The organism is Collinsella sp. AF33-16, from assembly GCF_003475325.1.
Lineage (GTDB): Bacteria > Actinomycetota > Coriobacteriia > Coriobacteriales > Coriobacteriaceae > Collinsella.
The window spans coordinates 1-57,671 of record NZ_QRQC01000009.1; the positions used below are offsets into that span (position 1 = coordinate 1).

General features: G+C 61.2%; 50 protein-coding genes (1 of these 50 running past the window's edge). 11 read left to right on the forward strand and 39 right to left on the reverse strand.

What is annotated here, in order from left to right:
• Nucleotides 1–247 precede the first annotated feature (247 nt).
• From DWZ52_RS04510 to DWZ52_RS04625, 24 genes are all read right to left on the reverse strand, one after another.
• Nucleotides 248–1,477, reverse strand: coding sequence for an LCP family protein (locus tag DWZ52_RS04510; protein WP_117641016.1), 1,230 nt, complete (start codon nt 1,475–1,477; stop codon nt 248–250).
• Nucleotides 1,478–1,489: 12 nt separating this feature from the next.
• Nucleotides 1,490–2,773, reverse strand: a complete 1,284-nt coding sequence (gene murA / locus DWZ52_RS04515) for a UDP-N-acetylglucosamine 1-carboxyvinyltransferase (protein WP_089573101.1) — start codon at nt 2,771–2,773, stop codon at nt 1,490–1,492.
• An 88-nt stretch (nt 2,774–2,861) separates the two neighbouring features.
• Nucleotides 2,862–3,254, reverse strand: coding sequence for an ATP synthase F1 subunit epsilon (gene atpC / locus DWZ52_RS04520; RefSeq protein ID WP_006235718.1), 393 nt, complete (start codon nt 3,252–3,254; stop codon nt 2,862–2,864).
• Nucleotides 3,255–3,257: 3 nt separating this feature from the next.
• A complete protein-coding gene (gene atpD / locus DWZ52_RS04525) occupies nt 3,258–4,712 on the reverse strand; it encodes a F0F1 ATP synthase subunit beta (RefSeq protein WP_006235717.1) in 1,455 nt (484 codons plus the stop codon).
• Nucleotides 4,712–5,620, reverse strand: coding sequence for an ATP synthase F1 subunit gamma (gene atpG, locus DWZ52_RS04530; RefSeq protein WP_006235716.1), 909 nt, complete (start codon nt 5,618–5,620; stop codon nt 4,712–4,714). Before atpG ends, atpD begins: the two co-directional genes overlap by 1 nt.
• A 5-nt stretch (nt 5,621–5,625) precedes the next feature.
• Nucleotides 5,626–7,224 carry a F0F1 ATP synthase subunit alpha gene (atpA, locus tag DWZ52_RS04535; protein ID WP_117716381.1) on the reverse strand — a complete coding sequence of 533 codons (1,599 nt, stop codon included), beginning with the start codon at nt 7,222–7,224 and terminating at the stop codon, nt 5,626–5,628.
• On the reverse strand, nt 7,224–7,700 hold the full coding sequence (locus DWZ52_RS04540; protein ID WP_006235713.1) for a FoF1 ATP synthase subunit delta: 477 nt from the start codon (nt 7,698–7,700) through the stop codon (nt 7,224–7,226). The genes atpA and DWZ52_RS04540 overlap by 1 nt, the downstream gene beginning before the upstream one ends.
• Complete coding sequence (atpF, locus tag DWZ52_RS04545; RefSeq protein ID WP_006235712.1) at nt 7,690–8,292, reverse strand: F0F1 ATP synthase subunit B; 603 nt, start codon at nt 8,290–8,292, stop codon at nt 7,690–7,692. The genes DWZ52_RS04540 and atpF overlap by 11 nt, the downstream gene beginning before the upstream one ends.
• A 15-nt stretch (nt 8,293–8,307) precedes the next feature.
• Entirely contained in the window at nt 8,308–8,502 is a 195-nt protein-coding gene (locus DWZ52_RS04550) for an ATP synthase subunit C (protein ID WP_022094262.1), read from the reverse strand.
• A 124-nt stretch (nt 8,503–8,626) separates the two neighbouring features.
• Nucleotides 8,627–9,430 carry a F0F1 ATP synthase subunit A gene (gene atpB, locus DWZ52_RS04555; protein ID WP_022094263.1) on the reverse strand — a complete coding sequence of 268 codons (804 nt, stop codon included), beginning with the start codon at nt 9,428–9,430 and terminating at the stop codon, nt 8,627–8,629.
• Nucleotides 9,431–9,433: 3 nt separating this feature from the next.
• Nucleotides 9,434–9,745, reverse strand: coding sequence for a hypothetical protein (locus DWZ52_RS04560; protein ID WP_118384998.1), 312 nt, complete (start codon nt 9,743–9,745; stop codon nt 9,434–9,436).
• A 281-nt stretch (nt 9,746–10,026) separates the two neighbouring features.
• Nucleotides 10,027–10,674 carry a uracil phosphoribosyltransferase gene (gene upp / locus DWZ52_RS04565; RefSeq protein ID WP_040359658.1) on the reverse strand — a complete coding sequence of 216 codons (648 nt, stop codon included), beginning with the start codon at nt 10,672–10,674 and terminating at the stop codon, nt 10,027–10,029.
• Between the two features lie 123 nt (nt 10,675–10,797).
• The gene (gene glpK / locus DWZ52_RS04570) at nt 10,798–12,339 is read right to left on the reverse strand and encodes a glycerol kinase GlpK (protein WP_117862523.1); all 1,542 of its coding nucleotides are present in this window, start codon (nt 12,337–12,339) and stop codon (nt 10,798–10,800) included.
• A gap of 13 nt (nt 12,340–12,352) precedes the next feature.
• Nucleotides 12,353–13,096: an L-threonylcarbamoyladenylate synthase gene (locus DWZ52_RS04575; protein ID WP_118384999.1), complete on the reverse strand. Its 744-nt coding sequence runs from the start codon at nt 13,094–13,096 to the stop codon at nt 12,353–12,355.
• 134 nt (nt 13,097–13,230) lie between these two features.
• A complete protein-coding gene (locus DWZ52_RS04580) occupies nt 13,231–13,722 on the reverse strand; it encodes a type II toxin-antitoxin system HicB family antitoxin (protein ID WP_128620077.1) in 492 nt (163 codons plus the stop codon).
• Entirely contained in the window at nt 13,689–13,874 is a 186-nt protein-coding gene (locus DWZ52_RS10320; RefSeq protein ID WP_089573106.1) for a type II toxin-antitoxin system HicA family toxin, read from the reverse strand. The genes DWZ52_RS04580 and DWZ52_RS10320 overlap by 34 nt, the downstream gene beginning before the upstream one ends.
• A 68-nt stretch (nt 13,875–13,942) precedes the next feature.
• The gene (locus DWZ52_RS04590) at nt 13,943–15,193 is read right to left on the reverse strand and encodes a HemK/PrmC family methyltransferase (protein WP_118385000.1); all 1,251 of its coding nucleotides are present in this window, start codon (nt 15,191–15,193) and stop codon (nt 13,943–13,945) included.
• Nucleotides 15,194–15,854: 661 nt separating this feature from the next.
• Entirely contained in the window at nt 15,855–16,922 is a 1,068-nt protein-coding gene (gene prfA, locus DWZ52_RS04595) for a peptide chain release factor 1 (protein ID WP_006235697.1), read from the reverse strand.
• A gap of 291 nt (nt 16,923–17,213) precedes the next feature.
• Entirely contained in the window at nt 17,214–18,629 is a 1,416-nt protein-coding gene (locus DWZ52_RS04600) for a M20/M25/M40 family metallo-hydrolase (RefSeq protein ID WP_118385001.1), read from the reverse strand.
• A 72-nt stretch (nt 18,630–18,701) separates the two neighbouring features.
• On the reverse strand, nt 18,702–19,487 hold the full coding sequence (locus tag DWZ52_RS04605) for an amino acid ABC transporter ATP-binding protein (RefSeq protein WP_118385002.1): 786 nt from the start codon (nt 19,485–19,487) through the stop codon (nt 18,702–18,704).
• A gap of 22 nt (nt 19,488–19,509) precedes the next feature.
• Nucleotides 19,510–20,658: an amino acid ABC transporter permease gene (locus DWZ52_RS04610; RefSeq protein ID WP_118385003.1), complete on the reverse strand. Its 1,149-nt coding sequence runs from the start codon at nt 20,656–20,658 to the stop codon at nt 19,510–19,512.
• A gap of 9 nt (nt 20,659–20,667) precedes the next feature.
• Nucleotides 20,668–21,594 (reverse strand): transporter substrate-binding domain-containing protein, encoded by a 927-nt coding sequence (locus tag DWZ52_RS04615; protein ID WP_118385004.1) that lies wholly within the window; start codon nt 21,592–21,594, stop codon nt 20,668–20,670.
• 280 nt (nt 21,595–21,874) lie between these two features.
• Nucleotides 21,875–22,768: an aldose 1-epimerase family protein gene (locus tag DWZ52_RS04620; protein ID WP_118385005.1), complete on the reverse strand. Its 894-nt coding sequence runs from the start codon at nt 22,766–22,768 to the stop codon at nt 21,875–21,877.
• 113 nt (nt 22,769–22,881) lie between these two features.
• Nucleotides 22,882–23,751 (reverse strand): hypothetical protein, encoded by an 870-nt coding sequence (locus DWZ52_RS04625; protein WP_118385006.1) that lies wholly within the window; start codon nt 23,749–23,751, stop codon nt 22,882–22,884.
• A 251-nt stretch (nt 23,752–24,002) separates the two neighbouring features.
• On the opposite strand from DWZ52_RS04625, the gene DWZ52_RS04630 reads away from it, so the two are divergent.
• Together DWZ52_RS04630 and DWZ52_RS04635 are read left to right on the forward strand one after the other, a co-directional pair.
• Nucleotides 24,003–25,247 (forward strand): MFS transporter, encoded by a 1,245-nt coding sequence (locus tag DWZ52_RS04630; RefSeq protein WP_233547265.1) that lies wholly within the window; start codon nt 24,003–24,005, stop codon nt 25,245–25,247.
• A gap of 57 nt (nt 25,248–25,304) precedes the next feature.
• Entirely contained in the window at nt 25,305–25,751 is a 447-nt protein-coding gene (locus DWZ52_RS04635; protein WP_199579127.1) for a low molecular weight protein-tyrosine-phosphatase, read from the forward strand.
• Nucleotides 25,752–25,904: 153 nt separating this feature from the next.
• Here DWZ52_RS04635 and DWZ52_RS04640 read toward each other — a convergent pair whose 3' ends face one another.
• Nucleotides 25,905–26,234, reverse strand: coding sequence for a TIGR04076 family protein (locus DWZ52_RS04640; protein WP_118385008.1), 330 nt, complete (start codon nt 26,232–26,234; stop codon nt 25,905–25,907).
• Nucleotides 26,227–27,051 (reverse strand): PfkB family carbohydrate kinase, encoded by an 825-nt coding sequence (locus tag DWZ52_RS04645; RefSeq protein WP_118385009.1) that lies wholly within the window; start codon nt 27,049–27,051, stop codon nt 26,227–26,229. Before DWZ52_RS04645 ends, DWZ52_RS04640 begins: the two co-directional genes overlap by 8 nt.
• 266 nt (nt 27,052–27,317) lie before the next feature.
• Here DWZ52_RS04645 and DWZ52_RS04650 point away from each other — a divergent pair, with 266 nt between their 5' ends.
• Genes DWZ52_RS04650 through DWZ52_RS04660 form a run of 3 tightly spaced genes read left to right on the forward strand, consistent with a single transcriptional unit; the run spans nt 27,318 to nt 31,570 of the window.
• Nucleotides 27,318–27,824, forward strand: coding sequence for a MarR family winged helix-turn-helix transcriptional regulator (locus tag DWZ52_RS04650; RefSeq protein ID WP_117757484.1), 507 nt, complete (start codon nt 27,318–27,320; stop codon nt 27,822–27,824).
• Complete coding sequence (locus DWZ52_RS04655) at nt 27,817–29,658, forward strand: ABC transporter ATP-binding protein (protein ID WP_118385010.1); 1,842 nt, start codon at nt 27,817–27,819, stop codon at nt 29,656–29,658. Before DWZ52_RS04650 ends, DWZ52_RS04655 begins: the two co-directional genes overlap by 8 nt.
• A complete protein-coding gene (locus DWZ52_RS04660) occupies nt 29,651–31,570 on the forward strand; it encodes an ABC transporter ATP-binding protein (RefSeq protein ID WP_118385011.1) in 1,920 nt (639 codons plus the stop codon). Before DWZ52_RS04655 ends, DWZ52_RS04660 begins: the two co-directional genes overlap by 8 nt.
• 129 nt (nt 31,571–31,699) lie before the next feature.
• Here the strand turns inward: DWZ52_RS04660 and DWZ52_RS10010 are convergent, their stop codons facing one another.
• The 3 genes from DWZ52_RS10010 to DWZ52_RS04670 all read right to left on the reverse strand — a co-directional run bounded on the left by DWZ52_RS10010 (nt 31,700) and on the right by DWZ52_RS04670 (nt 33,789).
• Nucleotides 31,700–32,272: a GGDEF domain-containing protein gene (locus DWZ52_RS10010; RefSeq protein ID WP_199579130.1), complete on the reverse strand. Its 573-nt coding sequence runs from the start codon at nt 32,270–32,272 to the stop codon at nt 31,700–31,702.
• On the reverse strand, nt 32,269–32,790 hold the full coding sequence (locus DWZ52_RS10015) for a hypothetical protein (protein WP_199579133.1): 522 nt from the start codon (nt 32,788–32,790) through the stop codon (nt 32,269–32,271). Before DWZ52_RS10015 ends, DWZ52_RS10010 begins: the two co-directional genes overlap by 4 nt.
• A 120-nt stretch (nt 32,791–32,910) precedes the next feature.
• Entirely contained in the window at nt 32,911–33,789 is an 879-nt protein-coding gene (locus DWZ52_RS04670; RefSeq protein ID WP_233547266.1) for a LysR family transcriptional regulator, read from the reverse strand.
• A 232-nt stretch (nt 33,790–34,021) separates the two neighbouring features.
• On the opposite strand from DWZ52_RS04670, the gene DWZ52_RS04675 reads away from it, so the two are divergent.
• The 4 genes from DWZ52_RS04675 (at nt 34,022) to DWZ52_RS04690 (ending at nt 39,893) form a co-directional block, all read left to right on the forward strand.
• Nucleotides 34,022–34,903 (forward strand): SDR family NAD(P)-dependent oxidoreductase, encoded by an 882-nt coding sequence (locus DWZ52_RS04675; RefSeq protein ID WP_118385013.1) that lies wholly within the window; start codon nt 34,022–34,024, stop codon nt 34,901–34,903.
• A gap of 67 nt (nt 34,904–34,970) precedes the next feature.
• Nucleotides 34,971–36,227 (forward strand): MFS transporter, encoded by a 1,257-nt coding sequence (locus DWZ52_RS04680; RefSeq protein ID WP_118385014.1) that lies wholly within the window; start codon nt 34,971–34,973, stop codon nt 36,225–36,227.
• 69 nt (nt 36,228–36,296) lie between these two features.
• The gene (locus DWZ52_RS04685; RefSeq protein ID WP_006235665.1) at nt 36,297–37,337 is read left to right on the forward strand and encodes a Gfo/Idh/MocA family protein; all 1,041 of its coding nucleotides are present in this window, start codon (nt 36,297–36,299) and stop codon (nt 37,335–37,337) included.
• Between the two features lie 408 nt (nt 37,338–37,745).
• Nucleotides 37,746–39,893, forward strand: coding sequence for a Tex family protein (locus tag DWZ52_RS04690; protein WP_118385015.1), 2,148 nt, complete (start codon nt 37,746–37,748; stop codon nt 39,891–39,893).
• 382 nt (nt 39,894–40,275) lie between these two features.
• On the opposite strand, the gene DWZ52_RS04695 is transcribed toward DWZ52_RS04690, so the two are convergent.
• Together DWZ52_RS04695 and DWZ52_RS04700 are read right to left on the reverse strand one after the other, a co-directional pair.
• Nucleotides 40,276–40,980 carry a transaldolase gene (locus tag DWZ52_RS04695; RefSeq protein ID WP_197032190.1) on the reverse strand — a complete coding sequence of 235 codons (705 nt, stop codon included), beginning with the start codon at nt 40,978–40,980 and terminating at the stop codon, nt 40,276–40,278.
• A gap of 193 nt (nt 40,981–41,173) precedes the next feature.
• Complete coding sequence (locus DWZ52_RS04700; protein ID WP_158572411.1) at nt 41,174–42,001, reverse strand: HAD hydrolase family protein; 828 nt, start codon at nt 41,999–42,001, stop codon at nt 41,174–41,176.
• Between the two features lie 75 nt (nt 42,002–42,076).
• Here DWZ52_RS04700 and rlmKL point away from each other — a divergent pair, with 75 nt between their 5' ends.
• The gene (gene rlmKL / locus DWZ52_RS04705) at nt 42,077–44,635 is read left to right on the forward strand and encodes a bifunctional 23S rRNA (guanine(2069)-N(7))-methyltransferase RlmK/23S rRNA (guanine(2445)-N(2))-methyltransferase RlmL (protein ID WP_118385017.1); all 2,559 of its coding nucleotides are present in this window, start codon (nt 42,077–42,079) and stop codon (nt 44,633–44,635) included.
• 94 nt (nt 44,636–44,729) lie between these two features.
• Here the strand turns inward: rlmKL and DWZ52_RS04710 are convergent, their stop codons facing one another.
• The 5 genes from DWZ52_RS04710 to DWZ52_RS04730 all read right to left on the reverse strand — a co-directional run bounded on the left by DWZ52_RS04710 (nt 44,730) and on the right by DWZ52_RS04730 (nt 50,499).
• A complete protein-coding gene (locus tag DWZ52_RS04710) occupies nt 44,730–45,443 on the reverse strand; it encodes a response regulator (RefSeq protein ID WP_117648427.1) in 714 nt (237 codons plus the stop codon).
• 4 nt (nt 45,444–45,447) lie between these two features.
• Nucleotides 45,448–47,073, reverse strand: coding sequence for an ATP-binding protein (locus DWZ52_RS04715; RefSeq protein ID WP_118385018.1), 1,626 nt, complete (start codon nt 47,071–47,073; stop codon nt 45,448–45,450).
• Between the two features lie 111 nt (nt 47,074–47,184).
• Nucleotides 47,185–47,379 carry a hypothetical protein gene (locus DWZ52_RS04720; protein WP_158572412.1) on the reverse strand — a complete coding sequence of 65 codons (195 nt, stop codon included), beginning with the start codon at nt 47,377–47,379 and terminating at the stop codon, nt 47,185–47,187.
• A gap of 61 nt (nt 47,380–47,440) precedes the next feature.
• Nucleotides 47,441–49,468 carry a KUP/HAK/KT family potassium transporter gene (locus DWZ52_RS04725; RefSeq protein ID WP_117638035.1) on the reverse strand — a complete coding sequence of 676 codons (2,028 nt, stop codon included), beginning with the start codon at nt 49,466–49,468 and terminating at the stop codon, nt 47,441–47,443.
• A gap of 158 nt (nt 49,469–49,626) precedes the next feature.
• Nucleotides 49,627–50,499: a nitroreductase family protein gene (locus tag DWZ52_RS04730; protein WP_118385019.1), complete on the reverse strand. Its 873-nt coding sequence runs from the start codon at nt 50,497–50,499 to the stop codon at nt 49,627–49,629.
• A gap of 213 nt (nt 50,500–50,712) precedes the next feature.
• On the opposite strand from DWZ52_RS04730, the gene DWZ52_RS04735 reads away from it, so the two are divergent.
• Nucleotides 50,713–53,013, forward strand: coding sequence for an LTA synthase family protein (locus tag DWZ52_RS04735; protein ID WP_118385020.1), 2,301 nt, complete (start codon nt 50,713–50,715; stop codon nt 53,011–53,013).
• A 704-nt stretch (nt 53,014–53,717) separates the two neighbouring features.
• Here the strand turns inward: DWZ52_RS04735 and DWZ52_RS04740 are convergent.
• The 3 genes in view from DWZ52_RS04740 to DWZ52_RS04750 are tightly spaced (at most 2 nt apart) and all read right to left on the reverse strand, a layout consistent with a single transcriptional unit that may run on beyond the window.
• Complete coding sequence (locus DWZ52_RS04740) at nt 53,718–54,416, reverse strand: hypothetical protein (protein WP_117564342.1); 699 nt, start codon at nt 54,414–54,416, stop codon at nt 53,718–53,720.
• 2 nt (nt 54,417–54,418) lie between these two features.
• Nucleotides 54,419–55,000 (reverse strand): hypothetical protein, encoded by a 582-nt coding sequence (locus DWZ52_RS04745; protein ID WP_117640426.1) that lies wholly within the window; start codon nt 54,998–55,000, stop codon nt 54,419–54,421.
• Nucleotide 55,001: 1 nt separating this feature from the next.
• A protein-coding gene (locus DWZ52_RS04750; protein WP_118385021.1) for a hypothetical protein crosses the window boundary here: on the reverse strand, nt 55,002–57,671 show its end. The gene runs 2,826 nt beyond the window's last position; only the last 2,670 of its 5,496 coding nucleotides appear in the window; the start codon falls outside the window, past its right edge; the stop codon is at nt 55,002–55,004.

Genomic DNA, 57,671 nt, shown 5'->3' on the forward strand with positions numbered 1-57,671 from the left:
ATACGCCGTGATGCGCGACCGGGTGCCCTACCGGGAGTAGCCCCGACGGTTGACAAAACTATAGGAACACCCAATGACTAACGTCGCAGGTTGAGGACGGGCAGCGAGCGGGTCGCATTTGAGACAAGGTGACGTGAAACGAAAGGGCGCTGACCTTCTGGTCGCGCCCTTGAAGTTGAACGTCAGATTGTCCAAATGCGGCCCGCGCAGCGTCGAGCCGTTACGGCGTTTGGCAAAACGCCGTAACTTAGTAGTTGGCCTCGTAGCCGTTGCCGTCGCCGGTGGGCTCTTCGTAGTAATCGGAACTGTCGCTCGAATCGTCGGAATCGTCAGAGCTGACCGATGAGGTTGCGGTACCGTTTGCGTAGTCGTCAGACGTGTTGTTGCTGAGGTCACCGATCGTAGAGCTGGAACCATCGGACATACCCATGGTGTTGGGACCCTTGGGATCCTTGCCGGCATCGACGCGCTCCATCATTTCCTTGAGCTCGTCCTCGTAGACAAAGACGTAGCTCACACCGTCGATCATGGTGCTGTCGTCGGCGTACGAGGGCAGGTTGGCCGAGTAGATACCGTCGACATCCATACCGCGCATGGCGTTGACCGTAGCCACGATATCCTGAACGCTCATATCGGTTACAAGCATATCGGACAGCGAATTAACCAGGCCAAAGATCTTCGTGGCATCGAAGTTATTGAGAATCTGGTTGGCAAGGGCGCCAAGCACCTGACGCTGGTGGCGCATGCGCGTGTAATCGCCGTCGGCATAGGTGTAGCGGCAGCGGGCATAGGTAAGGGCGGTGGCACCGTCCATATGCTGCTGGCCAGCGGTAATCTTAATATCCAGGTGCTCGGGGTCGTCAACATCATCGGTTGCGTTAATGTCGATACCGCCAACCGAATCAATCAGCGCCTGCATACCGTCGAAGCTGACCTCGGCATAGTGGGAAATCTGAACACCGCACAGCTCGTTGACCGCCTCGACCATGGCCTCGGCGCCGCCAACGGTATGGCAGGCGTTGATCTTCATGGTCTCGCCCTTGTACTCGACCTTGGTGTCGCGCGGAACGGAAATGAGCGTCGCCTGCTTTTGCGTGGGGTCGATGCGTGCCAGGATAATCGAGTCGGCACGATACGTATCCTCGCCCGGACGGCCGTCGGTGCCAAGAAGCAGCACGTAGAACGGATCCTTTGCCTCATCGGTGTCAACCAGAACCCGACGCAGATTGTCAGTAATGACATTAGAATCGCCGAGCTTGCCCATAATGGTGGCAAACCACAGGCCGGCAGCGGTCGTGGCACTCAGCAGCACGCCAAGCACGACAATGAGCGCGACGTGACGAATCGTGTGGCTACGGCGGCGTTGACGAGCGCGCTCGGAATAGCGAGCCACGTTATCGCGACTGTAGATCTTGGCCTGCGCACCAGTTGAGGGTCTTCGGGTGGTGGTATCCGCGAGGGGCTTTTTATTAAACATAGGCAACCTGTATTAGTAGATGACGGGATCGGGGACGGTAGCATGCTCGACATGCGCGCCGAGCGCCTGCAGCTTTTCGACAAACTGCTCGTAGCCGCGCTTGATGTGATGGATAGCCGAAACCTCGGTCGTCCCGTCGGCGATCAAGCCCGCTACGACGAGGGCCGCTCCGCCGCGCAAATCGGGCGAGGTAACCTGTGCACCCGAGAAGCCCTTGACGCCATGAATCATGGCATGATGGCTCTCGATACGAATGTCGGCACCCATGCGCACCAGCTCAGAGGCAAACATAAAGCGATTCTCGAAGATGTTCTCGGTAATAACGGAACTGCCGTCGGCAAGGGCGGAGAGCACCATAATCTGCGCCTGCATGTCGGTCGGGAAACCGGGGAACGGAAGCGTCTGGATGTCGACCGGCTTGATACGCTCGGCACGGTTCACATGGACGCCATCCTCGACGCGCTCGCAGTCGATACCCATGAGCTCCATCTTCTTGAGCACCATGCCCAAATGAATGGGGCAAAAGCCCGTGACATCGACACCGCGATCGTCCGCCATCAACGCACCGGCGACGATAAAGGTACCGGCCTCGATGCGGTCGCCCACCACGCGATGGATAACGGGATGGAGCTCTTCCACGCCTTCGATAGTCACGACGGGCGTACCGGCGCCAACAATCTTGGCGCCCATCTCGTTGAGCATGTTGGCGAGATCGACGATCTCGGGCTCGCGGGCGGCATTGTCGATAACCGTGGTGCCCTGTGCGCGCACAGAGGCCATGATGAGATTCTCGGTCGCACCGACGCTGGCGAACTCGAGCGTGACGGTGGTACCGCGCAGACCTTGGGGCGCATTAGCGTTGATGTAACCGTGGGCGGTATCGAACTCAACGCCCAGGGCCTCAAGACCAAGAATGTGCATATCGATCTTGCGAGCACCCAGGTTGCAGCCGCCCGGCATGGCAATTTTGGCGCGATGGAAGCGGCCCAGCAGGGGTCCCATGACGGCGGTGGAAGCGCGCATCTTGGCAACGAGCTCGTAGGGGGCCTCCCATGAATCGACCTGAGAGGTATCAATCTCGAGCGTGTGCTCGTCGAGAACATCGATCGTAGCGCCCATGCCCTTGAGCACCTTGCCCATCACGTGGACATCGGAAATATCGGGCACGTTCTGCAGCGTCGTCTTGCCCGGCGCCAGAAGCGTTGCCGCCATGAGTTTGAGCGCGGAGTTCTTGGCGCCCGAGACGGGCACGGAGCCTCCGATGGCGTGGCCACCCTCAACGCGGATAATATCCAAGGTCTACCCTTTCAAAAAGCATGCCCGGGGTGGCTGGGCCATCCCGGGCATGATGTGTTCGCAAATGGTCGAACGCTAAATCGTTTGACTATTGGGCAAGCTTGAGCTTACACCATGCGATTTCATTATAGAGGTAGGCGCGGCGTGCATCATCCTCCGACAAATTACCCAGCTTCTCTTCAAAACCTTGAATATCAGCTTTAAGCTTGTCGGCATCGACGGTCGCCAAATCGCAAGCGCGCTCGGCGAGAACGGTCACGACATCGTCCGCAACCTGGGCATAGCCGCCGGCCACGGCAAACGTGTGGTCGACAGTGCCCATGGCCTTATCGGAAACGCGAACGTAACCGCGGTCGATCGTGCAGATCTCGCTGGAGTGAGCAGGCAGGACGCCAAACTCGCCATCCGTGGACGGAATCGACACAAACGCAGCGTCGCCCTCATAGGCGCAGCTCACGGGGCACACGATGCGGATACGCATAACCTACTTCTCCCCCATCTTGCGGGCGCGCTCGCGCACGTCCTCAATCGTGGAAGCATAGCGGAAAGCCTGCTCGGGCAGGTCATCGGCCTTGCCGTCGACAATCTCGGCGAAAGAGCGGACGGTATCCTCGACGCGGACGTAGACACCGGGGTTGCCGGTGAACTTCTCGGCGACGTGGAAGGACTGCGAGAGGAACTGCTGAATCTTACGGGCACGGTTGACCGTAAGGCGCTGCTCCTCGGACAGCTCGTCCATACCCAGAATGGCGATGATGTCCTGAAGGTCGGAGTACTCCTGCAGGAGCTCCTGGACCTTGACGGCGACACGGTAGTGCTCCTCGCCGACGATCGAGGGATCGAGAGCGTCGGAGGAAGATGCGAGCGGGTCGATAGCCGGGAATAGGCCGAGCGACGAAATGCTACGCGAAAGAACCGTGGTGGCGTCGAGGTGCGTAAACGTCGTGGCAGGCGCAGGGTCGGTCAGGTCGTCTGCGGGGACGTAGACAGCCTGGACGGAGGTAATGGAGCCCGTCTTGGTCGAGGTAATGCGCTCCTGGAGGTCGCCCATCTCGGTTGCCAGCGTGGGCTGGTAACCAACGGCGGACGGCATACGGCCCAGCAGTGCGGAAACCTCGGAACCTGCCTGGGAAAAGCGGAAGATGTTGTCGATGAACAGCAGAACGTCCTGACCACGATCACGGAAATACTCAGCGGTGGTAAGGCCGGCCAGACCGATGCGCAGACGCGCTCCGGGCGGCTCGTTCATCTGACCATAAACCAAGCAGGTCTTGTCGATAACGCCAGACTCGCTCATCTCGAGGAACAGGTCGGTGCCCTCGCGGGTACGCTCGCCGACGCCGGTGAACACCGAGGTGCCGCCGTGCTCCTGGGCGAGGTTGTTGATGAGCTCCTGAATCAGAACGGTCTTGCCGACGCCGGCGCCGCCGAACAGGCCCGTCTTGCCGCCACGGATGTAGGGCTCGAGCAGGTCGACGGCCTTGATGCCGGTCTCGAAGATCTCGGTCTTGGTGGTGAGCTCGTCAAAGCGGGGCGCTGCATGGTGGATGGGGTAGAACTCCTCCACCTCGGGCATGGGCTTGCCGTCGACGGGCTTGCCCATGACGTTCCAAATTCGGCCGAGCGTCTTGGGGCCAACGGGCATCTTCATGGGCTCACCGGTATCGGTGGCGATGAGGCCGCGCTGCAGGCCGTCGGTCGAGGACATGGCGACCGTGCGGACGACGCCGCCCGGAAGCTGGCTCTCGACCTCGAGGATCGTGCTCAGATGACCGATCGGGGTCTCGGCCTCGACCGTGAGCGCGTTGTAGATCGGGGGCACCGCGCCGTCAAACTTGACGTCAACGACAGGGCCGATGATTCGCACGATGCGACCATCACCGGCAGTCGTCTTCTTGGTGGCTTCCTCGACCGCAAGCTTTACGGTGTTATTAGCCATTACTGTTCCTCCAATGCTGAGGCTCCGCCGACGATCTCGTTAATCTCGGTCGTGATCGAAGCCTGGCGCACGCGACTATACGTGCGGGTAAGGGTCGAGATGATCGCGGTGGCGTTTTCCGTCGCGGAGTGCATGGCCTTGCGGCGTGCACCCTGCTCGGCAGCCGCCGAATCGATCAGGGCCTGGTAGATGACCGTCAGGATATAAGACGGCACAAGCTTGCCGAGAACATGCTCGGGAGAGGGCACGAACTCGAACGTGGACGAGATGCGCTTAGGGGCGTCGGTCTCGTTCTTACGCGGACCGTGGGCCATAGCGATCATCTCGGGGTCGAGCGGCAACAGATGCTCGACGCGAAGCTCCTGATCCACGCGGTTCTTGGCGTGGTGGTAGACAAGCTCGACACGGTCAAGCTCACCGGCACGATACGCATCGCAGATATGAGAGGAAATCATGCGGGCCTGATTGAAATCGGGCTCAGAGGAGTTGCCCTCAAAGTGCATGACAACGTTTGCGCGGTCACGGAAATACGTGGCCGGCTTACGCCCGCACGCGATGATCTCGCACTCGATGCCGTCGTTCGCCCAAGAAGCGGCGAGCTTTTCGGCCGTGCGCTCCACCGTCGTATTGAAACCGCCGGCAAGGCCGCGGTCCGAGGCAATAACGACAATCAGGCCATGCTTGACGCTCTCATGCTTCTGCAGCATGGGATCGGTGCCCGAACAGGAGGCGTCGCCGGCGACCGTCAACATGACGTCGGTCAGCGCCTCCTTATAGGGCTCGGCCTGCTTGGAGCGATCGAGGGCACGACGGATCTTGGCCGTAGAGACCATCTCCATCGTGCGCGTGATCTGCTTGGTCGTGGTAACCGAGGAGATTCGCTTCTTAATGTCGCGAAGGTTGGCCATGGGGCTTAGTTCTCCTCTGATCCAGAAACATCCGAATGGTGCTTGGCCATGAACTGCTGCTTGAAGTCGCCGATGACGCGCAAGAGCTCAGCCTTGATGTCATCATCGATCTTCTTGGCGCGAACCTTGTCGAGCAGCGAGCCAAAGCCATTGTCCATGTACTCGATGAGCTCGGCACGGAAGGGCAGCACGTCGGCGATCTCCAGGTCATCCAGGAAGCCCTCGTTGCCAGCGAACAGCGTAACGATCTGCTCGCCAACCTCAAACGGCTTGTAACGCGGCTGCTTCAGGAGCTCGGTCATGCGAGCACCATGGGTCAGCTGCTTCTGAGTAGCCTCGTCGAGGTCGGAGCCGAACTGCGTAAAGCCAGCGAGCTCCTGGTACGAAGCGAGGTCCAGACGGAGGTTGCCGGCGACCTGCTTCATGGCCTTGGTCTGCGCATCGCCACCGACGCGGGACACGGAGATGCCCACGTCGACTGCCGGGCGCTGACCCTGGAAGAAGAGCTCGGACTGCAGGTAGATCTGACCATCGGTAATGGAAATGACGTTGGTCGGAATGTAGGCCGAGACGTCGCCGTCCTGGGTCTCGATGATCGGCAGTGCCGTCATGGAGCCGTAACCGTTCTTCTTGGACATCTTGACGGCACGCTCGAGCAGACGAGAGTGCAGGTAGAAGATGTCGCCAGGATAGGCCTCGCGTCCGGGCGGACGATGCAGCGTCAGCGACATCTGACGGTAGGCCACAGCCTGCTTGGACAGGTCGTCGTAGATGACGAGCACGTGGCCGCCGGGGTTGGTCTCGCTGGCGGGCTTGCCGTCCTCGCCGTTGTACATGAAGAACTCGCCGATAGCGGCACCGGCCATAGGCGCGATGTACTGCATAGGGGCGGAATCGGCAGCGGTGGCCGAAACGATGATGGTGTAGTCGAGCGCACCGTGCTGAGCGAGGGTCTCGCGGATGTTGGCAACCGTGGAGGCCTTCTGGCCGATGGCGACATAGATGCAGACCATGCCCTTGCCGCGCTGGTTGAGAATAGCGTCGATGGCGATGGCGGTCTTACCGGTCTTACGGTCGCCGATGATGAGCTCACGCTGACCGCGGCCAATAGGCACCATGGAGTCGATAGCGAGCAGACCGGTCTGAACCGGCTCGCACACCGGGGTACGATCGATGACGCCGGGAGCCTTGAACTCGATGGGGCGACGGTGCGTGGCGACGATGTCGCCCAGGCCGTCGATGGGCTGGCCGAGCGGATTGACGACGCGGCCGAGCATGGCACGGCTCACGGGGATATCCATAATGCGGCCAGTGGTGCGGCACTCGTCGCCTTCCTTGATGGAGTCGACGGCACCGAACAGAACGGCGCCGACCTCGTCACGGTCAAGGTTCTGGGCAAGGCCGAAGACGGTCTCACCGGTATCGGAGCTCTTGAACTCCAGAAGCTCGCCTGCCATGGCGCTCTTGAGGCCGGAGACGCGCGCGATGCCGTCGCCTACCTCGTCGACCGTTGAAACCTCATGCGTATCGACCGTCGCGGAGAGGCTCGTGAGCTGCTCCTGCAGTTTCTTGGCGATATCCTGGGCATTGAGGGTTTCGGACATTAGGCTTCACCTCCGTACGAATTAGCAGAGTTTGCGAGGGTCTCCTGCGCGATGCGCAGCTGCGTCTTGACGGAAATGTCACGACGCTCGCCGCGGGCCTCGAGCACCAGGCCGCCCACGATAGACGGGTCGACCTGCTCGATAAGGAATACCTTGCGGCCGAAGTCCTGCTCGCATTTCTTAGTGATGGTTTGACGCAGCTCGTCGTCGAGCGGGATCGCCGTGGTGACGGTCACGCCCACTACATCCTCGTCTTCCTCGGCAACATACTTAAAGGCAGCTGCCACCTTGGGAAGAAGGTCGAGCTGGTCGCGCTTGGACATGGTGTCGAGCACGGCGATGATCTCGGGGCTGGCAGAAGCCAAGCGCTCGATCATCTCGAGGTCCTCGAACACATGGTTCTCGGCCTTGGCGGCTTCCAGAAGGGAGCGCGCATAGGTCTCGAGCACCTTGTCCTGATAGCGGCTAGTCGGCATTCAGGCTACCTGCTTCCTGGATGTAGCGCTCGATGAGCTTCTTCTGCTCGGCATCGTCCTCGAGTGCCTCGCCCACGATCTTGGTGGCGACGGCAACGGACAGGTCGGCGATGGAGCTCGCGGCACCGGCGTAAATGGACTTGCGCTCGTCCTCGACGGTCGTATGGGCCTTGGCGATGATCTCCTCGGCCTCCTTGTGAGCAGCCTCGATGATACGGGCGCGCTCGGACTCGGCGTCCTTACGGGCCTCGAGGACGATGTCGGCAGCCTGACGGCGGGCGTCGGTGACGATCGAGTCGGACTCAGCGCGCTTGGCGATAGCCTCCTGCTTGGTCTTCTCGGCCTCGTCGAGGCTCTCCTCGATCTTCTTGCCGCGCTCCTCCATGGTTTTCATGATGCCCGGCAGGGCGACCTTGGCCAGCACGATCCAGATGATCAGGAAGGCGATAAGCGCCGGGATGAACTCCGCCATCTTAGGGATGAGGATGTCCGCACCGGCAGCGCCGTCCTCGGCGAACGCGGAAACCGGCATGAGCAGCGCGGCCGCGGACGCGGAGAGTGCGATCGCGCTCTTCTGGGATGAAAGATTCATACTTGACGCTCCGTGCTATTTAACGATCAGCGCGACAACGAAGCCGATCAGAGCCAGAGCCTCGCCGAAGGCGGAGCCCATGATGAAGACGGTGAACACGCGGCCCTGGACCTCAGGCTGACGGGCCATAGCACCCGTAGCACCCAGAGCAGACAGGCCGATAGCAAGACCAGCGCCGATAACACCGAGACCGTAACCGATAACTCCCACGATTCCTCCTTTGTCGTGCGTGTCTTATTTCACGCAGGATAACCTTTTTATAACTGCCGGGCTCCATGGGTACGGGCACCGGCGGTTTAACGAATTGCCTTACCTTGAAGACGCGAACGGAAGACTACTCCTCCTCCGCAACCTCCTCTGCCTCAGAGACATACACGGCGGTAAGGACCGTGAAGACGTAAGCCTGGATGGCGCCGACCACAAGCTCGATCGCATAGATCAGGATGAGGATGGCAAGCCAGGCCAGCGAAGGCAGGGCGCCGACGGCGTGGGCCGCGGAAACCTGCTGAAGCAGCGGCTGCATGAACATGCTCGCCATGATGGCGAACGAACCCATGACCACGTGTCCTGCGAACATGTTGCAGAACAGACGGACGGCGAGCGTGATGAGGCGCAGGAAGGTCGAAAAGAGCTCGACGACCCACACGAGCACGTTCATCGGGAAGCTCACGCCCTGCGGGGCGAGGCTCTTGATGTAGCCGATCACGCCGTGAGCCTTGCATCCGTAGTAGATGAAGTACACGAAGGCGAAGATGGCGAGCGCGGCGGTGGAGCCGATTGCGCCGGTGCCGGGCTTCATTCCCGGAATCAGGCCGATCATGTTATTGATCAGGATGAACAGGAAAAGCGAGCACAGGAACGGGAAGTGCTTCTTCCAGTTCTCACCCACGACGCCCTTGCCGATATCGTTCTCGACGTACTCGATGATGTACTCGAAACCGTTGACGAAGAAGCCCTTGGGAACCAGGGTCTGCTTCTTCTTGAACACGGCCAGGACGATCAGGAGCACGATCGTGGAGACGATCAGCCAAAACGAGTACTGCGTGATGCCGCAGCTCAGATCGCCCACGACAGGGGTGGAGCTGAACTCGCTGACCAGATGATTAATCTCATCAGGCAGCTTTTCAAAAATTTCCACGACTTACCTTTCGACCTCATGAGGATCTCGCAGCGCCTTGGCGACACGAACCGTGCAGGCGGCCATAAAGGCCACGAAGCCGATCGCCTCGCCCAGGAGGAACATGCGAAATGCCTCTCCGAACAACACAAACACAACCAAGGTAAAGACGAGCAGGGCGATTGCCGAGACCGCCAGACTCACCATGCCCTTGAACATGTCCGCATTCTGCTTATCGTCAAGAACCGGCTTGAGCGTAAAGACAAAGGGAAGGAAGGCAATTGCGCCCGCGATGACGCCTGCAACGATAGCGAGCAGATCGGCTATCTGAAACACTGGCGTCCTCACTTTCCCTCTTTAACGCTTCCCAGAACAGTTCCCGCCAAACATTGGTGACTATTGTACGAGCCAATCGCTAAAGTACAACCGAAAAAGCATCGGTTAATACGCACCTGTTCGTTTTCTTAAGACCTTCTTTATGCCGCAGGTAGGTAATACGTTTTTCTCGAACCCTGCAGGGCAAAACGTCCGTTAACGGGAGTGCGCGCGGTCGCCTTTTGTTCGTCCGCGCGCACCGTTTCTTCGTATTTGCAGCCGCGGCCGTCTTAGCCCGACGACTAGAGCGTGCCGTAGATGCGGTCGCCGGCGTCGCCCAGGCCGGGAACGATGTAGGCGGCCTCGTTGAGATGGTCATCGATGGCGCACGTATAAATATGTACGTCGGGGTCCTTTTCGGTCAGTGATTTGAGACCCTCGGGGGCCGCGACGATGCACAGCATGCGGATGTCCTTGACACCGCGCTCGCGCAAGTAGCTGATAGCCATCTCGGCCGAACCGCCCGTGGCGAGCATGGGGTCGACAACCAGGCAGATGCGTTGGTCGATATCCTTGGGCATCTTGCAGTAGTACTCATGCGGCTCGTGGGTGACCTCGTCGCGCTCCATGCCGATGTGGCCCACGCGGGCAGAGGGTACCAGGTCGAGGATGCCGTCGACCATGCCAAGGCCTGCACGAAGGATGGGAACGATGGCGAGCTTTTTGCCGGCAAGCTGCTTAAACGTGGCGGTGGTGATGGGGGTCTCGACCTCGACGTCTTCCATGGGCAGGTCGCGCATGGCCTCGTAGCCGTCAAAAAGCGCGAGTTCGCGCACGAGCTGGCGGAACTGGTTGGTGCCGGTGTTTTTATCGCGCAGGATCGACAGCTTGTGCTGAACGAGCGGATGATCGACAAGCGTCACACGGGACGCATCGTAGGTGACGGTCATGGGTTGATTGCCCCTTTCGTTGCGGCCGCAAAACGGCCTTGCTGACAAGGCGCGCAGCAATGTCGCCACCGCACGCCATACATTAGTTTAGCGGTTTGTTGTATCGAGCAGCCCATCGCAGCCCTACTGTGAGGTGCTGAGCGAGCGCCTGACTGCATCACGCCAGCCCGCAAGGTTTTGCTCGCGGCGCTCGGCGGACATGTGGGGAAGGAAGGTCCTAACGATCTGGGCATTTTGCTCCAGCTCTTCCAGGTCTTCCCAATAGCCGACGGCAAGACCCGCCAAGTACGCGGCACCGATTGCCGTGGTCTCCACCGTCTCGCATTGCAGCACGGGGATATCCAGCAGGTCGGCCTGGAATTGCATGATGAACTCGTTGCGCGAGGCACCGCCATCGACAGACAGGCGCTCAATCGAAAGCCCCACGTCCTGCTCCATGGCGCGCAGCACGTCGTAGCTCTGATATGCCATGGATTCGCAGGCGGCACGTACGATGGTCGCACGGCTCGAGGCGCCGGTCAGACCGCACACGATACCGCGAGCGTGCGGGTCCCACCAGGGAGCACCCAAACCCGCAAAGGCCGGAACGAAGTAGCAGCCCTCGTTGTCGCTAATCGAAGCGGCGAGTTGTGCCGACTCGCTCACGCTCGAGATGATGCCCATGTTGTTGCGAAGCCAGTTCATCGTTGAGCCGGCGGCAAAAATAGAGCCCTCGAGCGCATAGCTGACTTTGCCGTCCGCAGCGATACCGATGGTGGAGACCAGGCCATTCTTGGATTCGACGATCTCGTCGCCGGTGTTCATGAGCATAAAGCAACCCGTGCCATAGGTGTTTTTGGTCTGGCCGGGACGGAAACAGCAGTGGCCGAACAGCGACGCCTGTTGGTCACCCGCCACGCCCATGATGGGCGGCATGTTGGTCATGATGTCGCTCGCGACGCGGCCGTAGTCGCCCGAGCTCCAGCGAACCTCGGGCATCATGGAACGTGGAACGTCAAAGAGTGCCAGCAGGTCGTCGTCCCAATCGAGCGTATGGATATTAAAGAGTGCCGTGCGGCTGGCATTGGTGTAGTCGGTGGCAAAGACCTGGCCGCCGGTAAGGTTGTAGATGAGCCAGGTGTCGATGGTGCCAAACATGAGGTCGCCCGCCGCCGCGCTTTCGCGTGCGCCGTCGACGTTGTCGAGAATCCACTGCACCTTGGAGGCCGAGAAATACGGGTCGAGCGTGAGTCCCGTGCGGGAGCGCACCAGCCCTTCTGCGCCCTGCTCGACAAGCTCGTCGATCAGAGGTGCGGTACGGCGGCACTGCCATACGATAGCGTTATAGATCGGCTGACCGCTCACGCGATCCCAGACCACCGTGGTCTCGCGCTGGTTGGAGATGCCGATGGCGGCAATGCGGTCGGAGTGGATACCGCTCTTAAACTGGACTTCCATCATGACGGCGATCTGGCTAGCAAGGACCGCCATGGGGTCTTGCTCCACCCAACCGGGACGCGGAAAGCTGGTTTTGACGCTGCGACGTGCCTGCGCGACGATGCAGCCGTACTCGTCGACGATGGTCGCAAGTACCGAGGTGGTGCCGCAGTCGAGTGCCATGATGTAGGAACCGCCAAAGTTAAACGAGGCATCTTCCATGCCCAGGCTGCCCAGATTCAACGACATCGCTTACACCTTTCTATTGCATCGGGCCAGACAGGACCCGTTCGATCTCTGATGCGGGAAGTGCGCCTTGGCGCAGGATCTGGAGCCCGCCGTGCTGGAACGACACGATGGTCGAAGCGTCGCGACACGGGGTCTCACCGGCGTCGACGGCAACATCGACTCCCTCCAGGATGCGCTCCTCCACCGTGGCAAAACTTGCCGGCGCGGGCGCGCCATGCGTGTTGGCGCTGGTGCAGGCAAGAGGGCTGCCGCAGGCGCGGATGAGCGCTTGCACCACGGGCGAGGCCGAAGCGCGAAGCGCCACCGTGTCGTCGGCGGCGCGCATAAAGGTCGGCACGCAGGGGGCCGCCTTGACCACGATAGTCAGGGCGCCCGGCCAGCATCGTCGGGCGAGCACGCGGGCCTCGTTAGGGATATCCACGCCATAGCGATCGAGCGCCTCGGCATCATCGACCAGCCAGGCAACCGTTTGGGTGAGCTCGCGCTGCTTGAGGGTAAAAATACGACGATAGCCGGTACCGAGCGCGGGGACCGCGGCGCCGTTGACGGTGGCCTGCGGATCGCGCGGCCACGATGGGAATTCGCTTGTATCTTGAGGCACGGCGTCCGAAAAGGCGTTAACTGCCACAGCGACACCATAGACGGTCTCGGTCGGAATCAGGGCCAGACCGCCACAGCCGAGCACCTCGGCCGTACGCTCGACGGCAAGCCGATGCGGCTCCCGCGCTCCCTCGTATACCCGATAGACCGTCTGCATGTGTATGCCAGCCCCTTACGCTCTGGTGCAAGTTTGTTTACTGTGGGGCATTCTCGCACGAAACGTTCAATCTATTTGCCCAGAGCGCATGTTGGTTTGGTGAGCGGCTCTAGTAGTCGGTGAAAGTGAGGGGGTTATTGGACTGCGACGAACTTCTTTGGCCTGCCGGCGTGACGTTCTTGGGCGGCGTAACGCTCAATGCTGTCTATCGTTATCATCCGACGGCCGTCGACGAGTTCAACATCGAGCTTTCCGGCTTTGACCAGCGCGGTAATCCGCGGAGCGGAGACTTTGAGGTCCAGCGCTGCGTCTTTAAATGTTCGGCACGCCGCTTCCCGAGCGTCCTCGTGGTCGATTTCGACTGAAAGGGCCACGACCTCGGCCGAGCGTTCGTACCCTGCCGGAGTCAAACCGTTGTTGAGGTCGTCGGCCAAAAACGCCATCAGTGCCTCGGTAGCATGGGCAATCGCTTCTTCGCGCGTATCGCCATCGGCAAAGGCGCCGGGAATCTGCGGGAAGCTAGCGCAGTAACCATCGTCTTCTTTTATGAGAACGCAGTCATAGGTAAATCGCTGCCTCATTTTGCCTCCAACTACCATCCAGCTTGGCGACGAATACTTGCCCACGTGCCCTTCTTTGGTCGATCACCACCAGAGCCGTTCACGGTGACAACGCGGTCACCAGAAACATACTTAGCATGACTACCGACTTGCGCGACCTTCACGAATCCATCGTGCTTGAGTAGGGCAATGATTTCCCGAAAGGTAGGAGGTTGCATGGGCCGACCTCTTTCAGCCGTCCTAATTATAAACTACTTTATAATTTTTGCTAACCAGTTAATAAATATTACTGGCGTTGCTTGGGCTCGGTGACGATGGCTCGGACAATGCGGGGGCGATCGGTGAGGTCGTGGACGATACGCACGTCCGAAAGGCCTGCTTGACGACAGAGCTCGGCCGCGGCGTCGAGCGCGCCCTCGTAGAGCTCGCAGGCAAACAGGCCGCCGGCACGCAGCATGTAGGGCGCCGCGTTGAGCAGGCGGCGGAAGATATCGAGACCGTCGGCACCGCCCTCGAGCGCCAGATCAGGCTCAAAGTCCTTGACCTCATGCGGCAGCGAGCGCATGACATCGGTGGGGATGTAGGGCGGGTTGGAGACGAGTACGTCAAAGGTGCCCCACTCTTCGCGGGGAATGGAGCTCACCAGGTTTGTGAGGCTGAAGGCGACCTCGTCGGACGTGAGGCCAAGCGCATCACGGTTTTTGGTAGCAAGGTCGATGGCGCGCGGCTCGATATCGGTAGCAGTGCAGGTAACGTGGCCGCGGCGCTCCCAGGCAAGGGAGAGCGAAATGCAGCCCGTGCCGCAGCCGACCTCGAGAACGCGGGCAGTGCGGGGCTCGGCTGGGGCAGGCGCAGCGGCATCCTGAGCTGAAGCCGTCTCCTGGTCGGCGCCCTCGATGGCGATGCCGTATTCGTCGAGCTCGGACTCGGCAGCTTCCGCGGCTTCGGCTTCTGCTGCCTGCGCGGCGGCTTCCTCGGCCTCGCGATCGGCAAGCTCCTCGGCATAGGCGCGGCTACCGAGCACGTCGCTACCCAGCGCAGCCTCATCGGCGGCCGTCAGGTTGGCAGCACGGCGCTCGGCGGTCGCGCGTTCGTCGGCCAGCGCCGCCTCGGCTTTGCGGGCCTGCTCGACCTCATCGTTCCAAGGCAGCTCAACACGCTGACGGGCAGCGGCCTCGGGGCTCAGCACCTCGGTATCCAGATAGTTCAGGACTTCTTCGACGAGCATCTCGGTCTCGGGGCGCGGGATGAGCACGCCGGGGGCGCACGCGACGTCGATCATGCGAAACTGCGTGCTGCCGGTGATGTACTGCAGCGGCTCGCCTTTGGCGCGACGAACGACGGCCGCGTGCATGGTCTCGAGCTGGGCCGCGTTAAGCGTCTCGTCCATGCGCATATACAAGTCGATACGCGCCAGGCCCGTGGCCGCGCACAGCAGCCACTCGGCAGAAAGACGGGGATGCTCCTCGCCGCGCTCGGCCAGGTACTCCTTGGTCCACTCGAGACAACGCTTGATGGTCCAGATCTCGTTTGCCATGGGGCCCTCCCCTCTTAAGCGCCGGGCGGCGCGCGAATGTCGGAGCAGATTGTAAGCGAGGCCAGCGCTTGGCAAGGGGCGATTAAAGGCGATTATCGAGAATCAGCCCAGAATTTTGCTTGGAGTCCACCTGAAGTGTTCATTCGTCGACGTCTAAATCTGCATCCGTCAAGTTTTTGGCAAGGTTGCCCCAAAACTGACCAATATCTAACCAAGAACTTGCCACATCGCTTGACGCACGACACGCCAAAATTCGCCCCACGACTTCTCGAACGATAATTTAAGCATTATTTTCGGCGATAGACGCATGCTGATCATTGCTTTGCGCAGGTGAACGGCTCAAGAACTATCAAAGCAGATTGAATAACATCCCAAAGCAATGTACCCAACCTAGTCGTTGGACGTTCTTGTTTGACTAGTCATTTAAGAACGTCCCCAACGACTACTCATTTAAGTCTGTCCCCAATGAGTGCCCCACATCCGGGGCAAGGCAACGCCGCAGGTAGAGGACGGACAGCGAGCGCCGCTCAGAGCGAACAAGTTGGCATGAAAAAGGCAAGGCATAGACCTTCTGGTCATGCCTTGCCTTTTGAATGACAAATTGTCGCTCTGGGCGGCGCGCAGCGTCGACCGGTTACGCGGTTTGGTAAAACCGCGTAACCTACACAGCCTGTGCCAGCTTCTCGGCTCGCTCGGCGGCGGCGAGCGCCTCGATGACGGTGCCGAGCTGGTCGCCCAGAAGAACGCCGTTGTAGGTGGAGTTGAAGCCGATGCGGTGATCGGTCACGCGGTCCTGGGGCTGGTTGTAGGTGCGGATCTTCTCGGAACGGTTGCCGTGGCCGATCTGGCTCTGGCGCTCGGCACCGAGCTCCGCCTGCTGCTTCTCGAGCTCCATCTCGTACAGACGGGCGCGTAGCATCTGCATGCAGACTTCGCGGTTCTGGATCTGGGAGCGCTGTTCCTGCGACTGCACCACGGTGTTGGTGGGCAGATGGGTGATGCGCACGGCGGAATAAGTGGTGTTAACGCACTGACCACCAGGGCCGGAGGCGCAGTAGGTGTCGATGCGCAGGTCGGACTGGTTGATCTGGACGTCGATTTCCTCGGCCTCGGGAAGTACGGCGACGGTCGCCGTGGAGGTCTGGATACGGCCCTGGGACTCGGTCTTGGGAACGCGCTGGACGCGGTGCACGCCGGACTCGAACTTCATGACGGAGTAGACGCGGTCGCCCTCGACCTTGAACTCGATGGACTTAAAGCCGCCGGCCTCGCTAGGGCTGGAGTCGAGCACGGTGGTCTTCCAGCCGCGCGACTCGCAGAAGCGCTGGTACATCTTGTACAGGTCGCCGGCGAAGATGGCGGCCTCGTCGCCACCGGCGGCGGAGCGGATTTCGACGATAGTGTTCTTGTCGTCGTTGGGGTCGCTCGGGATGAGCATGTACTTGATGTCTTCCTCGAGCTGGGGAAGCTTCTCCTCGTTCTCGGAGATGTCCATCTGGAGCATCTCCTTCTCGTCCGCGTCGGTCGTGTCGCGGAGCATCTCCTTGGCGGCCTCGATGTCATCGAGCGCACCGATGTACTCGCGCGAAGCGGCGATGAGGTCGGACTGGTGCGCGTACTCCTTGTTGAGACGCGTGAACTCCTTAATATCGGAGGCGACGGCCGGGTCGGAGAGCTTCTTCTCGAGCTCCTCGTAGGCCTTGATAATCTTTTCGAGCTTGTCGCGCATGGCGGGACTCCTTTATATGCGTGAAGGTGAAAATCGGCAGAATTGATGGGGCGCGGGGCGCCGATGCGGGGGTAAGCCCGGCTAGAACATGTCGATCTTCAGATACATGCGCATCCCTTCGCGTATGGGGTACATAGTTGCGGTCTAACCCATACATGATAGCGTGCGCAGGCAAACCTGCATATAACCCGCACGGAATGAGCGGACGTAGCCGTTAGGGACGTTCCTTTACGACTAGTCGTTTAAGAACGTCCCCAACGGCTAACAAAGGGACTGTCGCTTTGTCGAATTCTAGAGCGTTTGGAGCAGGGAGATGAGAAAACGGATGCCCTGGAGGTAGGCTCGGCGGGTGATGCGCTCGTTGGTGCCGTGGACGCCGCGGTCGCACTCGTCATCGTCGACCACAAAGGCCGAGAAGCGAATGCACTCAGGGCAAATGCTCTGGTAGTTGGCAGCGTCGGTCGCGCCAATCACAGTCGAGGGCACAATTGCCACTGGCTCGAATGATCCGTTTTCCTCCGTCCCCTTTGGATCACGGAAATAGCGGGCGGCGATGGAGCGAACCGCCTCGAGGCCGGGACCACCGATGCGCGGGGACGGCGAGGGTTCGGAGCTGCCGGGGCCCAGCTCCACTTCGACACGACCGGCAAGGTCCGCCCCGGCAACCGCCTCACGGCAGCGCGCCACAACGTCGGCCACGCTCGTGCCCTCGAGCATGCGGAAGTTGATGTTGGCCCACATATCCTGCGGCATCACGTTAGCACCGGTGCTACCGCCCTCGATTTGGGTCGGTGCACAGGTGGTGGTCACGAGCGGATAGAGCTTCTTGCTGGCGAGGCACTCGCGCACGATGGTGTCCTTGTTGGCGGCAATTTCATCGGCCGTGTAGAGCCCCAGCCCGACGAGCTGTGCGGCAAGCAGGTCCGTGACGCGCGTCGGCCATTCGATATCGCAGATTGCGGCGATGGCGCGGCTCAGCACCTCGAGCGAAGTGCCACCGTAGGGGTTGGAGGAATGTCCGCCCGCGCTCTTTGTCTTGAGCACAATGTCGGCATAACCTTTCTCAGCCAGGTCGGCGTGCATGAGCCAACCCTCGCCCGCGCTGTACTCGGCAGCCGGAACGATGCGGTAGTCGCCCTCGTCGATCAGGCACTCAAGCTCAATGCCGCGTTCCTCGAGCACGCGGCCGATGGCACCCGCACCGAACTGCGTGGTTTCCTCGTCCTGGCCAAAAGCCAGCAGCAGGGTGCGCTCGTGCTCCCAGCCATGGGCCAGCGCATACTCAACCGCCTCGAGAATGCCTGTGACCTGGTCTTTCATATCGATGGCGCCGCGACCCCAAATGTAGGTGTCGTCCACATGTCCGCTAAAGGGGGCATGCGTCCAATCGTCCTCGGTGCCGGGTACCACGGGAACCACGTCCATGTGGCCCATGAGCATAACGGGCTTAAGGGCAGGGTCGGAGCCGGTAAGCGTCACGAGCAGCGAATGGTCGACGAGCTCGATCTCGCCCGCCGCGAACACGCGCGGCCACGCCTGCTGCATATAGGCGCGCAGATCGTCGAACGGCTCCCGGTCCACCGCCTCGGTATCCATACTCGAAATGGTCGGAAACGACAGCACGCGGCCCAGGCGCTCGCACGCGCCGGCCTCGTCTATATCGGCAAAATCGTCCTCATGCGCAAAGAAGCGCCAAACCTCGGCCATGACATCCTTTCGATTGTGATGACGAGGGCCGCCCCACGGGAGCGGCCCTGCAACGTAAGCGTTTGCGGTCGGTTATTTGTCCTCGAGATAGCGAGAGAGGAACTCGCGGGTGCGCTGGTGTTTGGGATTGCCGAAGAGCTCGGCCGGTGCCGCATCCTCGAGCACCACGCCCTTGTCCATAAAGACCACGCGATCGGACACCGTGCGGGCAAAGGCCATCTCGTGCGTGACGACGACCATGGTCATGCCATCGGCAGCGAGCTTGCGCATGACCTCGAGCACCTCTCCCACGATCTCGGGGTCGAGTGCGGAGGTCGGCTCGTCGAACAGCATGATCTGCGGATTCATGCACAGGGCACGGGCGATGGCCACGCGCTGTTTTTGACCACCGGACAGGCGGCCCACGGCGGCGTGCGCGAACTTTTCGAGCCCCACGCTCGTCAGATGCTCCATCGCGACTTTCTCGGCCTCGGTCTTGCTCATCTTTTTGAGCGTGACGGGCGCGAGCGTGCAGTTGTCGAGCACATCCATGTTGTTGAATAGGTTGAAGCCCTGGAACACCATGCCGATGTCCTCGCGCAGCTTATTGATGTTGCAGCGCTCGGCCGTGAGGTCCTGGCCATGGAACCAGATATGGCCCGCGTCCGGGGTCTCGAGCAGGTTGAGGCAGCGCAGGAAGGTCGACTTACCCGAGCCCGAGGCGCCGATGATGGTGACGACCTCGCCGGGATTAACGGACAGGTCGATGCCCTTGAGCACCTCGAGCGAGCCGAAGCTCTTGCGCAGGCCCTCGACGCGGATAAGCGGCTCATTTGTCTGTGCGGCGGCCGCAACGCCGGTAGTGGCGGTATCTGCCATGATGATTCTCCTCGTCTTGAGCCTAGTTGGAGCTGGGCAGCGTTGCCGGGGCCTCGGCGCCGAGCTTTTTGCCAAAGGCCTCGAGCAGGCGACTCGCCACGAGCGTCAGGATCAGGTAGACCACGAGAGCCACGCAGTAGACCTCCATCTGGCGGTAGTACACGCCGGCGACGGTGGTGGTGGCGTACATGAGGTCAAACACGCCGATGACCGAAAGCACCGACGAATCCTTGATGTTGATGATGAGCTCGTTGGTGAGCGCCGGAATCGCGTTTTTAATGCCCTGGGGGAACACGACCTTGCGCATGGCCTGCCACTGCGACAGACCCAGCGAGCGCGCCGCCTCGGCCTGGCCGGGATCGATGGACTCGATGCCGCCACGCAGGACCTCCATCATGTAGGCGGTGGAGTTGAGCGAGATGGTGACGAGGCCGGCAGTGAAGGTACTCCAAATCTGGTTGGCCTGGGCGGTCTCGAAGCCCATGCCGCGCAAAACGGTGAAGCCCGCGTAATAGATGAGCAGGCCCTGGACCATCATGGGCGTGCCGCGCACGATGGTGGAGTAGATGGTCGCAAAGCCGCGGCCGATACTCTTAAAGAAGCGTACCAGGTCGTTGTCCACGCGGTCGAACGTCTGAATGCGCAGGAACACAAAGAGCAGCGCCAGGAAAAAGGCGATGACGGTACCGAAGGTCGCAAGTGCGATGGTGATCTCGATGCCGCGGATAAAGAAGTCGCCGCTCTTGTAGGTCATGTAGACCAGGCTCGACAAAAAGTCGCTGGGGTTGGAGTCCGAGACAATGCTCACCCGCACCAGGTCGATAAATGACATGACGCAGCGGTCGACAAAGAAGATCACCGCAATAGCAACGACGACATAGCTGCCCAGGCGCGCGCCGCGACGGAAGCGCTCGGAAGCAAACGGCGACGTTTCGCGATAGTCGTTCCAGTGCATGAGTTTGGTGACCAGCGCCGCCGCCGACACGACGAGCCAGGCCCAAAGGATTGCCCAGAGGCAGTCTTGGAACACGCCCGTAGGCGCCAAGAAGCTCAGCGGCGTAGGATTGCGTTGGCTAAACGCCAGGCCGAGCGCCGCGATAACGCTCGTGCCCAGGTACACATAACGGTGGTCGGCCTTGATAAAGGAGGCCAGACGATTGATGGTTTTCATGCTGCCTCCCTATGCCGGCTGACGGTCGAGGCACGCGTCCCACATTTGGTCGCGCTCCTCTTGGCTGACGCCCTTGAGCGTCTTATCGATAAGTTTGAGCAGCTTGTCCGAGCCCTTGCGGCAGCCGACGTTTGCCGCGACCTCCTGCTTAAAGCCCTCGCCCTCCGCAAAGCGAATAGGCACGATGCCCGGGTTTTGAGCCATATAACCCTTCTCGTTTTCGGTGTTGTAGGTCACGGCGTCGCAGGTGCCCTGCAGCAGGTTCGAGAACACCGTGGGCACCGAATCGACCGGGTTTTTGTGCACAACGCCCGGGATTTCGTCGATGACGGTATCGAGCATGGTGTCCTTTTGGCCGAGCACCGTAGCGCCGCTAAAGTCGCTGAGCTTGGTCGCGTTTTGGTAGGGCGAGCCCTCTTTTACGAACAGGCCAAAGTAGCCAATGAAGTACGGATCGGAAAAGCCGACGGACTCCTCGCGCTCGGGCGTGGCGCTCATGCCAGCGATGATGAGGTCGATCTGGCCGTTGTTGAGCGAATCGATGAGGCCCGAGAAGCTCTGCTTGACGGCAACGGGCTCGCCGCCGAGGGCCTTGCAGACGATCTTTGCGATCTGAACATCGTAGCCATCGGCGTAAGCGCCCTGTACGTTGTCGATGGGGATGGTGTACTCGCTGGCCTCGGAAACCTGCCAGTTGTACGGGGCGTAGGCCGCCTCCATGCCGATGCGGATCTTGTCCTTGCCGATCACGGAATCGGACAGGTCGTCGCGACCGCCGCCCGTGGTGGGCTGGACCACCTTGAGCGTGGACGGGCGCTGGCAGCCGGCAAGCGCGCCGGCGACGACGGAAGCGCTCGCAGCGAGGGCGCTACCCAGGAAGATGCGACGACTGCACACCGGCTGGGCCTGCGCGCCGCATTGATGGGGAGAATGCATAATCTGCCTTCCCTGTTGAATCGTATGCTGACGACTTAACAGGATATACGCCAGCGACCAGCAGCGCAGCACAAGCTCGAAAAATTAATAGACACACGGTAGTCATTGGGAGCGTCGATGTTTTGGCAATGCCAGCGAGCGCCGCCCAGAGCGAACAAGTTGGCATGAAAAAGGCAAGGCATAGACCTTCTGGTCATGCCTTGCCTTTTGAATGACAAATTGTCGTTCTGGGTGGCGCGCAGCGTCGACCGGTCCGCCGTTCGTTAGAACGGCGGAACCCCTAGAGCAGGGTAACGCTAAAGGAGCGCTCGTCGGTGGCGCCGGGGGCCAAGACGATGGTGTTGACCTTGTGCTCAAAGACGTCGTCCTCGGTGTCCATGGTGGTGTGGCCGGTCCAGGGCTCGAGCGCCACAAACGGGGCGTCGTTGGCAGCAGACCACACGCCGATGTACTTAAAGCCCTCAAAGTCGATCTTGACGCCGTGACCCGACTTGCGACCGCGCAGCGTGAGCGTGGAGCCCGGGGTATCGGTGAACATGATGGCGTCGTTATCGAAGCTGCGGTGCGTGATGGGCAGCACGTCCGAGTTGTCAGGGGCCTTATAGCTGCCCTCGAACGTCATAAGGCCATCGGGCGTGATGACGGGGGCCTCGTTGGTCCAAGCCTCGGTAAACGCCAGCTCGTAATCATCAAACGTCTCGTCCTCAGCACCGGGGGCGGGCACGTTAAATGCGGGGTGGCCGCCCACCGAGAACGGCAGGTCCACGTCGCCGGTGTTGGTGACGATAAAGGTCTGCGTGAGCGTGGCGTCGCCGGTCAGGGCATAGGTCATGTTGAGCTTAAAGTGGAACGGGAAGGCCTTGAGCGACTCGGGCGTGTCGGTGATCTCGTACGTTACCGAGGAGCCGTCCTCCGAAACCTCGACCAGCTTGTGCTCGACAATGCGCGCGAGTCCGTGGCGCGGCATCTCGCAGGTGCCGGCCGCAGACGTTGCCGTGTTGTTGCGCAGCGAGCCCACAATGGGGAACAGGATGGGCGCGTGCTTGCCCCAAAAGGCGGGGTCGCCCTGCCACAGATACTCGTTGCCGTTGAGGGCAAGGCTCGTGAGCTGGGCGCCCATGGAATCGATGGCCGCGGTGAGGCCGCCGCGCTTGATGGTGGTGACGGTGGACATGCTACTTCCTCCAATAGTAAACAACGGTGTCGAGGGCTATTGTCCCACTCTTGGCGGCGGGACGGGACGGCAGGCGATTATTGAGTAGCCATAGCGGAATGAGCGGCAAACGCCTACTGGGTATCCACGTAAAGGTCGAACCCGCCCTGCGGCGTGGTGTCGACCGTATCGGGCGCCTGCGAGTTAAAGCTCACGGGGACCATGCGCTTTGAGGCACGGAAGCGCGTGCCGTCGGTGGCGACGGGCGGTTCATCGACCGTGAGCTCGTAGTCGCCAGGCTTGAGCTCGATGCCGTCACCAGCGGAATTGACGTATTGGTACTCGTCGACCGCTTGCCCCTTGAGTGTGCGGCCCACAATATGGACGAGCATCTGGCTGTCGCCGCGCGCGGTATCCCACGTCGCGCCGTCCTTGACCTCGACCGACACATGCACCGAGCGCGTGCGGCTGAGGGATTGTTCGAAGGACATCTCGGCCTTGGCGGCATCTTTGCGCTGCTGCTCAACGTGACCCCAGACGCTACCGATTGCCGAGCAGGCGATAACGCCGGCCATAAAGGCGATGAGGATGGGGCCGAGCGGGGAGCGGCGGCGCAGGTCTTCCTCGCGAGACAGGTCGGGGCGACGTGTGGGCGCGGGCGCCTGGGCACCCTGCGAGGGCACGTCGAGAATGCTGAAGGATGCCGTGCTGTCGGGGTCGATGGTGTGGCGCGGCTGCGGGGTCTTTGCCGGCGAGATCGACATGTCGGCTGGCTCGCCGAGCGTGGCCGTAGCATCGGCTTTGGCCTCGTCTGCCTCGGCCTGGGCCCAAGCTTGTTCGAAGGTCAGGGGCTCGACAGGGTCGAGGGCGGCGTCCGAGTCGGCGGCGACGTCGTTGCCAGTCTCGTCCTCGTCGATCGACACGTCACGCGGCGCAGGCTCGTCCCACTCCTCGTCCGGAGCCTCACCCTCGCTATACCACCATTCAAAGTTATCAATATCCATACGGGGCGCCCCTTAGGCCTCGCAAATAAACACTTGCTAGCCTTATACCCCCAGACGGCGCTGGAGCTCGCCGGTACAGACAGGAAAACCGTCACAACATTCGACGCTTTTCCTCGTTTTCGAGATTTTCGCCGAATGTTGTGACGGTTTGGGCGACTGGCCGGCAGCGCAATGTGACAAAGGGACTGCCCCTTTGTCACATTCTGTTAGAGTTGCAGGGATTGAATCCCGCTTATTCATGCGACATTGGAGTGACAACCTTGATCGCCGCAACCACGCCTAAAAGTAAGTCAACCGCCGCCGCGCTCTCCCCTGCGCGCACCAAGCTCTGCCTGGCGCTACTCGTGCTATTGGGATTCTCGCTCGGCTGCTCCGAGTTCGTGGTCATCGGCATCGAAAGCGACTTGGCGACGGAACTCGGCGTATCGCTTGCCACCGCAGGCCAACTTATTAGCGTGTTCGCACTGATCTACGCTATCTCGACGCCGGTGCTCGCGCTCAGCACGGGGCGTTTTCGCCGCTACCAGCTGCTCGTGTGCTACTGCATCGTCTTTGTGCTGGGCAATCTTGTCATGGCCCTGGCGCCCAGCTTTCAAGTGCTGTTTATCTCGCGCATTGTCCTGGGCTCCGTCTCGGGCGCACTGCTCGCCGTGGGTGTGACGTACATCCCCGAGCTGCTGTCCCCGCAGCAAACTTCGCTTGCCATCTCGGTGGTATATGGTGCGTTTTCCGTGGCAATGGTCTTTGTCACTTCGATTGGCAAGTTCGTGGCCGACACGCTCGACTGGCACGTGGCCATGTACGGCACGCTGACCTTTGCCGTTTTGATATGCGGAGCGCTCGTGGCGTTTATGCCGCGCGCCGGGCAAACCGACGAGCCTGCCACCTTTCGCGAGCAGGCGGGTCTGCTGCGCGAGCCGAGCATCATCACCGGCATGCTCATCTTTTTGTTTGGCGTAGGCTCGGTCTATGTGTTCTACGGCTACGTGACGCCTTATCTTGAGCAGGTGCTGGGTATGGGCACCGTTCAGGCGAGCACCACGCTTATGGCCTACGGCGTGTTCTGCCTGATCTCGAACATCCTGGGCGGATGGATCGATGCGCGCTTTGGCATGAAAGCGCTGCTTGTGACGTTTGTGTTGCAGGCTGCGGCGTTACTCGGGCTGTTTGCTGTGAGCGGCACCATGCCGCTCGCACTGGTCTTTGTCTTTAGCTTGGCGCTGCTCATGTACCTGTTCTCGGTGTCGTGCATCACGCACTTTATGGACGTGGCACGCAGCCGCCACCCCAAGTCGATGGTACTCGCAAGTTCGGTTGAGCCCATGGCGTTTAACGTCGGTATCTCGTTTGGCACCGCAGTGGGCGGCGCCGTGGTAAGTGGAGTTGGCATTTCCTACGTAGGCGCCGTGGGCGCTGCGTTCTCGCTTGTAGCCTGGGCACTCACACTGGTGACGATTAAGTTGGCTCGCTGGGAGCGCAAGCGGGCGAGAGCGTAGGCTTAGGCTTAGCTGCGATACTCGAGTTCGATGATGGCGATCGAAAGGAAACCGCATATGCAACGTGTACTGTTTATCTGCTACGGGAACATCTGCCGCTCGACGATGGCTGAGTCGGTGTTTACCGAGCTCGTGCGCCGCGCTGGGCGCGAGGCGGAGTTTGTCATCGATTCCGCAGCGACCTCAACCGAGGAGATCGGCAACCCACCGCATCATGGCACGGTCGCCAAGCTGCGCGAAGTCGGAATTCCCGTCGTTGCCCACCGCGCGCGCCAGGTGCGTCGCGCGGAGTATGGCGACTGGGATCACATTGTCTATATGGATGCTGAGAACGCGCGCGGCCTGCGTCGCATCTTTGGCGACGACCCCGACGACAAGATTACGCGCTTGCTCAATTGGACCGAGCGCCCCGGCGACGTGGCCGATCCCTGGTACACCGGCAACTTCGATGCCACCTACCGCGATGTGCTCGCCGGCTGCACCGCTATGCTCGAGCAGTTATAGGCAAGCGAGCACGCGGACGCACGTGCCACGCCATCGGCATAAAACGAGCGTGGATGATCTCCCACTTTGAGCGTTCAAGCGCGCTCTAAACGGGAGAAAATCCACGCTCGTTATTATTGAGGGAGAAAAACCTCGCTCGATTGATTCGCTCGATTACTCGTCGACAACCTCGGCAAGCCAGACGTTCAACGTTTCGACCTCGGGGCAGCAGAACTTTGCCGTACCGGGCTCGTTGCCAGGCACGGTTCCGCCATAGCGCAGGATATCGATATAGGGAAAGCCCACATGGCAGGCCATGGCGCACATCTTGCCGCGGTCGCGGTCGAAGTCGAAGACGTCACCCGGCTTGTGCCCGTGATGGCAGCGGCACGTCCCCAGCTGGTCCACGCAGCTCACGCGGATACGCGGCCGCTTGCCACGCGGCGCGCCGAGCGGCTTGTTCTCGCCCGCAGGCTTGACGCCGCCCTCGCCAGCATTACTCATGGTCAATCACATCCAGGCAGGCCTCGATGGGCAGGCCGGCAGACTTATCCTCCTGCGCAGCATTGCGCTCGATAAGCTCGGCCACCACGCGCATGGCATCGGCCGTGGCGCGCTGAAGCGTCCAACCGGCCATAACGCGGCCGACGAGCACCGCCGAGAACGTGTCGCCCGTGCCCGGGAAATAGACCGGAATGAGCTCAAAGGGAATCGTAAAGTACTCCCCCGCCACATGGTCGTAACCGATAACCGCGTTCGTGCCATTGACCACGGCGCTCGTAATGACCACCGACTTGGCACCCAGCTCGCGCACGGCGTCCACAAGAGCGCGGGCCTCGTCGGGTGTAATTTGCTCGGCAATAGGCGTATCGGTGAGCAGACAGGCCTCGGTGTAGTTGGGAACCGCATAGTCGGCGCACTCGAGCAGGTGCCTCATGAGACCGATCGTGGACTCGGGCACGCCCGCATAGAGCTTGCCGTTGTCGCCCATGATGGGGTCGACGAACACCTTGGTGCCCTTTTGCGCGCGGCGGTGGCAAAAGTCCGAAATGATGCGCGTCTCTTCCTCGGTCACGATAAAGCCGGTGGAGATGGCGTCGAATTCAAAGCCGAGCTCCTCCCAGATGGCAAGGCTCTGGCGCACGTACTCCGTGGTGTCGTGGATGTAGAACTTGGGATAGTTGAGCGTATCGGACACGAGGGCCGTCGGCAGGTTGTGAATACGGTAGCCCATGTGCGACAGCACCGGTAGCATGGCGGAAAGCGCGACCTTGCCGTAGCCGCACATATCGTTGATCAGCAGCAGCTGAGTGTTCTTCATGAGAGTCCCCCTTGGGTCGGGCATGGCGCGGCGGCGCCACCGTGCGACTAAGTGTAGCGCAGGGAGGATTGCCGGCGAACGCCAGCACTGCGAAGAGCGCATTGTTGCCGAAAGGTTTCGAAAATGCAGCGTCAGCCGGTTACGGCGTTTGGGAAAACGCCGTAACTAATTACTTTGGTACCTTGACAATTATTTCTTGCGCTCCTAAATTAGTTAGGTACGAAACAGTCCCACTACCTAACTAAAGAAAGGAGCAGCACGAATCCATGTGCGATGAAACCATCACCCTTCGCCCGCACGAACCCGGCGGCGACCCGGCGGAGCCGGCAGACGCACCCGAGGCGTTCAACGAAGACGACCGGCTAGCCAAGCACATCCTCAATAACCTTGGCTTTTGCGGCCATCACTTGCACTTTCACGGTGGAGGTGTGTCCGGCAAGGCACCCATCATCTGCCTGCTCGCCAAACAGCCCGGCGGCGAGATGTCGCAGCAAGAGCTCGGCATGCACTTTGACCTTAAGCCGGGATCGCTTTCCGAAATCCTATCCAAACTCGAGGTCAACGGTCTTATCGAGCGCAGCCGCAATCCCAAGGATCGGCGACAGCTCACCATCCACCTGACCGAGATCGGCTGGAAAAAGGCCCGCATCGATCAGGCAGCCCGCATCCATTTTAGGGAGCAGGCATTTAGTGCACTCACGCCCGATGAGCGTAAGAACCTCGCCGATATGCTCGATAAAATCCGCGAAACCTGGGAGGGATTGGATGATTAAAACCCTTATGGGCAGCATCCGCGATTACAAGAAGGTCACGATCGCCACGCCGCTTTTGGTGCTCGGCGAGGTAATCTGCGAGATGATGATCCCGTTTATCACTGCCAACTTGATCGACGCCATCAAAGACGGCGCCACCGTGGCCGAGATACTTCCCACTTCGGGCGTCCTCGTGCTCATCGCGTTGATATCGCTCGCCTTTGGTGCGGCAGCCGGCGTCACCTGTAGCCACGCAAGCTGCGGTTTTGCCAAAAACCTGCGTCAGGATCTGTTCTACAAGATCCAGACGTTCAGCTTTGCGAACATCGACGAGTTCTCGAGCTCCTCGCTCGTCACCCGCCTCACCACCGACATCAACAACGTGCAGCAGGCCTTTATGATGCTCATCCGCATCGCCGTGCGCTCGCCACTGGTGCTGGTCTTCGCCTTCGTCATGGCTTACGCCATGGGCGGCAGCGTCTCGTTTGTCTACCTGGCCATGATTCCACTGCTGGGCTTTGGCCTGTTCTTTATTATCTACAAGGTACGTCCGATCTTTGCCCGCGTGTTCCACAAGTACGACGCCCTTAACGAATCCGTCGAGGAAAACGTCACCGGCATGCGCGTGGTCAAGAGCTATGTGCGCCAGGACTACGAGAAGGAAAAGTTCGCGACCGCTGCGCACGACGTACAGATGGACTTCACCCGCGCCGAGAAGCTCCTTGCCTTTAACAACCCCATGATGAACATCTGCGTCAACGGCGCGTTCGTCGTCATCATCTACTTGGGCTCCAAGCTCATCATCACGAGCCAAGGCACGCTGTTCGACGTGGGCCAGCTGTCCTCGACCTTTACCTACGGCTTCCAGATTCTGATGAGCCTGATGCAGCTGTCGATGATCTTTGTCATGGTGACCATGGCCGACGAATCGGCGCACCGTATTACCGAGGTGCTGGCCGCCGAGCCCACGATCACCGATCCCGCCGAGCCCGTGCACGAGGTGGCCGACGGCTCCATCGACTTCGACCACGTGAGCTTTAAGTATTCCGAGCATGCGAAGCGCCAGGCGCTCGACGACATCGACCTGCACATTAAGAGCGGCGAGACGATCGGCATCATCGGCGGCACCGGCTCGGCCAAGTCCACGTTGGTAAACCTCATCGCCCGCCTATATGACGCCACCGAGGGCACCGTGCGCGTGGGCGGCGTGGACGTGCGCGATTACGACCTGGACGCGCTGCGCCACCAGGTCGCCATGGTGCTGCAGAAAAACGTGCTGTTTAGCGGCACGATCGCCGAGAACCTGCGCTGGGGCGATCCGAACGCCACCGACGAGGAGGTCCGCGAGGCCGCGCACCTGGCCTGCGCCGACGAGTTTGTCGACGGCTTCCCCAAGGGCTACGACACCTGGATTGAGCAGGGCGGTTCCAACGTCTCTGGTGGCCAGAAGCAGCGCCTGTGCATCGCCCGCGCTCTGCTGCGTCGCCCCAGGATCTTGATTCTTGACGACTCCACCAGCGCCGTCGACACCAAGACCGACGCCAAGATTCGCGCAGGACTGGCAAGCTACCTGCCCAACACGACCAAGCTCATCATTGCCCAGCGCATCAGCTCGGTGCAGGATGCAGACCGCATCATCGTCATGGAGGGTGGCCGCATCGCGCAGATCGGCAACCATGACGAGCTGCTCCAGACGAGCGAGATCTACCGCGAGACCTTTACCTCGCAAAACAAGATGTCTGCCGAGGGCGAGGACGCCGGCGACGTTTCCGGCGATACGACCACGGCGGCAGACAACACCGACACGACCGCAACGCAAGCTCAGACCCAGGAAGGAGGCGAGGCACATGAGTAAGGCAACGACCGCCGAGCGCGCGCTCAACCGCAAGGGCGGCACCCTGCCGCGCCTCATCAAGACGCTCTTTGGCTTCTATCCCGTGCTTTTGCCCCTCGTTGCCGCCGGCGTGGTGCTCTGCGCCATCATCAACGCCATCGGCCCGATGTTCCTTCAAAGTGCCCTGCAGATTATTAGCGAATCGTGGCAGTCGGGTGATTGGGAAGCCGCGCGCCCGCAGATCCTACAGCTCGTCACGACGCTCGCCTGCATCTACGGCGTCGGCGTCCTGTCCTCGCTCTTCTGGAACCGCGCCATGGCCATCATCACGCAGGGCTCGCTCGAGAAGCTGCGCGAGATGATGTTCAACCGTATGCAGGACCTGCCGATCCGCTACTTCGACACGCATCAGCGCGGCGACATCATGAGCCACTACACCAACGATATCGACACGCTGCGCCAGATGATCAGCCAGTCGCTGCCCAACCTGCTTTTGACGGTCATCATCATCTGCTCGGTGTTCTTTATCATGCTGTACTACAGCGTGTGGATGTGCCTGGTCATTGTGGCAGGCGTCACCTTTATGACCTTTATGACCAAGCTCCTCGGCTCCAACTCCGCGCGGTTCTTTATCGCGCAGCAGACCGAACTCGGCGTGGTCGAGGGCCACATCGAGGAGGTTATGAACGGCCAGAAAGTCGTCAAGGCGTTCTGCCACGAATCTGCCGCCGAGGCCGATTTCGATGAGCGCAACGAGAAACTCTTCGAAGTCTCGCAGAAGGCCAACATGTACGCCAACATCCTCATGCCCATCCTTATGAACCTGGGCAACCTGCTCTACGTGCTGGTCGCACTGGCCGGCGGCATTTTCTTGGCGCTGGGCGTGCCCAACCTGAGCATCTCGGGCATGGGCCTGTCCATTGCCGTCGTGGTGCCGTTCCTTAACATGACCAGGCAGTTCTGCGGGCAGATCGGCCAGATCTCGCAGCAGATCAACGCCGTGGTCATGGGCCTTGCCGGCGCCGACCGCATCTTTGAGCTCATCGACGAGGAGCCCGAGGCCGACGAGGGCTACGTGACGCTCGTCAACGCGCAGGTGAACCCCGAGACCTGGGAGCTCGAGGAAGCCGACCACCACACCGGCATGTGGGCGTGGAAGCATCCGCACCGCGCAACCGGCGAGATTGAGTACGTGCCGCTGCGTGGCGACCTGGTCATGGACAACGTCGACTTTGGCTACACGCCCGACCACGAGGTGCTGCACGGCGTGTCCGTATTTGCCAAGCCGGGCCAGAAGGTCGCGTTTGTCGGCGCCACCGGTGCCGGCAAGACGACCATCACCAACCTCATCAACCGCTTCTATGACATCGCCGACGGCAAGATTCGCTACGACGGCATCAACGTCAACAAGATTCGCAAGTCCGACCTGCGCCGTTCGCTGGGCGTAGTGCTGCAGGATGTGAACCTGTTCACCGGCACCGTGATGGACAACATCCGCTACGGTAACCTGAATGCCACCGACGAGGAGTGCATCAAGGCCGCCAAGCTCGCCGGCGCGGACGACTTTATCACCCGCCTGCCCGACGGCTATGACACCATGCTCACCGGCAACGGCGCCCAGCTGTCGCAGGGCCAGCGCCAGCTGATTTCGATCGCGCGCGCCGCCGTCGCCGATCCGCCGGCGATGATTCTGGACGAGGCCACATCGAGCATCGATACCCGCACCGAGGCCATCGTGCAGGCAGGCATGGACAAGCTCATGGAGGGTCGCACGACGTTTGTCATCGCGCACCGCCTCTCTACCGTGCGCAACTCCGATGCGATCATCTGCCTGGACCACGGCCGCATCATCGAGCGTGGCAACCACGACGAGCTGATCGCCAAGCGCGGGTATTACTACCAGCTCTATACCGGAGCGTTTGAGCTGGAGTAGGACCGGTTACTGACGGAGGGTGCCCCGGGGGCGGCGGGGCACTCTCCTACGCGCAATCAGCCCGTCGTTTAGAACGGAATAAAAGTTAGTGAGGCCCTGGCCGGTTGGCCAGGGCCTCTTTTTACGGGCTTACCGTTCCTCGCGTTGCGGCACGGCCGCCTCGGCTGTCTTCACGCGGTTCTTGTCGATGTACATGTTTTTGTCGGCCTGGGAAAAGAGCTCGCGCATCGTAGGCGGTTCATCAAAATCACTGGAAAGCGCGTAGCCCACCGCATAGCTAATAGGCATGTCGGGGTGAGCCTCGGAATACTCGTTCACGTTCGCACGGACCCGAGCGAGACGGGACTCCACGGCAGCTCGATCGGCATCCCACAGCACCGCGATAAACTCATCGCCGCCGTCGCGGCCCACAAAGCAGGCCTCGGACGCCACGCGCCCCAGCTGCTGGGCAAAAGAACGGATGTATTCGTCACCCTTCTCGTGGCCAAAGCGGTTATTGACCGTATGCAGATTATTTAGATCGAAGACACACAGCGCAACGGGCGCTTCAGCGGAAACGGGATGCTCCTGGCCCAAGATTTCCTCGCACTTGTTCTTGTTGGGCAGTCCCGTAGCTTCGTCGAGATAAACTTTGCTCTGCAGCTCGCGATTGAGCGCGGCAGTGCGTACCGCGCGAACAAGTTCGACCGCAAAGGTCGTCACCAAGCCACGATGTCGATGATCACCAAGCCCTCGAGATAGTTGAGCGCCGACGCCTTCTCCTGAGAGTAGTCCTCTGCGAGTCGCGTAGCATCGTCGCAAATGCCAAAGAACTCCTCGCTCATGGAGATGATGTCGGTGTTCTCGTAGCCGACTTCGCGCACGCGGATAATCTCGGCGCAAAGCTTATCAAAATAGTTTGCAAGCTCGGTCATCTTTGTCTGATACTCATCGTCGTCGAGACGGACGAGGTTAAGGTCGTCACTTCCGTAACGCAAACCGTTAATGTATGAATCCACGGCTTTGAGCAGGTCATCTTGAGGTTGGCCCGCGTCCTCGAGCTTAACGATTCGCTGCGTGGTGCCGCGCACCAGACCGGCGTAGTTGACCACGCGCGCCGTGCCCTGGATATCGGAGACGAGCAGCATAACATTGATGAAGAAGAAGATGAGAACTGCCGTGAGCACCATCATGAGCAGGCGCACCGCCTGGCTGGCCTTCTTGGCGACAGAAGTATTCACAAGTTTACTCCCCTAAATGGCAAAAGTGCAGGTAGCACACAGTGTGCTGAAATTCACGTGAGGTCAACTCTACCAGATGATTTTTCTAGGACGGGGATTAAAGAATCATCGACACGATAGCTATTTGAGAAGTTGGGCCATGGCGTTGACGAATTTTTGGACTTGGAGGGTGGGCTCAAGCGGGTAGTGCAAATAGACCGGCACCTCGCGGCCGCATAGGAACGGTACGCCCACAAAGGCCGGGTGCACGCCCGACCACGCTCCGCAGGTGAGCACCGCATCGCCCTTTTCCTCCGCCTCGTTAAAGAGCGCAAAGTCGAAGCTATCCACGTCGATCACGTCCACACCGCCGTCGGCCAACAGGTCGATGCGCAGGCTGTCCATAGCGTCGTTGCCGTGACGGAGCACGCGCAGGCGCATGCCCTCCAGGTCGGCAACCGTGATGCGCGTCTTGCGCGCAAGCGGGCTCGTGCGCGGCACATCAATATAAAACGGTACGTTGACGATAAGGAGCTTTTGGCAGGCGTCGCCCCAGCGCGGGGTCGAAAAACTCGACTGCACTACATCGACCTCGTGGCCCAAGCTGCGCATGACGGCCTCGCGCTCGTCATAGAGGTCGCTTACCGGCACGATCTCAAAGCGCAGCGACGGTTCCAGATCGTGGATGCCCGACCACATCGACAGCGTCTGGCGCCCCGGGCACATCATCGACACGCCCAGGCGTACGGCACCGCCATCGCCCGCCGCGCGTCGGGCACGGCGCAGCGCGTCCTCGGACTGCCGCATGATTGAGCGCGCGTCGTCCACCAGCAGTGCGCCGGCCGGCGTCACCTTGACGCCCGAGTGCGAGCGTTCGAACAGCGTGATGCCGAACTCGGCCTCGAAACCCGACACCTGCTTGACGAGCGCCGGGGTCGACACGCGTAATTTTGCCGCCGCACGCGAGAAACTTCCCAGCTCCGCGGCGGCCGATATGGCCTCAAGTCGTCGATCGTACACGTCAATCTCCCGTTTTCGCGCCTGTGGCCACATGGTGCCGCAGGGGGTTGTTTTCGCAGGTCACGCACTCAATTGAACATGAACCGCATTACATGGCGTAAACCTGCGGTTAACGCCATTCTAACAAATATGCAATTCACCTGCGTAAATGCAAAGCATACGATAACCAGCGAAAACCACGTGGGTCGATTAATGGGAGCGACCCACAGGAGGCACAAGAAGGGAAGTTCCTATGAGCAATTGGCTTAAGCTCGAGGGCGATGTCTGCGCCGTTACCGGCGCACTCGGCGGTATGGGCGTCGAGATTTGCCGCGAGTTCGCCCGCAACGGCGCCAACGTCGTCCTGCTCGATCTGGACGAGGAGAAGGTCAAGGCCGCGGCCGCCGACCTCGCCGCCGAGTTTGGCATCCACGCCGAGGGCTACAAGATGAACGCCACCGACGAGGCCGAGGTTCAGGCCGCCGTCGATGCCACCATCGCCGACTTCGGCCGCGTCGACGTCCTCGTCAATACCGCCGGCATCCTGCGCTTCGCAGCCATGGAGGACCTGCCGCTGAGCGACTGGGAGCAGGTGCTCAACGTCAACCTCACCGGTTACTTCATCACCTCGCAGCGCTTTGGTCGCGAGATGATCAAGGCCGGGAAGGGCCGCCTGGTGCACATCTCGACCGTCGCCAGCCACTCCCCCGAGACGTTCTCGGGCGTGTACAGCTCCACCAAGGCCGGCGTCAACATGATGTCCAAGATGCTAGCCGCCGAGTGGGGTCCCTACGGCGTCCGCTCCAACTGCGTCGAGCCCTGCTTTGTCAAGACCCCCATGTCGGCGAGCTTTTACGCCGACCCCGAGGTCGAAAAGAGCCGCAGCCGCCTGATCGCCACGCGCCGCATCGGCGAGGTCAGCGATATCGTCAACGCCGTCATGTTCCTGGCGTCCAAGCGCTCGGACTTTACCACCGGTGACGCGATCAAGGTCGATGGAGGCTTCTCCAATATGATGGGCGACCTCACCGCCAAGCCCGGCGGCCGTCGAGCCTTTGCCGACAACTACCTCAAGAACAAGGGCGTCGAGCTTTGGTCCGACGAGTCCGGCGTCGCAAAGCCGACTGACCAGTAAACCAGCCTGACAGGGAGGCCCCGCGGACGTACCCGCCCCTCCCTGCGCATCGATTAGAAAGAGTCCAATGGCTTCCACCAACTCCAACAAGGGTCGCGCCGTCGTGCTTTCCGCCGCGTGCGTCACCATGTTCTTCATCAGCTCCATCGCGCTGTATTCCGTCGTGAGCAAGAACCTGCTCGCCGTCTACCCCGAGTGGTCCAGCGCTCTTACCTGGGCTTTCCCGGTCTTTCAGACCATCATGGCCGTGACGGGCATCTTCGCCGGCCGCATCTCCGATAAGATCGGCCCCCGCAACGTCGTGATCGCCGCCGCTGTGTGCTACGGCCTGGGCTGGTTCATGTCCGGCACCGTCACCGAACCGTGGCAGTTCTACCTGTGGTTTTCGCTCGTCGCCGCCATCGGCAACGGCCTGGGCTACAACCCCGCGCTCACCACGGGCCAAAAGTGGTTCATCGACAAGAAGGGCCTGGCCTCCGGCATCACCCTGGCCGCTTCGACCGCCGGCCCCGCCGTGCTGTCCCCGGTGCTCGCCTCGCTGCTCATCCCGAGCCTGGGCATCTTTGGCGCCCTTAAGGCGCTCGGCGTTATCTTCTTTGTGATGATCGCCGCCTCCGCCCTGTTCCTGAAGGCCCCCGAGGCCGGTTGGCTGCCCGAGGGTTTTGAGGCCCCCAAGGGTGGCGCACATGCCGGCACCTTCGGCGACCTCACCCCGGGCGAGATGGTCAAGACCCCGCGCTTCTGGGTCCTCATCATCACCTTCGCCTTTGCCGCCACCGCGGGCACCCTGCTCGTGGGCAAGGTTGCCTCCATCGCCGCCGTCCAGCTCTTCGCCGACCCCACGAGCGCCGCGGCCGTCGCCCTCGGCGGCGTGGTCGTCTCCGTCAACACCTGCGCCAACCTGGTCGGCCGCCTGTCCTTTGGTCAGATCATCGACAAGCTCGGCGCCTATAAGTCGCTGCTCATCAGCCTTGTCGTGACCATCGTCGCGCTCGTCATCATGTCGATGAGCTTTACGCAGAGCATGTTCTTTGTGGCGCTCGCCCTGCTCGGCTTTAGCTTTGGCGCCCTGCTCGTCATCTACCCGCCGCTCACCGGTGGCGCCTTCGGCACCAGCAACATCGGCGTCAACTACGGCATCATGTTCTTGGGCTACGCCGCTTCTACCTGGATTAGCCAGCCCATCACCGCCGTGCTGTATCACGCCGAGGCCGGCAGCGCCGCCTACCAGCAGTCCTTCTACGGCGCCATCGTGATCGCCGCCATCGCCGTCGTGCTCACCGTCTACATGATGGTCTCCGACAGCAAGAAGAAGTCCGCCTAGTTCTACCGATGTGGCAAAGGGACAGTCCCTTTGCCACATTCCACCGGTCACCAGTATTAAGGAGTCGAAATGTCTGAGCTCAACCCCGTCCGCATTGCCGTTATCGGCGCCGGCGCCATGGGCCGCAACCACATCCGCTTTGTCACCGAGGAGCCCGAGGCCGAGCTCGTCGCCATCGCCGACGCCTTTGAGGGCGCCCGCGCCACGGCCGAGGCCGCCGGCGTGCCGTTTTACACCGATCCCGCTCAGATGATGGACGAGGTCAAGCCCGAGGCCGTCATCATCGCCACGCCCAACGACCTGCACCTGGGCGTTGCCCGCGAGGCTGTGAAGCGCAACATCGTGCCGCTGGTCGAAAAGCCGATCTCCAACGATCTCGAGGATGCCCAGGCCTTCGCCGCCGAGGCCGAGACCGCCGGCGTGCCCGTGCTCGTGGGTCAGCACCGTCGCCACAACCCCTTCGTCAACAAGGCCAAGGAGATCATCGAGTCCGGCGAGCTGGGCAAGCTCACCGTGTCGAGCTTCCACTACATGATCTATAAGAATGACGAGTACTTCGATGTCGAGTGGCGCCGCAAGAAGGGTGCCGGCCCGATTCTGGTCAACCTGGTGCACGACGTCGACCTGCTCCGTTACCTGCTGGGCGAGCCCGTTGCCGTCCAGGGTATGCAGTCCAGCGCCGCCCGCGGTTTTGAGACCGAGGACTCCGCCGTGGTCAACGTCCGTTTTGCCGATGGCGCGCTCGCGAGCATGACCATCTCCGACGCCACCGCCAGCCCCTGGAACTGGGAGGCGACCGCCCGCGAGGACCCGCAGTACCGCCCCTTCGACGCCGATGCCTACTTCATCGGCGGCACTAAAGGCGCCCTGTCGCTGCCCCGCCTGCACCAGTTCTCCTACGACGGCGCCTCCAACTGGCACAAGCCGCTGCAGATGGAGATCCCGGCCGTGGACCCGGCGCTGCCGCACAAGATGCAGCTCAAGCACTTTGTGAAGGTTGTCCGCCGCGAGGTCGAGCCCGTCGTGACCCCCGCCGATAACGTCAAGACGCTCACGCTTCTCAACGCCATCAAGGAGGCCGCCGAGACCGGCCAGCTCGTCGAGCTGTAATGCCCCAGGGCGGATCGCGGCAAACCCCCTACCGAGTCCCTCGGTCTGCCCTCGACAAGCCCCTCTTCTTTGCCCCGCGAGCAGCCTCCTGCCCACGGGGCTTTTTGCTACTTCGCTGACGATTTTTCTGAGACGGGGGCCTTTTGCACCTCAGCTTGATTCGTTCGCCACGAAATGGGCCTATCTACTACGTTTAACCGATCACCCTCAACCATGCCAAATTTCGCGAAATAAAAACCGCAGGTAAACAGCTTGCCGATTTTCGGTAAAACCAGGCACGGTCGACCCATACGGTTCAAACGTAGTAGATGGGTCGTTTTCGTGGCGCGGCTCCAAAACAGTCTTTTGGGACGGGTGGTATCCTTGGTAGCCCTGTGCCGCAAACGCACCTTAAACGCAAGGAGTCCCATGGATCTTATCGCCCAGCTCGCCCGCGAGCTCAACCTTAAGGTCGCCAACGTCGAGGCGGCCGTCAAGCTCATCGACGAGGGCAACACCATCCCCTTTATCTCGCGCTACCGCAAGGAAGCCACGGGCGGCATGGACGACGTCGCCCTGCGCGCACTCGACGAACGCCTGTCCTACCTGCGCAATCTTGAGCAGCGCAAAGAGGACGTCATCCTGCTCATCGATGCCCAGGGCAAACTCACGCCCGAGCTCGAACAGCAGATTCGCGAGGCCACGCAGCTCCAGCGTGTCGAGGACCTCTACAAACCCTACCGCAAAAAGCGCATGACCCGCGCGCAGAAGGCCCGAGAGGCGGGCCTGGAGCCGCTCGCCAATATGATCATTATGCAGGCCTCGGCCAAGGGCAGCGCGCTCGACGCCGCCGCAGCCTACGTCAACGAGGAGGCCGGCTTCGACACGCCCGAGAAGGCGCTCGCCGGCGCCGCCGACATCGTGGCCGAAACGGTGGCCGAGGACCCCGAGAACGTCGCCGACCTGCGCGCCTTTACGCAAAACACCGCCGACATCGTCGTCGAGGCCACCGACCCCGCCGAGAAGACCCCCTACGAGCCGTACTACAGCTATGATGAGCCGCTGCGCCGTATACCCAACCACCGCGTGCTGGCTATCGACCGCGGTGAGCGCGAGGGCAAGCTCCGCGTGCGCGTGAACGTCGACGGCGCCGCCGCCACGGCGCGCCTCGGCAGCCGCTGGCCCCGTCGCCAAGGCGTCTTCGCTCCCGTCTTTGACGCCGCCATCGCCGACGGCTACAAACGCCTTATGGCCCCCTCGTTGGAGCGCGAGGCCCGCGCCAAGCTCACCGTCCGCGCCCAGACCGAGGCCATCAACGTCTTTGCCAAGAATCTCGAGGGCCTGCTCTCGGCCCGCCCCGTCCGCGGCGCCCGCGTGCTCGCACTCGACCCGGGCTACCGCACCGGCTGCAAGGTCGCCGTCATGGACGAGACCGGCAAGCTACTCGACCACGGCGTGGTCTATCCCACCAAGCCGCGCCACGACGTCGCCGGCACCAAGTGCGAGCTCGCCCGCCTCGTCAAGAAGGACGACGTCAACACCATCGTCATTGGCAACGGCACCGCCAGCCGCGAGACCGAGGAAGTCGTCTCCGAATTCATCGCCGAGCAGGCGCCTGGACTGCGATACACCATCGTCAACGAGGCCGGCGCATCGGTGTACTCCGCCTCCGAGCTCGCCAGCCAGGAATATCCCGACCTGGACGTCACCGTGCGCGGCGCCATGAGTCTGGGCCGCCGTCTGCAGGACCCGCTGGCAGAGCTCGTCAAGATTCCGCCCCAGTCCATCGGCGTTGGCCAGTACCAACACGACCTTGACCAGGCCGAGCTTTCGCGCACCCTGGGCCACGTGGTGGAAGACGTCGTCAACCGCGTGGGCGTCGACGTCAACACCGCAAGCGCGAGCCTGCTGGGATACGTATCGGGCATTACGCCGAGCGTGGCCAAAAACATCGTGGCATACCGCGAGGAAAACGGCGCCTTTACCGATCGCCGCCAGCTCAAGAAGGTCCCCAAGCTGGGACCCAAGGCATATCTCAACGCTGCGGGCTTCCTGCGCATCAGCGGCGGCAAGAACCCGCTCGACGCAACAAGCGTCCACCCCGAGAGCTACGAGGTGGCCACGGCCGTCCTAGAATGCGCCGGCGTTAAAGCAAGCGAGCTCAGCCGCGGCGGCGTGCCCGACATCGAGCGCCGCCTGGGCAGCATCTCGGCGCTGGCAAGCGACCTGAACTGCGGCACCCTCACGCTCATCGACATCGTCAACGAGCTCAAGAAGCCCGGCCGCGACCCGCGCGACGACGCGCCCGAGGTGGTCTTTAGCCGCTCAGCACTTTCCATCGACGACCTGGAACCCGGCATGGAGCTCAAGGGCACGGTGCGCAACGTCGTCGACTTTGGCGCCTTCGTCGACGTGGGCGTGCACCAGGACGGCCTCGTGCACATCTCCAAGCTGGCCAACCGCTTTGTCAAGCACCCGAGCGACGTGGTGCGCGTCGGCGACACGGTCAAGGTATGGGTCGAGAAGGTCGATCGCGACCGCAAGAAGATCTCCCTCACCATGGTGCAGGGGAAATAAACCGCCAAAGCAAGGGTACCCCCTGTAGCAGCGTGCAAAATCGCGAGTATTCTGCAATTTCCGCCGCTCCGAACGCCCCTCAGAGGCAATAAAGTCACAAACAGCCCCCGTTTTAGCGTCGTCAGAGCCAAAACGGGGGCTGTTCCGTGCTTCAACCAGCAAGGTAAAAGCCTTTACCTTGCTGAATACTCTCAATTTTGCACGTCGCAGGCGGGGGTACCTTTGCCTACGGCAGGATATGGAAGCCGAGTGCTAACTTGCCGGCAAGCTCGTGTCGGCAGCCCCGGCCTTTCCTTTGCCTAGCGCGGCCCTCGCGAAGCGCGTGAGCGATAGGGAAAGGAAAGGCCGGGGCGAACAACCCGCGGCGCAGCCAGTGTTCGCGTTACGGCAAGATATGGAAGCCCAAAGCGGCGATATCCTTGGCAAAGCCACGCACGGTATCGAGCGAGACCTCGTACGGATCGCGACCGATGTTCTTGCGCTTGGCCAGGATGCCGTTGGGCACCGTGATGATCTGGCAACCGCAGGCCTGCGCCTGGTAAATGTTGATGAGCTCGCGCGTGGATGCCCACAGGACCTCGCAGCTGGGCTTGGCGGCGGCCTTCTTGACCGACTCCGTCATAAACGGAATGGGGTCGACACCGGTATCGGCGATACGGCCGGCAAAAAGCGAGATGATGGACGGCGTTTCGGCGTCAACGGCCTCGACCATCTCGTCGACCTGCGCGGGCGTAAAGATGGTGGTGACGTTGACCTTGATGCCGTCGGTGGAAAGCTTGCGCACCAGCTCGGCCGTGGACTCGCCCTTGGTGGTCACGCACGGAATCTTGACGTAGACGTTCTCGGCCCAGGTAGCGATCTCGCGGGCCTCGACCTCCATGGTCTCGACGTCGTCGGCAAAGACCTCAAACGAGACGGACACATCGGTGATGTGGGTCAGGACCTCCTTGGCAAACGCGCGGTAATCCGTCACGCCGCCCTTCTTCATAAGGGACGGGTTGGTCGTGAAACCCTGAACGTTGCCGTTCTCGTACATGTCGAGCATGCCCTCGAGGTTTGCACCGTCAGCGAACACCTTGATTGCCATCTGCCTGATTCCTTTCGCTTGCACACGGCCGGTAAACTGCTAAACACTTTACCTACGTTTATCAAGGCGTGAACTGCGGTTTTTTATCTTCTCGGCGAACGGTATAAACACCTCAGTATTTGGATTGATAAATCGATTGAGCATGCAAAAGCAAAGAGTCGCAGTTTGAGCAAACGTCAGAAGGCGAGATTCATTAGATGAGGCCGAAATGTTGCATCGCTGTGACGGTGCCATCGTGTGCGACATCGTCGGTCACGTAGTCGGCGACTGCCTTGACCTCGGGCATGGCGTTGCCCATGGCTACAGCCGTCTCGACGGCGGCGAGCATACCCAGATCGTTGCCGGAATCGCCAAAGCCAAAGGTGCGCGCGTTGCCGGTGCGACCCAGGTATTCCAGCGCTCGCGCCACGCCCACGCCCTTGTCGATGCCCTTGGGGCTCAGCTCGCGATTCTGACCACCGGTGTTGCACAGCTCAAACTCGCGCTCGATAAAGCCGTCATCGTTGGCTACGCGAGCCAGGTCGTACGCGTTAATGCGCACCTTGCCTACGCGCAAGCGGCCATCGATGCGCATCTGATCGGTGCCATGCACCACGCCGGCGCCTAGCAGAAATGACTGTTCGACACCAACTGGCTCAAGTGAATAGGTGGCACCGTTCGTCTCGAACAATGCCTCGCCGCCCGCCACAGTAATGCGACGCGCGAGCTCCTCAACAATGTCCTCGTCAATGCAGTCCTCGTGTGCCACGCGGCCCTCGACCTCGAGCGTGGCCCCCGCCATGGCAACGATACCCGCCGGGTTCAGCGCGCGCAGGCCATCGGCAATCAGCCACAAGGGGCGACCCGTGCAGATAAATGCCTGGTGACCCGCATTGCGCAGGCGACCAAATGCATCGACAACGGCCTTCGACGGATGGATTGCATTGAAGTCCTTATCGGTCATATCGTCGGGATCGAACGACGTCAGCGTGCCGTCCACGTCAAAAAAGAGCACAGCGGGTTCGGGACACGCATCAATCATATGGGTTCCTTTCGAGGATAAGGGCAAACGAAGCATCCATCATATAATGGAGCGACGCAACCAGAGAGGTCACCCATGGAATTTTACGCAAGCTGCCCCGAGGGCTTTGAGTCCGCACTCGCCGATGAGCTTAAACGCCTCGGGCTTTCGCATGTCCGCCGCCTGAAGGGCCGCGCTACATTTGAGGGCGAGCTCGAAGAAGGCTACCGCGCCTGCCTGTGGTCGCGCCTGGCCAGCCGCGTGTTTGTGGTGCTCGGGCGCTTTGGGGCACAGGATGCCGATGAGTTGTACGACAGCGTTTACGACATCGCCTGGGAGACCATCATCCGCCCCGGCGCCACCATCGCCATTACCGCCCGCGGCGTGACCGAGCAGCTGCGCAACACGCGCTTCTCGGCCCTGCGTGCCAAAGACGCGCTGTGCGACCGCCTGGCCGAGACCACGGGACGTCGCGCCGATGTCGATGCCGCCGACCCCGATGTTCACCTACTGCTTTCGCTGCGCCAGCGCCGCGCGAGCATAAGCCTAGACCTTTCGGGCGACCCGCTGTTCAAACGCCTGCCGCCCGCTGCGACTCGTGCCGGCGAGGGCGCACACGTGTTGCGCCCCGACTACGCCGCCCTGGTGCTGGCGCAGGTCGGCTGGACCGCACTATGCGAGCGCGAGCTGACGGCCGACGATTACGAGAACGAAGCCCTTCCCACGCTGATCGATGCCTCGTGCGCCGGCGGCGGCCTGCTGCTGGAGGCCGTGAACATTCTGACCGACCGCGCCCCGGGCGTCGCACGCGAGCGCTGGGGCTTTGAGGGCTGGCAGCTGCACGATGCCGCCCTGTGGGAGCAGCTGCTTGCCGAGGCGCGCGGGCGCGAGGCGGCGGCGCGCGAACGCCAGGCGCGCATCGTTGCCGTAGACATTGACCCTGCCGCCCGCAAGACCGCTGAGCGCATGGTCAAGTGTGCCGGCTACAAGCGCTTTGTCGATTTTTGCGCCGCCAAGTCCGCCACCGTGCTGGACCACGCAGGTGCCGTTGCCGGTGCCGCCCTGGTCGCGGACACGACCGAGACCCCGCTTTCGCTCATGCACGATGCCATGACGCTGGTCGGCGAGCTGCGCCGCGCGCCCGAGCTCGCTTCGGCACCGGTCGCCGCACTCACCCGCGATGGCCTTATGGCCCGTGCGCTCCATGCCGAGCCCGAGCGCTCGATCGCCGTCATGCCCAATAACGAGGAGGCGGCTCTTGAGGTTTGGCCCTCGCTCGATCATGCTGCCGCGGCATTCGAAGCTGCGACCAGCGCAGATGCCGAGGAGCAGACCGCAGATGCCCAAGGCGAAGCCGCCAACACCCCCATGCCCGAACCCGCCGCCACGCTCGATCTGGGCGACGGCAAGCCGCTGCCCGTGCTCATCCCCGAGTCTGAGCAGTTCGCCAACCGCCTGCGCAAGAACGCCCGCCTGCGTCGCAAATGGGCAAAGCGCGAGGGCGTGAGCTGCTACCGCGTCTACGATGCCGACCTGCCCGACTACTCCGCCGCCATCGACCTGTACGAGGGCTGCCCGCAGACGCCGGGCCGCTGGCTCGTCATCGCCGAATACGCCGCACCCAAGACCATCGATCCTGCGCTGGCCCAGGCCCGCATGCTCGACATCTTGGCCATCGCGCCGCGCATCCTGGATGTTCCGGCCGAGCACGTGCACGCCAAGGCCCGCATGCGTTCGCGCGGCGGCTCGCAGTACGGCAAGCAGGGCGCCGGCAAGGGCGGCCCGGGCGAGCGCGCCAACATCGCGCGCCGTCGCCTGCCGCTCATCGAGGAGGGCGGCCTTACCTTTGCCGTCAACTTTGACGACTATCTGGACGTGGGCATCTTCTTGGACCACCGCGTCACCCGCAACCTAGTGCGCGAGCACGCCAAGCAGGCGCGCCGCTTCCTCAACCTGTTTGCCTACACCGGCACTGCCACCTGCTATGCGGCAGACGGCGGCGTCGAGGAGACCGTGACGGTCGACCTCTCGAACACCTATCTGGACTGGGCCGAGCGCAATATGCGTCAGAACGGCTTTGTGGGCCCGCAGCATCACTTTGTGCGCGACGACGTGCTCGCCTGGATTCGCGACCAGCGTCAGACGCGCAACCGCTGGGACCTGATCTTTGTCGACCCGCCCACGTTTTCGAACTCGTCCAAGATGGGCCGCCGTACCTGGGATGTCCAGCGCGACCATGTTGAGCTTTTGGCCGGCGTGTCGCGCCTGCTCGCACAGGGCGGTCATGCCATCTTTAGCTGCAATCTGCGCGGCTTCCGCCCCGAGACGCGCAAGCTCGCGCGCGCGGGCGTTGTGCTGGAGGACATTACGGCGCAGACCATCCCCGAGGACTTCGCACGCAACCAAAAGGTGCACCATTGCTATATCGTGCGCCGCCTGCCCATCGAGGACGCCATGGCCGAAGCCGGCTTTAGCGCCGAGGAGATTACCGAGCGAACCGAGGAACTGCGCAACCCCGACGCCCGCAAGCCTCGTGCAACGGCGCCCGCGCACGCGCAGGCCGGAGACCGAGGGCCGCGCGGCGACGGCAAGCCCGCCTGCGCAGGTAAGCCCAAAAAGAAGAAGTTCTACGCCAGCAAGCCCAAGGGCAAATAACAAAGTTGCGGTGGAATACGGACTGTTTTGCCTGGAATTAGGCAAATTTAGACCGTATTTCAACGCAATTCATATTGGGATGGCGGATGCCGACCTATCCCTGGGTGACCAGTCGGTAACCGATGCCCACGTGCGTTTGGATATAGCGCGGATGCGCGGGGTCGGACTCGATCTTCTTGCGCAGCGTGCCCATAAAGACACGCAGGCTCGCCAGGTCGCTCTTAGTTGCCGTGCCCCAAATCTCGTGCAGGATAAACTGGTGCGTCAGCACCTTGTCGGCGTTATGCGCCAGCAGGCACAGGAGCTTGTACTCGATCGGCGTCAAATGCAGTTCCTCGCCATCCATCGTGGCGATGCCGGCATCAAAATCGATATGCAACTCGCCGGTATCGAACGAGCCCTCGGAGGCAACGCCGCCCGTTTGCGCATACGAAAGACGCCTGAGCGTCGTGCGAATGCGCGCGAGCAGCTCCTCGACCGAAAACGGCTTAGTCAGGTAGTCATCGGCGCCGGCATCGAGCGCTCGGATCTTGTCCGCGTCCTCGCTGCGCGCCGAAACCACGATGATCGGCATGCCCGACCACGCGCGCACCGACTCCACCACCTTGACGCCGTCCATATCGGGCAGGCCCAGATCGAGCAGCACAATGCTCGGCGCCTGCGACGAAGCGGCGGCGATGGCGGCGTGGGCGGTCTCCACAGCCATATGGCGCAAACCGTGCGCCTCGAGCGCGGCGACGATAAGGTTGCGGACGGCGGGATCGTCCTCAACGACCAAGATGAGCGGTTTCACGGCAGAGTTCGGCACAGCGCTACTCCTTATCAAACGAAACGTCGGCGGCGGGAAGCTCAATCGTAAAGACCGAACCGTGAGGGTCCGCCGCGGTAACCTCTATGCTACCGCCATGTGCCAGCGCAATGGAGCGGCAGAGCGAAAGCCCCAAGCCCACACTGCGGCAGCTGTCGGCCAGGCCATGGTTGGCGGTGTAGAACGACTCAAAGATTCGCTCGCGGTCCTCGGGCGCAATGCCCGGGCCATCATCAGCAACCGAGCACGCCACGCATCCATCATGGACGCCAATCGAGATTACGATATGCGAGCCCGCAGGCGTATAGGCGATGGCGTTGTTCACCAGATTGACCACCAGCTGCACCATCAGGCGCGCGTCGACGTTGACAAGCGCCGGCTCATCGCACGCCACCACCTTAAGGTCGTGCTCGCGCACGGCCGGGTTTACGTGGCGCAGCGCCTCCTCGACGATATCGTCCATGAGCTCGAGCGTAGTCGACAGATGCATGCCGTCGCCCTCAAGCTTGGTGATGGCGAGCAGGTTCTCGACGGTGGCATTGAGCCATTGCGCGTCCGAGCGAATGGATAGGAGCATGCCGCGGCGTGTCTGGTCGTCGAGCACGGCCGTGCCGGTCGAGCCCTGGTCGAGCAACACGTCGGCATTGCCCGAAATACTGGTGAGCGGCGTACGCAGATCGTGCGAAATGGAGCGCAGCAGGTTGGCGCGCAGCTGCTCGTTTTTGGCGAGCACCGCCGCCTCCTCGCGGGCCTCCATGGCGCGGGCGCGATCGAGCGCCAGCTCGCCTTCGCTCACGATGGCATCGGCAAGTGTCCGCTCCTCATGCGTCAGCACGTCGGACTCGGCAACGACAGCCAGCACGCCCACCACCGAGGCGGGGTCGCCCGAGCGGACGAAGCCGTCGCCCGTGCGAACCGTCAGGTAGATGCCATAAAACGCCGAGCCGCCATAGGTGGCATCGAGTGGCGTTCCCACATAGGCGGACGCCGAGAGCCGCGGCGGCATCTGCGGCGCCAGTTCATGCACCGGCGCGGCATCGCCCACGGCCGTGTATGTCGCACGCGGCAGTAGGTCATCGCCCTCGGCGTCGGCGCTGTACCACACGACCGGACAGCCCGAAAGACGCGCCAGCTGCGTTGCCATGGCATGGACAATCTGCTGCTGATCGGCGCACCGCTGCAGCATGCGGTTGGTCTCGAGCACCATATGCGTGCGGCGGTCGCTGGCGGCAGCCTGTGCCAAGGCACGGCGCAGGGCCAACGCAATCGAGCTCGACACAAGCGAGACCACAAACATGATGAAGAACATGCCGGGATAGACGCGGTCGATAAACGACAGCGAGTAGCGCGGGCCGACAAACAAGAAGTTGTAGAGCGCCACGGCGGCAGCCGAGCTCAGCAAGCAATACAGGCGACTCCAGGTAAAGAATGCGCACAGCTGAACGGCAAACACATAGACGATCATGATGCTCGGCGCGAGACCCGGATGGTCGAGCAGCGCGCCCACAATCGTCGCTGCGACCAGCAGCCCCGCCGATACGCAGGCGTCATACAGAGGAGTGCGACGCGTCAGCGTTGTACGCCGCCACCAAGAGTTCTCGGCAATATCGCCGTCCGCACGGACGTCCATCAGCGCCCCGCCCCTCTCTCAAAAACAAAAACCACCACAAAGGGACAGGCACCTTTGTGGTGGTTTCCCTTGTGGTGGCTCCAAGTGTAAAGCCTTTGCAACCTGCGGTCGTTAGACAAACAGCACGTGCGCAAGCAGCGCGCAAACGCACGCCGCGACAAGCAGCGTCACCACGATCGAGATCACGCGGTCGGCCATGTCCATGTTGGCACGATTCGTAAAGAACCGATCTTCGGCGGCGTCGACGCGCGCCTCACGCACCATTTCGACCACCGCCTCGCGGCCATCGAGCGCCTTTGTATCCATGTTTGCCTCCCCGGCCTCAATCTTGTCCATCGAAAACCAACTCCATGCAGCCCGTCGGCGCCTACGGACGCTCGTCGGGAGCCAGGCGCTGCATCTTGCTCACGGCCTTAAACTTGGTGAACAGCGGCACGTACTCAAAGCTCACGTTGGAGTTCTCCAGGCCGTACCAGCGCGCAGGCGTGCCGGCGGCGCGGCGGATGATGTACTTGAGCGTGATGGCCGTACGCTCGCTGGGCTCCACGTCGCTTTCGGGCGCCAGCAGCTTGCGGATCATGACGAACTTAAACGTACCGATGTTGCCCGGGTCCTTGTAGACCGAGTAGTCATGCGTCTGCGCCGGCAGCTCGCCGCTGGCAGCCAGGTCCTGAACAACCTGGCGCAGGTAAGCATTGACGCGCTGGTTGATCTTATAGCCCAGGTACAGATGCACGCGGAATACGTAGTCGGTGCCGAACGTCTCGACCGAGTAGGCAAAGGTATGCGGCTCCTCCATGGTCTCGACATTCACGAACCACCAGGCGCGAGCGCGCTTGGGGTGCTTGTCCAAAATCGAGTAGACGATATCGCGGTCGATATAGTCGGTGTTGGTGTCCTTGGTCAGGTACACGATGTTGTCGCTCATGAGCTCGTAGCGATCGTCGTCGCGCAGGCGTTTGAGCTGCGGCAGATAGCTGCGCAGCGGCAGCAGCGTAAACTGACGTTGCTCGACCGCCGTACCGTTGTACCAGCACACCATAATGCCCATGATGAGTGCAGCCATAAGGATGGTGAAGTAGCCGCCGTGGAAGAACTTGGTGAGCGAGCTCACAAAGAAGAAACCCTCGAGCAAAAGGAAGAAGGCAGCAAAGATCCACGGCGCGACCTTGAGATTGCGCTCCACGTGCAGATAGAAGAAGAGCAGCATTGTCGTGCACATCATGGTCAGGGTAATGGCCAGGCCGTACGCGGCCTCCATGTGCGCCGAGTTCTGGAACAGCAGCACCACGACGACGCAGCCCACGAGCATGACGTTGTTGACCATGGGGATGTAGAGCTGGCCCTTGGTCTCGGCAGGATAGAAGACCTGCATATGCGGCATGAGGTCCAGGCGGCTGGCCTCGGACACCAGCGAGAATGCGCCGGTGATGAGCGCCTGCGAGGCGATGATGGCCGCGACGGTGGAAAGGCCGACGGCAAAGGGGCGCAGACCCGGGGCGAGCATCTGGTAGAAGGGGTTGAGGTCGGCGATACCCATGAGCTCCGGGTTGCCGGCGTTGTTGATAAGCCACGCGCCCTGGCCCATGTAGGACAGCAGCAGGCAGCACTTAACGAACGGCCAGGTGGCGTAGATGTTGCCGCGGCCCACATGGCCCATGTCGGAGTAGAGCGCCTCGGCACCGGTGGTGGCAAGGAAGCAGCTGCCCAGAATCATGATGCCCGCGTGGTTGTTGGGGCTCAGCAGAAAAGCGATGCCACGCAACGGGTTGAGGCACAGCAGCACCGCGGGATACTGGCAGACAAAGAACAGGCCCGTGCCGCCCAGGAACAAAAACCACAGCGTCATGATGGGGCCGAAGGCGTGACCGATCTTGGCCGTGCCGATGCGCTGCACCAAGAAGAGCGCGATGATGATGGCAAGCGTGATGGCGACGACACGACCCTGGTCGTCACCGAGCACGGCATGGACCGCCGGGATGGTGCGCAGGCCCTCGATGGCCGTGGTGACGGTAACGGCAGGCGTCAGGATGCCGTCGGCGAGGAGCGCCGCGCCGCCCAGCATGGCGGGGATGATGAGCCACTTGCCGCAGCGCTTGACCAGGCTGTACAGGGCAAAGATGCCGCCCTCGCCGTGGTTGTCGGCACGCAGCGAGATCAGCACGTACTTGACGGTCGTCAGCAACGTGACCGTCCACACGACAAGGGAGAGCGCGCCGAGCACGAACTCCTGCGTGACGCTTCCGATGCCGCCGTTGCCAGCAACGAGCGCCTTGGTTACATACATGGGGCTGGTGCCGATATCGCCATACACCACGCCCAGCGTGACGAGCATCGCCGAGATGCTCACAGGAATCGCAGCGTGCGAGGCTACTTCCTTTGCCTTTTGTTCCATAAGCCGGTTTCCTCCCAATTTTAACGTTCGACGGGATTATAGGTAATCAGCCCATATTTTAATGGCACCGTTTTCCCAGCTAGATAAACATTTATGCGGCCTTTAGGCCACCGCGGCGATATGGAATGTGACAAAGGGACGCCCCTTTGTCACATTCGTCATTTGCCGAGCCAGTTTTTGAACCACCACTCCATGGAGCGGCTCATCTCGGTCATAAAGGGACTGGTGTGCTTGCGTGTGTAGATATCCACCACGCGCTCGCCCACCTCGCGGGCGTGCGGGCGAAACATCGCATCCATCTCGGCCACCTGCGCATCCATCGTCGCGGCGTCGGCGCGACAATAACGCTCCTCGTGCACCAGGTTCACCACGGGATGCGCGATTGCCGGGCGCTCCTTACGGGGCGTGCCGATGATGAGCATCGACAGCGGCATGGTATAGGCAGGCAAGTCCAGCAGTGCGGCAACTTCCTCGGCGTTCTCGACGATATCGCCGATATAGCAGCTCCCCAGCCCCAGGGCCTCGGCGGCAACCACGGCGTTTTGGGCGGCGATCACGGCGTCCTGGGCCGCGATGGCAAAGTCGCCCAAACCCGGCGCGCGGCGAGGTGCCTTGCCCGTGCGCTCGACAAACTCGGGCTCAAAGCAACCCACATGCTCAAACAGATCGATCCACTTGGCATAGTCGACTACAAATATGAGTGCCCAGGGCGCCTTGGCGATCATGGGCTGATGATCGCACAGGTCGGCCAGGCGGTCCAGCGTAGCCTGCTCGCGAATGCTCACGATGGAATACATCATCATGGCACCCGCCGACGGTGCGCGACTCGCCGCATGCAGGATCGCCGCCCGCTGCTCATCGGTCACCGCTACGGGACGGTCGTCGTCATCACGCGCGAAGGCACGCGTGGAGGAACGGTGCTCCAAAATGTCCAGTACCGCGTTGCCCGTAGTCTCGACCGGATAGCCGTACGTATCCACGCCCGCAGCTCCGTCGCCGCCCATGTCCGCCTCGCAAACCTGCTCGCTCATCGCCCTACCCTCGCCATTTCTTTAAGAAGCCTTTACGTTTCCGTGTAATTCCCGTCCATTATCGCGCAGGTCGCCACTACATTGCGCCACACCGTCACACGCGCGCGTTAATATGGCTGGTTGTTATGCGCAGCCACCAATCGCTGCGCATATCTTGGTAACAATCGGGTAAATCCCCGCTTTCGTAGGTTTTAGTTTGTGAGGAGTCTCAGCATGTTCGCTGCCGCCATCTCGCTCGTCGGTCTTGCGGCGACCGTCTACCTTGTCTTGCGCGAGGCCAAGGCCATTTGCGCAAAGTCGGGCACCGTTGCTAAAAGCGCTCTTGGGTGGAGCGTCGCCTTCGGCCTGTTCCAGCTCTTTTTGACCGTCTGGGGCGCTATTGGCCTCGTCGCCCAAAACGAGCCGCTCGCCTTTGTGATGCTCATCCTGACCAACGCCATCCTCACCGGCTGCGCTTGGGCCAGCATCGCCCGCGACCGCATCGCCCCGCGCGTCTTTGCGTTCGCCGCGCCCGACGCCCCCGCTCCCACCGGCAAGCTCGCCCGTCTGCGCGGCGCCTTTGTGGGCAAATCGCTCGTCGCCGCCGTCCTGTGCCTGCTGCTCGCCGGCGTCTTTGCGCTGCTGGGCATGGAGGTCTCGTCCAACCACGACTTTACCTGGGTCTACCCCCTGTGCATCCTGCTCGAGTGGGCCATCATCACCACGCTCATAGTCGGCCTGTTCTTCCTGTTCCAGCGCCACGGCGCGGCTCCCGCGGTCCTGGCCTTTGCCCTCTTTGTCCTGGGCATTGCCGAGTTCTTTGTCATCACGTTTAAATCCATGCCCATCCAGCCGGGCGACCTTTCGGCCATCTCCACCGCCGCCGCAGTCGCCGGCAACGGCTACACCTTCTCCATCTCGCTGTTCTGCGTGCTGTCCATGGGCTTTACCGCCATCGCCATGCTGCTATGCGAGTACGCCGGCCTGGTGGCACCGCACCGTCAAAAGGGTGCCGCCAACGCCAAGCGCATGCTGCTCATCAACCTGCTCGTGGCGGTGCTGTGCCTGGGCGGCGTGACCGCGCATGTCACGCTCATCGACTACTACAACACCCTCGGCATCACCGTCTACACCTGGCGCCCGCTCGAGAGCTACTGGCGCGAGGGCTATCTACCTGCCTTTATTAGTGCAGCACAGTCCATCAAGCCGCCCAAACCCGCCGACTACTCCGTCGACGACGCCAAGGCCACGCTCAAAAAGTACGCCAAGGCCTACGACAAGTCCGATGCCGCCAAGAGTGACGAGCGCACCGCCGCAAAGGAGCAATTCGACAGCGAGAAGCCCACGGTCATCGCCATCATGAACGAGACCTTCTCGGATCTGTCCATCTACCAGAACATGCGCGCCGGCTACGAGGGCCCGCAGTACTTTAAGAACCTGTCCAACTGCCTCAGCCGCGGCAAGCTCTATGTGAGCGCCTACGGCGGCGGTACCGCCAATACCGAGTTTGAGTTTATGACCGGCAACTCCATGGCCAACCTGGGCTCGGGCGTGTACCCCTACACCATCTACAACATGGAGACGACCGGGAACCTGGCAGAGCAGTTCAAATCGCTCGGATATTCCACCACGGCCATGCACCCCAACCACGCGACCAACTGGAACCGCGAGAACGTCTACAAGGACTTTGGCTTTGACCAGTTCCTGTCCATCAACGATTTCCAAGGCGCCGATACCCTGCGCGGCATGGTGACCGACCAGGCAACCTACGACAAGATTCTTGAGCTGCTCGACCAGAACGCCGATCCGCAGTTTATCTTCGATGTGACCATGCAGAACCACTCGGGCTACGACACGGGTCTGCTGCCGGTCGACAAGCAGATGCACCTGAACATCGACACGACCGACCTGGACGCTAAGACCGTCGAGGACGGCACGCTCTCCGATGTTGACGAGTACGTCTCGTGCATCGAGCAGTCTGATCAGGCGCTGCGCTACTTCCTTAACGCCTTAAGCAAGCTCGACCGCAAGGTGGTCGTGGTGTTCTGGGGCGACCATCAGCCGTTCTTCCCGTCCAAGTTCAATGACGAGTGGTTTACCAACGAGGACGACGCCACGCACCAGGAGCGTCTGTGGCAGACCGACTACATCATCTGGGCCAACTACGACGTTGCCGGCTGCGACCAGACAAGCGAGGTCGACGACTTGTCCACCAACTACCTGTCCACGCAGCTTATGCAGTTGATCGGCGCACCGCTGTCCGACTACCAGAAGGCGCACATGACGCTGCGCAAGTCGCTGCCCGCCATCAACTCGGTCGGCTACGAGGACGCCAGCCTGCGCTGGGCGCTCTCCTCCAACGTCACCGGTGACGACGCCGCTGCCGCAGCCGCCACCAAGGCGCGCGAGGATTACGCCAAGATGCAGTATTACGAGATGTTCCGCGACGGCAAGAACGTGTATACCGGGCACTTCCAGACCGAGGCCAACGAGACCGACCCCAACCTGGCACCGGGCACGACGAAGATCAAGTAGCGGGTCGCTCATAACTGAAACGTCTGTCCGGGCGGAGGCATATAAGGTTCCCTGCTCGGACAGTCCTGCGCAAGACGGAGGCCACATTAAGTGGCCTCCTTTGCGTGCGGAACTCGCGATGAACCTTATATGCCTCCGCCCGGACAGACGCCTTGTTGTTGGAGCACGGCTTGTCATGGGGGTATCCGCTGAACATATATAAGTTGAAGGCCACATTAAGTGGCCTTCTTTGTATTCGGAAAGTGTGTCCCGGAATCTGCCTTCGGAATGGGACGCAGTTTCCGCTTGAGGGCCTGTTGGGAAAGCGCATCCCACTTCAAGAGTAAATTCCGGGTCGCACTTTCCGCTAAGGCTCTCAACCGGAAAGTGCATCCCATTCCAAGCCTTAATTCCGGGACATAGTTTCCGGACAAGACATCAACCGGAAAGTGGGGACCACTCTGAGCGCCGATTCTGGGACACACTTTCCGAAACACCGCCCATCCGGAAAGCCCGTCCCGCTCTGAATACATCCGGGCATGGAATATCCGCTTATTAGGCCTTCCGTCAATAAAGGGGCGCCCTCCCGAGCGGCGGGCTCGAAGTTCATCGCGAGTTCCGCACGCAAAGAAGGCCACTTAATGTGGCCTTCGTCTTGCGCAGGACTGTAGAGCAGGGAACTTCGTGCCCGCCGCCCGGGAGGGCGTTGCGTTTAGAAGATGAACCTAGCGCTTATCCCTCCGGGACAAAAGAAGTGCGGCTATAAATGCGATGATTGCAAGTGTCAGCAACACCAAAAGCAACGTGAGCGTGTTGTCGCCCGTTGCCGCCAGACCAAGCAAGCCGGGCTTCTTGCTGTCAGCAGACTGCACGGGAATCTTCTCGCCATCGTCCTCGGCGGTAATCTCCCAGCGAATGGTCTTGTTTGCGTCGGCAACCTCGTTGCCCACCGATGTCGGAACGTTTAGCTGCAAATTAAGCACCGTGCTGCCATCGCTCGTAAACGTGGCGATTTGCGTGGGATAAGCGAACGCGCTGCCCGGTGTTCCTGTCTGGAGCCAACCTGCAGAGCCATCGCCCGCCGACGCCGTTAGGGTAATGGGCGACAGCAGGCGTGCCGTCTCGTGATCGACAACGGCACGCACAAACACGCGCACCTGGGACTTTACGCCCGTGGCACGAATCTCTATCTGCTGATCACGCACATCGCCAGGCATCAGATCTTTAAAGGCCAAAAACAGATCGGGCTCCCCCGAGGAGTCCGTCGCCCCCGAGACCGTCAGCTGACGCGCATTTCCGTCATAGGCAATCGCGGGAGTATCGGCAAACGCACGGGCGGGAACAGCGAGCGCGACCACGCAGAAAATGGCCGCGACCATGCAACGCAAGGAGCGCGCAACACCTTTACGAATCGGGAACGCCATACTTACGCACCTCCATGCGGCGGCACCAGCACGTCATTCTCGACCGAGCAACCCCATGCGTCGTGCACGGCCTCATCGGGCGTCGCCTGGACCGCCTGAGTGGAGATATCCACGACAAGATTGCGACCTTCGGTTGCCTTGAGCTCGGTAACCCTATTAATGAGCACGCCGGTTTCCGCGCCGGGAGCGACGGGCGACGTCCAGTAATAGAACCCGTCGCTCGCCTTAACCCAGTTATAAGCCGAGTTCGCGCCCGAGGCATCAGCCACGCTCCACGCAATCTCGTAATCCGCCTCACCCTTCGGCTCCTCCTTCGGCTCATCCCACAGGCGTGCGCCATCCTGGTCCTGCCAGTAGATATCCACTGCAGCACGAATATAGGCGGGCGCGGTACCCGTGTTCTTCGCCTTGACATCGCTTTTCACTTTGCCGTTGAGCGTTTCCTGAACCGATGGCGTCACCGACCCGATGCCGAACTGGTTGACCAGCACGCCCGTAACCGAAAGCCAGGCCAACGTGCCTGCCGTACCGGCCAGGAGGATAACCCCCACCAGCAAGGCGATGATGCGCTTGCGCTTGGACATGCTAATCCTCCTTCTTTGCTACGTTGCCGTTGCTCCAAACGTTATGGGCACGATTGCTGCCGTCGATCCATTTGTCGTTCACACGCGTGTTCGTGCAGGTGAACGTGGCATCGTTCGCGCTCGATGCAGCGGAGATAGTCGCCTGCGCCTTATCGCCCGGCTGCTTGCCAGGGACGCCGATCTGGCTGCTGTAGCGCCATGCCCACGCTGAATCCTCCTCGACGGTGTAGATACCCGCCGGGACCGCAAGCTCGATAGCGCCGGAGTACCAGGCGGAACCGTCCTTCAGCTGCGCATCCGATGACACCGTTACCTCAACCGTGCGCTCCTCCAAGGCGTTGCCGTCCATGCCGGCCCGGGAAACCTTGAAGCGGAACGTCTTGCCCTTCGCCCAGCTATCCTGGGTTTGCTTGACGATCTTGAGCGTATGCGTAGCGGCGAAATCGAACACCGCATTGCCATCGCTCTGAGTGCCGTCGCCCGTGAGCTTGTAGTCCAAACGATTCGTCAGCTCAAACGAGCCCTCGCCTGAACCCGAACTGTAAAGCGAGACATACTTCCCGTTGACAGGCGCAGGAGTCTGGCCAGGAAGACCATAGCCCACGCGGTCAACGTGCACCGTCAGTTGCGTGCCCATGAAGGGCTTTGCAAAGCAAGCCTTGAACGGCGCCTTATCGCTCTTGTCATCTATCGTGTTCGCGGCATTGGGATCAAGCAACCACTTGAGCTGCCCGGTCACATTCTTAGGGCTCGCATCGTCCGATGTGTCGTTAGCGACGACCTTATACGTCACCGGATACAAATCCATGTTGGCTGTAACCGGTTTACCCTTGAAGTCGCTCCACGCCACAGCTTTGTCGCCATTAACCCACTGCCACTCCAAGAACAACTCCTTCAAGCTGCTATCCGCTCGCTCGCCCAGGAATGCGACGATTGCGGAGTAGGCTTCGGGATCGTAGGCCACTTCCTTTGGCTCCATGACGGGTTCACCCTTGTCGTCATAGACCGGGTTGCCGTTCTCGTCCATCTTGGGCACCTTAACTGTCTGAACAAAGCCGGCATTGCCATCCTGGCCACGCAGAACACTCGTATCGTTCGGGTCTACCGTAGCGGTGTAGATGACGTTGCCTTCGGTGTCGTGATAGCGCACTTTAAGCGGCGTCTTCTTGTACACCGCAGTGTAGGTCACGCTCTCAAAGGGCTCGCTGCCCTCGAGGGGATACTTCTCATCGTCAGTCATCAGGGTGTACTGCCCGTCATTGACATAATCGCGCGACCAGCCGACAAAGTCGTACTTGGTGCCGTCAGTGCCCTCAACCTCCTCGGCGGCCTTGACCTCAAGAGAAATCTGGTCGCCGGAATCAGTGCGGCCGAGGCTACGGACAAGATCGGGATTCGCAAGTTTAGAGTCAATGTTCGATTGAACGGTAACCAGGCTGGGACGGTAGACCGGGTACAGCTCCATGGGGGCCTTGACCACGGTAGAAGCACTCACCATACGGATGCCCTCTGACCAAGCGACATAGCCCTTGCCAGGTGCCGGCTCGGCTTCCGTCCAGCCCACGAAGACGTTGAACTTGCCTGTATCCGCATCGATAGTGCTGACGTCATAAGTAGGCTTCGGGATGCCGCCATTAAGGTTGCCGAGCATATCGTCTTGCTGAGCAACTTTGCCGTCCACATCCGTGGCATTGAGGTGGTACACAACCGCCAACGGCGAATAGTACGCCACGAATGTATAGGCTCCGCCAGGTTCCACCGGATAAGAGCAAGTACCATGCTCCACATCGTAGGGAAGCGTCTTGATCTCGCCGTTCGGAAGCTCGATCTCAACCTTCTGCAACTTATACAGCTCACCGCCTGCTTTATAAACCGGCGTCGTAACGTCAGGGGTCACCGTTGCCGTAGCAGGATTGGTGTCCGCGTTGATAACGGGAGCGATGTTGTAGCTAGGCACATTGACCTTGTCCGTACCCTCAAAACCTGCGCGATGCAGGTTGGTGGTGTAGCTGACGTCGTACTTTGCGTAGACGGGATAGGCATCCTGCCACTGGGTGACCTTGGACTCGTCGGTCGCCAGATACGGCTCTGCCTTATCCGGATCACTCGTCACATAGGAGTCGCCGGCGACGTCGTAGATATACTTCCAGACGTCAGAATCCTTCTGAACCTCGGCGGTCGAAATCCAGCCCAGGAACTTATAGCCAGGCACGGCCATGTCGGCATCGGTCGGAGAGGCTTCGAGTGTCAGACTGGGATTGACGTCACCATCCTTTCCGTCGTAGGGCCTTGTATTAACCGTCCTATCCTTATAGAGATGCGGATAGCAATACAGGAACGTCGGATCTTTACCTTCCGCCGTTTTCTGCTGAAGCAAGTTGCTTTCATAGCGTCGAGTAGCAGCCTGCTTTACGTTGCCATCCTTGTCATAGAAGTTGACGTCCGTGGTCACCATGGCGCGGACATAATATTGCTCTGTCGTTAAAACAGCACTCGAAAAAGGATTCTCTATATACGTCCAAGAACCGTCGTCGGGTCTTTCGAGCGTCCAAAAACTGAAGTGGTACCTATCATGTGCGGGGGAAAATTGAACTTTAATACTTGACGCTTTCCACTCATCACTCAGTTTACCGGCTCCTGGAAAATCAGTGTCGGCAATCATATCCTTGAT

Coding starts and splice junctions, on each gene's coding strand:
- atpA (WP_117716381.1), bottom strand. CDS start 7,224: ATGTCCGAAACCCTCAATGCCCAGGATATCGCCAAGAAACTGCAGGAG.
- DWZ52_RS04715 (WP_118385018.1), bottom strand. CDS start 47,073: ATGGACGTCCGTGCGGACGGCGATATTGCCGAGAACTCTTGGTGGCGG.
- DWZ52_RS04575 (WP_118384999.1), bottom strand. CDS start 13,096: ATGCAGACGGTCTATCGGGTATACGAGGGAGCGCGGGAGCCGCATCGG.
- DWZ52_RS04660 (WP_118385011.1), top strand. CDS start 29,651: ATGAGTAAGGCAACGACCGCCGAGCGCGCGCTCAACCGCAAGGGCGGC.
- DWZ52_RS04590 (WP_118385000.1), bottom strand. CDS start 15,193: ATGGCAAACGAGATCTGGACCATCAAGCGTTGTCTCGAGTGGACCAAG.
- DWZ52_RS04745 (WP_117640426.1), bottom strand. CDS start 55,000: ATGTCCAAGCGCAAGCGCATCATCGCCTTGCTGGTGGGGGTTATCCTC.
- DWZ52_RS04640 (WP_118385008.1), bottom strand. CDS start 26,234: ATGAGTAATGCTGGCGAGGGCGGCGTCAAGCCTGCGGGCGAGAACAAG.
- atpD (WP_006235717.1), bottom strand. CDS start 4,712: ATGGCTAATAACACCGTAAAGCTTGCGGTCGAGGAAGCCACCAAGAAG.
- DWZ52_RS04695 (WP_197032190.1), bottom strand. CDS start 40,980: ATGGCAATCAAGGTGTTCGCTGACGGTGCAAACCTCGAGGGCATGCTC.
- DWZ52_RS04685 (WP_006235665.1), top strand. CDS start 36,297: ATGTCTGAGCTCAACCCCGTCCGCATTGCCGTTATCGGCGCCGGCGCC.
- DWZ52_RS04740 (WP_117564342.1), bottom strand. CDS start 54,416: ATGGCGTTCCCGATTCGTAAAGGTGTTGCGCGCTCCTTGCGTTGCATG.
- DWZ52_RS04725 (WP_117638035.1), bottom strand. CDS start 49,468: ATGGAACAAAAGGCAAAGGAAGTAGCCTCGCACGCTGCGATTCCTGTG.
- DWZ52_RS04735 (WP_118385020.1), top strand. CDS start 50,713: ATGTTCGCTGCCGCCATCTCGCTCGTCGGTCTTGCGGCGACCGTCTAC.
- DWZ52_RS04690 (WP_118385015.1), top strand. CDS start 37,746: ATGGATCTTATCGCCCAGCTCGCCCGCGAGCTCAACCTTAAGGTCGCC.
- DWZ52_RS04635 (WP_199579127.1), top strand. CDS start 25,305: ATGCAACGTGTACTGTTTATCTGCTACGGGAACATCTGCCGCTCGACG.
- atpC (WP_006235718.1), bottom strand. CDS start 3,254: ATGCGTATCCGCATCGTGTGCCCCGTGAGCTGCGCCTATGAGGGCGAC.
- DWZ52_RS04645 (WP_118385009.1), bottom strand. CDS start 27,051: ATGAAGAACACTCAGCTGCTGCTGATCAACGATATGTGCGGCTACGGC.
- DWZ52_RS04655 (WP_118385010.1), top strand. CDS start 27,817: ATGATTAAAACCCTTATGGGCAGCATCCGCGATTACAAGAAGGTCACG.
- DWZ52_RS04650 (WP_117757484.1), top strand. CDS start 27,318: ATGTGCGATGAAACCATCACCCTTCGCCCGCACGAACCCGGCGGCGAC.
- DWZ52_RS04610 (WP_118385003.1), bottom strand. CDS start 20,658: ATGAAAACCATCAATCGTCTGGCCTCCTTTATCAAGGCCGACCACCGT.
- upp (WP_040359658.1), bottom strand. CDS start 10,674: ATGACCGTCACCTACGATGCGTCCCGTGTGACGCTTGTCGATCATCCG.
- DWZ52_RS04675 (WP_118385013.1), top strand. CDS start 34,022: ATGAGCAATTGGCTTAAGCTCGAGGGCGATGTCTGCGCCGTTACCGGC.
- DWZ52_RS04730 (WP_118385019.1), bottom strand. CDS start 50,499: ATGAGCGAGCAGGTTTGCGAGGCGGACATGGGCGGCGACGGAGCTGCG.
- atpG (WP_006235716.1), bottom strand. CDS start 5,620: ATGGCCAACCTTCGCGACATTAAGAAGCGAATCTCCTCGGTTACCACG.
- DWZ52_RS04615 (WP_118385004.1), bottom strand. CDS start 21,594: ATGCATTCTCCCCATCAATGCGGCGCGCAGGCCCAGCCGGTGTGCAGT.
- atpF (WP_006235712.1), bottom strand. CDS start 8,292: ATGAATCTTTCATCCCAGAAGAGCGCGATCGCACTCTCCGCGTCCGCG.
- DWZ52_RS10320 (WP_089573106.1), bottom strand. CDS start 13,874: ATGCAACCTCCTACCTTTCGGGAAATCATTGCCCTACTCAAGCACGAT.
- glpK (WP_117862523.1), bottom strand. CDS start 12,339: ATGTCGTTGAATCTGGGCAGCCTGGGCATGGAAGATGCCTCGTTTAAC.
- prfA (WP_006235697.1), bottom strand. CDS start 16,922: ATGCGCGACAAGCTCGAAAAGATTATCAAGGCCTACGAGGAGCTCGAG.
- DWZ52_RS04540 (WP_006235713.1), bottom strand. CDS start 7,700: ATGCCGACTAGCCGCTATCAGGACAAGGTGCTCGAGACCTATGCGCGC.
- DWZ52_RS04720 (WP_158572412.1), bottom strand. CDS start 47,379: ATGGATACAAAGGCGCTCGATGGCCGCGAGGCGGTGGTCGAAATGGTG.
- DWZ52_RS04600 (WP_118385001.1), bottom strand. CDS start 18,629: ATGGCCGAGGTTTGGCGCTTCTTTGCGCATGAGGACGATTTTGCCGAT.
- rlmKL (WP_118385017.1), top strand. CDS start 42,077: ATGGAATTTTACGCAAGCTGCCCCGAGGGCTTTGAGTCCGCACTCGCC.
- DWZ52_RS04700 (WP_158572411.1), bottom strand. CDS start 42,001: ATGATTGATGCGTGTCCCGAACCCGCTGTGCTCTTTTTTGACGTGGAC.
- DWZ52_RS04680 (WP_118385014.1), top strand. CDS start 34,971: ATGGCTTCCACCAACTCCAACAAGGGTCGCGCCGTCGTGCTTTCCGCC.
- DWZ52_RS04620 (WP_118385005.1), bottom strand. CDS start 22,768: ATGTCCACCGTCACCACCATCAAGCGCGGCGGCCTCACCGCGGCCATC.
- DWZ52_RS04605 (WP_118385002.1), bottom strand. CDS start 19,487: ATGGCAGATACCGCCACTACCGGCGTTGCGGCCGCCGCACAGACAAAT.
- DWZ52_RS04510 (WP_117641016.1), bottom strand. CDS start 1,477: ATGTTTAATAAAAAGCCCCTCGCGGATACCACCACCCGAAGACCCTCA.
- DWZ52_RS04625 (WP_118385006.1), bottom strand. CDS start 23,751: ATGGATATTGATAACTTTGAATGGTGGTATAGCGAGGGTGAGGCTCCG.